This window comes from Bacteroides sp. AR20 (genome assembly GCF_964250605.1).
GTDB lineage: Bacteria > Bacteroidota > Bacteroidia > Bacteroidales > Bacteroidaceae > Bacteroides > Bacteroides uniformis.
The window spans coordinates 1-57,671 of sequence record NZ_CAXUGK010000010.1; the positions used below are offsets into that span (position 1 = coordinate 1).

52 protein-coding genes (1 of these 52 running past the window's edge) are annotated in these 57,671 nt (G+C 45.8%); 18 read left to right on the forward strand and 34 right to left on the reverse strand.

What is annotated here, in order from left to right:
* Positions 1-87: 87 nt before the first annotated feature.
* The 16 genes from ACESTD_RS07020 to ACESTD_RS07095 form a co-directional block, all read right to left on the reverse strand.
* Positions 88-846 carry an SDR family NAD(P)-dependent oxidoreductase gene (locus ACESTD_RS07020; protein WP_057098285.1) on the reverse strand — a complete coding sequence of 253 codons (759 nt, stop codon included), beginning with the start codon at positions 844-846 and terminating at the stop codon, positions 88-90.
* A 5-nt stretch (positions 847-851) separates the two neighbouring features.
* Positions 852-1,604, reverse strand: a complete 753-nt coding sequence (locus ACESTD_RS07025; protein WP_057098283.1) for an SDR family NAD(P)-dependent oxidoreductase — start codon at positions 1,602-1,604, stop codon at positions 852-854.
* Positions 1,605-1,835, reverse strand: coding sequence for a hypothetical protein (locus tag ACESTD_RS07030; RefSeq protein ID WP_035448246.1), 231 nt, complete (start codon positions 1,833-1,835; stop codon positions 1,605-1,607).
* Positions 1,836-1,847: 12 nt separating this feature from the next.
* Complete coding sequence (locus tag ACESTD_RS07035) at positions 1,848-2,477, reverse strand: acetyltransferase (protein WP_035449239.1); 630 nt, start codon at positions 2,475-2,477, stop codon at positions 1,848-1,850.
* Positions 2,478-2,481: 4 nt separating this feature from the next.
* Complete coding sequence (locus tag ACESTD_RS07040) at positions 2,482-3,618, reverse strand: TDP-N-acetylfucosamine:lipid II N-acetylfucosaminyltransferase (protein WP_035448244.1); 1,137 nt, start codon at positions 3,616-3,618, stop codon at positions 2,482-2,484.
* Positions 3,619-3,621: 3 nt separating this feature from the next.
* Complete coding sequence (locus ACESTD_RS07045; protein WP_057098284.1) at positions 3,622-4,845, reverse strand: hypothetical protein; 1,224 nt, start codon at positions 4,843-4,845, stop codon at positions 3,622-3,624.
* Complete coding sequence (locus tag ACESTD_RS07050) at positions 4,838-6,016, reverse strand: serine hydrolase (RefSeq protein ID WP_057097848.1); 1,179 nt, start codon at positions 6,014-6,016, stop codon at positions 4,838-4,840. The genes ACESTD_RS07045 and ACESTD_RS07050 overlap by 8 nt, the downstream gene beginning before the upstream one ends.
* A complete protein-coding gene (locus tag ACESTD_RS07055) occupies positions 5,997-6,608 on the reverse strand; it encodes a GNAT family N-acetyltransferase (RefSeq protein WP_035448240.1) in 612 nt (203 codons plus the stop codon). The genes ACESTD_RS07050 and ACESTD_RS07055 overlap by 20 nt, the downstream gene beginning before the upstream one ends.
* Entirely contained in the window at positions 6,608-7,579 is a 972-nt protein-coding gene (locus ACESTD_RS07060) for a hypothetical protein (RefSeq protein WP_227186914.1), read from the reverse strand. Before ACESTD_RS07060 ends, ACESTD_RS07055 begins: the two co-directional genes overlap by 1 nt.
* Entirely contained in the window at positions 7,555-8,760 is a 1,206-nt protein-coding gene (locus ACESTD_RS07065) for an acetyl-CoA carboxylase biotin carboxylase subunit family protein (protein WP_035448239.1), read from the reverse strand. Before ACESTD_RS07065 ends, ACESTD_RS07060 begins: the two co-directional genes overlap by 25 nt.
* A 3-nt stretch (positions 8,761-8,763) precedes the next feature.
* Positions 8,764-9,873: a DegT/DnrJ/EryC1/StrS aminotransferase family protein gene (locus ACESTD_RS07070; RefSeq protein ID WP_035448237.1), complete on the reverse strand. Its 1,110-nt coding sequence runs from the start codon at positions 9,871-9,873 to the stop codon at positions 8,764-8,766.
* A 6-nt stretch (positions 9,874-9,879) separates the two neighbouring features.
* Positions 9,880-11,334: a lipopolysaccharide biosynthesis protein gene (locus ACESTD_RS07075; RefSeq protein ID WP_057097847.1), complete on the reverse strand. Its 1,455-nt coding sequence runs from the start codon at positions 11,332-11,334 to the stop codon at positions 9,880-9,882.
* A 21-nt stretch (positions 11,335-11,355) separates the two neighbouring features.
* Positions 11,356-12,453: a Wzz/FepE/Etk N-terminal domain-containing protein gene (locus ACESTD_RS07080; RefSeq protein WP_373158754.1), complete on the reverse strand. Its 1,098-nt coding sequence runs from the start codon at positions 12,451-12,453 to the stop codon at positions 11,356-11,358.
* 37 nt (positions 12,454-12,490) lie between these two features.
* Positions 12,491-14,911 carry an SLBB domain-containing protein gene (locus ACESTD_RS07085; RefSeq protein WP_373158753.1) on the reverse strand — a complete coding sequence of 807 codons (2,421 nt, stop codon included), beginning with the start codon at positions 14,909-14,911 and terminating at the stop codon, positions 12,491-12,493.
* 412 nt (positions 14,912-15,323) lie between these two features.
* The gene (locus tag ACESTD_RS07090) at positions 15,324-15,818 is read right to left on the reverse strand and encodes a UpxZ family transcription anti-terminator antagonist (protein ID WP_373158752.1); all 495 of its coding nucleotides are present in this window, start codon (positions 15,816-15,818) and stop codon (positions 15,324-15,326) included.
* A gap of 51 nt (positions 15,819-15,869) precedes the next feature.
* Entirely contained in the window at positions 15,870-16,406 is a 537-nt protein-coding gene (locus tag ACESTD_RS07095; RefSeq protein ID WP_057253299.1) for a UpxY family transcription antiterminator, read from the reverse strand.
* Between the two features lie 1,163 nt (positions 16,407-17,569).
* Here ACESTD_RS07095 and ACESTD_RS07100 point away from each other — a divergent pair.
* Both ACESTD_RS07100 and ACESTD_RS07105 read left to right on the forward strand, forming a co-directional pair.
* Positions 17,570-17,917, forward strand: a complete 348-nt coding sequence (locus tag ACESTD_RS07100; protein WP_117880796.1) for an SH3 beta-barrel fold-containing protein — start codon at positions 17,570-17,572, stop codon at positions 17,915-17,917.
* 33 nt (positions 17,918-17,950) lie between these two features.
* Entirely contained in the window at positions 17,951-18,790 is an 840-nt protein-coding gene (locus ACESTD_RS07105; protein ID WP_373158751.1) for a DUF4373 domain-containing protein, read from the forward strand.
* 127 nt (positions 18,791-18,917) lie between these two features.
* On the opposite strand, the gene ACESTD_RS07110 is transcribed toward ACESTD_RS07105, so the two are convergent.
* Together ACESTD_RS07110 and lipB are read right to left on the reverse strand one after the other, a co-directional pair.
* Positions 18,918-19,514 carry an ACP phosphodiesterase gene (locus ACESTD_RS07110; RefSeq protein ID WP_009036910.1) on the reverse strand — a complete coding sequence of 199 codons (597 nt, stop codon included), beginning with the start codon at positions 19,512-19,514 and terminating at the stop codon, positions 18,918-18,920.
* On the reverse strand, positions 19,511-20,182 hold the full coding sequence (gene lipB / locus ACESTD_RS07115) for a lipoyl(octanoyl) transferase LipB (protein ID WP_227186948.1): 672 nt from the start codon (positions 20,180-20,182) through the stop codon (positions 19,511-19,513). Before lipB ends, ACESTD_RS07110 begins: the two co-directional genes overlap by 4 nt.
* A 110-nt stretch (positions 20,183-20,292) precedes the next feature.
* Between lipB and ACESTD_RS07120 the strand changes: the two genes are divergently transcribed.
* The gene (locus tag ACESTD_RS07120) at positions 20,293-21,126 is read left to right on the forward strand and encodes a helix-turn-helix domain-containing protein (RefSeq protein WP_055288366.1); all 834 of its coding nucleotides are present in this window, start codon (positions 20,293-20,295) and stop codon (positions 21,124-21,126) included.
* Positions 21,127-21,137: 11 nt separating this feature from the next.
* Here ACESTD_RS07120 and ACESTD_RS07125 read toward each other — a convergent pair whose 3' ends face one another.
* From ACESTD_RS07125 to ACESTD_RS07140, 4 genes are all read right to left on the reverse strand, one after another.
* Positions 21,138-22,832, reverse strand: coding sequence for a heavy metal translocating P-type ATPase (locus ACESTD_RS07125; protein WP_373158750.1), 1,695 nt, complete (start codon positions 22,830-22,832; stop codon positions 21,138-21,140).
* 70 nt (positions 22,833-22,902) lie between these two features.
* A complete protein-coding gene (locus ACESTD_RS07130; protein ID WP_057281258.1) occupies positions 22,903-23,214 on the reverse strand; it encodes a heavy-metal-associated domain-containing protein in 312 nt (103 codons plus the stop codon).
* Positions 23,215-23,242: 28 nt separating this feature from the next.
* Entirely contained in the window at positions 23,243-25,459 is a 2,217-nt protein-coding gene (locus tag ACESTD_RS07135) for a TonB-dependent receptor domain-containing protein (protein ID WP_044467273.1), read from the reverse strand.
* Positions 25,460-25,542: 83 nt separating this feature from the next.
* Positions 25,543-25,941 (reverse strand): hypothetical protein, encoded by a 399-nt coding sequence (locus tag ACESTD_RS07140; protein WP_034523146.1) that lies wholly within the window; start codon positions 25,939-25,941, stop codon positions 25,543-25,545.
* A 138-nt stretch (positions 25,942-26,079) separates the two neighbouring features.
* Between ACESTD_RS07140 and ACESTD_RS07145 the strand changes: the two genes are divergently transcribed.
* From ACESTD_RS07145 to ACESTD_RS07185, 9 genes are all read left to right on the forward strand, one after another.
* Positions 26,080-26,946: a DUF3298 and DUF4163 domain-containing protein gene (locus ACESTD_RS07145; protein ID WP_055288364.1), complete on the forward strand. Its 867-nt coding sequence runs from the start codon at positions 26,080-26,082 to the stop codon at positions 26,944-26,946.
* 37 nt (positions 26,947-26,983) lie between these two features.
* Positions 26,984-27,604: a 16S rRNA (guanine(527)-N(7))-methyltransferase RsmG gene (gene rsmG, locus ACESTD_RS07150; RefSeq protein ID WP_009036902.1), complete on the forward strand. Its 621-nt coding sequence runs from the start codon at positions 26,984-26,986 to the stop codon at positions 27,602-27,604.
* Between the two features lie 15 nt (positions 27,605-27,619).
* The gene (locus ACESTD_RS07155; RefSeq protein ID WP_055288363.1) at positions 27,620-28,258 is read left to right on the forward strand and encodes an MBL fold metallo-hydrolase; all 639 of its coding nucleotides are present in this window, start codon (positions 27,620-27,622) and stop codon (positions 28,256-28,258) included.
* A 31-nt stretch (positions 28,259-28,289) separates the two neighbouring features.
* A complete protein-coding gene (gcvP, locus tag ACESTD_RS07160) occupies positions 28,290-31,139 on the forward strand; it encodes an aminomethyl-transferring glycine dehydrogenase (protein ID WP_373158749.1) in 2,850 nt (949 codons plus the stop codon).
* Positions 31,139-31,801 (forward strand): hemolysin III family protein, encoded by a 663-nt coding sequence (locus ACESTD_RS07165; RefSeq protein WP_225982616.1) that lies wholly within the window; start codon positions 31,139-31,141, stop codon positions 31,799-31,801. Before gcvP ends, ACESTD_RS07165 begins: the two co-directional genes overlap by 1 nt.
* A gap of 117 nt (positions 31,802-31,918) precedes the next feature.
* Entirely contained in the window at positions 31,919-32,743 is an 825-nt protein-coding gene (locus ACESTD_RS07170; protein WP_009036898.1) for an ABC transporter ATP-binding protein, read from the forward strand.
* Positions 32,740-33,534, forward strand: coding sequence for a hypothetical protein (locus ACESTD_RS07175; protein WP_117589438.1), 795 nt, complete (start codon positions 32,740-32,742; stop codon positions 33,532-33,534). Before ACESTD_RS07170 ends, ACESTD_RS07175 begins: the two co-directional genes overlap by 4 nt.
* 3 nt (positions 33,535-33,537) lie before the next feature.
* A complete protein-coding gene (locus tag ACESTD_RS07180) occupies positions 33,538-33,906 on the forward strand; it encodes a GntR family transcriptional regulator (protein ID WP_055288358.1) in 369 nt (122 codons plus the stop codon).
* A gap of 230 nt (positions 33,907-34,136) precedes the next feature.
* Positions 34,137-36,467, forward strand: coding sequence for a TonB-dependent receptor (locus tag ACESTD_RS07185; protein ID WP_118274098.1), 2,331 nt, complete (start codon positions 34,137-34,139; stop codon positions 36,465-36,467).
* Positions 36,468-36,578: 111 nt separating this feature from the next.
* On the opposite strand, the gene ACESTD_RS07190 is transcribed toward ACESTD_RS07185, so the two are convergent.
* The 3 genes from ACESTD_RS07190 to ACESTD_RS07200 all read right to left on the reverse strand — a co-directional run bounded on the left by ACESTD_RS07190 (position 36,579) and on the right by ACESTD_RS07200 (position 39,081).
* Positions 36,579-37,142: a nitroreductase gene (locus tag ACESTD_RS07190; RefSeq protein WP_005828141.1), complete on the reverse strand. Its 564-nt coding sequence runs from the start codon at positions 37,140-37,142 to the stop codon at positions 36,579-36,581.
* A gap of 60 nt (positions 37,143-37,202) precedes the next feature.
* On the reverse strand, positions 37,203-38,327 hold the full coding sequence (locus ACESTD_RS07195) for an HpaII family restriction endonuclease (RefSeq protein ID WP_250706620.1): 1,125 nt from the start codon (positions 38,325-38,327) through the stop codon (positions 37,203-37,205).
* 157 nt (positions 38,328-38,484) lie between these two features.
* The gene (locus ACESTD_RS07200; protein WP_151852412.1) at positions 38,485-39,081 is read right to left on the reverse strand and encodes a YigZ family protein; all 597 of its coding nucleotides are present in this window, start codon (positions 39,079-39,081) and stop codon (positions 38,485-38,487) included.
* A gap of 184 nt (positions 39,082-39,265) precedes the next feature.
* On the opposite strand from ACESTD_RS07200, the gene ACESTD_RS07205 reads away from it, so the two are divergent.
* The 3 genes from ACESTD_RS07205 (at position 39,266) to ACESTD_RS07215 (ending at position 41,983) form a co-directional block, all read left to right on the forward strand.
* Complete coding sequence (locus tag ACESTD_RS07205) at positions 39,266-40,108, forward strand: AraC family transcriptional regulator (RefSeq protein WP_329779419.1); 843 nt, start codon at positions 39,266-39,268, stop codon at positions 40,106-40,108.
* Between the two features lie 135 nt (positions 40,109-40,243).
* Complete coding sequence (locus ACESTD_RS07210) at positions 40,244-40,822, forward strand: DapH/DapD/GlmU-related protein (protein ID WP_329779417.1); 579 nt, start codon at positions 40,244-40,246, stop codon at positions 40,820-40,822.
* A 9-nt stretch (positions 40,823-40,831) separates the two neighbouring features.
* Positions 40,832-41,983 carry a glycerate kinase gene (locus tag ACESTD_RS07215; protein ID WP_329779416.1) on the forward strand — a complete coding sequence of 384 codons (1,152 nt, stop codon included), beginning with the start codon at positions 40,832-40,834 and terminating at the stop codon, positions 41,981-41,983.
* Here the strand turns inward: ACESTD_RS07215 and ACESTD_RS07220 are convergent.
* The 8 genes from ACESTD_RS07220 to ACESTD_RS07255 form a co-directional block, all read right to left on the reverse strand.
* The gene (locus ACESTD_RS07220) at positions 41,980-43,320 is read right to left on the reverse strand and encodes an MATE family efflux transporter (protein ID WP_151858687.1); all 1,341 of its coding nucleotides are present in this window, start codon (positions 43,318-43,320) and stop codon (positions 41,980-41,982) included. The genes ACESTD_RS07215 and ACESTD_RS07220 overlap by 4 nt on opposite strands.
* Before the next feature lie 109 nt (positions 43,321-43,429).
* A complete protein-coding gene (locus tag ACESTD_RS07225) occupies positions 43,430-43,612 on the reverse strand; it encodes a hypothetical protein (protein WP_005828120.1) in 183 nt (60 codons plus the stop codon).
* Positions 43,613-43,676: 64 nt separating this feature from the next.
* Positions 43,677-44,078 (reverse strand): FKBP-type peptidyl-prolyl cis-trans isomerase, encoded by a 402-nt coding sequence (locus ACESTD_RS07230; protein ID WP_008663162.1) that lies wholly within the window; start codon positions 44,076-44,078, stop codon positions 43,677-43,679.
* Positions 44,079-44,096: 18 nt separating this feature from the next.
* Positions 44,097-44,672 carry a flavodoxin family protein gene (locus tag ACESTD_RS07235; RefSeq protein WP_008663160.1) on the reverse strand — a complete coding sequence of 192 codons (576 nt, stop codon included), beginning with the start codon at positions 44,670-44,672 and terminating at the stop codon, positions 44,097-44,099.
* 130 nt (positions 44,673-44,802) lie between these two features.
* On the reverse strand, positions 44,803-46,050 hold the full coding sequence (locus ACESTD_RS07240; RefSeq protein WP_009036888.1) for a DUF1015 domain-containing protein: 1,248 nt from the start codon (positions 46,048-46,050) through the stop codon (positions 44,803-44,805).
* A 216-nt stretch (positions 46,051-46,266) separates the two neighbouring features.
* Positions 46,267-47,190 (reverse strand): NAD(P)-dependent oxidoreductase, encoded by a 924-nt coding sequence (locus ACESTD_RS07245; RefSeq protein ID WP_035448197.1) that lies wholly within the window; start codon positions 47,188-47,190, stop codon positions 46,267-46,269.
* A gap of 110 nt (positions 47,191-47,300) precedes the next feature.
* A complete protein-coding gene (gene serC, locus ACESTD_RS07250; protein WP_195288825.1) occupies positions 47,301-48,368 on the reverse strand; it encodes a 3-phosphoserine/phosphohydroxythreonine transaminase in 1,068 nt (355 codons plus the stop codon).
* A gap of 274 nt (positions 48,369-48,642) precedes the next feature.
* Positions 48,643-49,980, reverse strand: coding sequence for a DEAD/DEAH box helicase (locus ACESTD_RS07255; protein ID WP_061412874.1), 1,338 nt, complete (start codon positions 49,978-49,980; stop codon positions 48,643-48,645).
* A gap of 374 nt (positions 49,981-50,354) precedes the next feature.
* On the opposite strand from ACESTD_RS07255, the gene ACESTD_RS07260 reads away from it, so the two are divergent.
* The 3 genes from ACESTD_RS07260 to ACESTD_RS07270 all read left to right on the forward strand — a co-directional run bounded on the left by ACESTD_RS07260 (position 50,355) and on the right by ACESTD_RS07270 (position 56,575).
* Entirely contained in the window at positions 50,355-53,624 is a 3,270-nt protein-coding gene (locus ACESTD_RS07260) for a TonB-dependent receptor domain-containing protein (RefSeq protein WP_195433474.1), read from the forward strand.
* 27 nt (positions 53,625-53,651) lie between these two features.
* A complete protein-coding gene (locus ACESTD_RS07265; RefSeq protein WP_057253274.1) occupies positions 53,652-55,136 on the forward strand; it encodes a BACON domain-containing protein in 1,485 nt (494 codons plus the stop codon).
* An 89-nt stretch (positions 55,137-55,225) separates the two neighbouring features.
* Complete coding sequence (locus tag ACESTD_RS07270; protein WP_057253273.1) at positions 55,226-56,575, forward strand: DNA/RNA non-specific endonuclease; 1,350 nt, start codon at positions 55,226-55,228, stop codon at positions 56,573-56,575.
* 153 nt (positions 56,576-56,728) lie between these two features.
* Here ACESTD_RS07270 and ettA read toward each other — a convergent pair whose 3' ends face one another.
* A protein-coding gene (ettA, locus tag ACESTD_RS07275; protein WP_005828098.1) for an energy-dependent translational throttle protein EttA crosses the window boundary here: on the reverse strand, positions 56,729-57,671 show its 3' portion. The gene runs 755 nt beyond the window's last position; only the last 943 of its 1,698 coding nucleotides appear in the window; its start codon lies beyond the right edge, outside the window; the stop codon is at positions 56,729-56,731.

Below are 57,671 nucleotides of genomic sequence, written 5' to 3' on the forward strand. Positions count from 1 at the left end.
GCTATACATAAATTCTAAAATTTTTGTTCGCAGCGAAGATAGAGGTTGCAATCAATAGCCATTTTTTGACTGCTTACTATTTTTATCTTAAATGGAAGCGCAACCGTCAACCCCCAATATCTGTCCCGATATATAGGATGAACGGTCTGATGCCAGAAAGGCACAGGCATTGGCCACGTCCAAGGGAGTCCCCAAACGCCCCAATGCAATTCTCTGGATACGGTTGTCAATTTTCTCACCGCTCTCTTCGTAAAGTTCGGAAAAACGCTCCGTCTTTACAATGCCCGGAGCCACCGCATTCACACGGATTCCTTGAGATGCCAGTTCCTTGGCGGCAGACTTGGTGAAAGCTATAATCGCCCCCTTGGTTGCTGAATAGGCAGACTGGCCGGGAGAGCCGAGTACAGCTGTCACCGAAGCTATATTCACAATGGAGCCGCCATGTCCTCTGGCCATCAGCCGGGAAACCAGCTGTACCATTTCTATCACAGCTATGACATTCACCCTAAACATAAGCTCGGTCTCCGGACGAAGTATCATGCCGATCTTCTTGTTGAATACAACACCCGCATTGTTCACCAATACATCAATCCGTCTTTCCTGCTTGAATACAGACATAAAGGCTGATTTTACAGCCACAGCATCAGTCACGTCAAAATACAAAGGACACACACGTGTGCCGTATTTCTCCGAACAAGCTTTCGCCCATTCATCCATAACTCCCTCTGCACGGTCACAGGCATAAACCAAAGCACCATCCGAAGCAAAACGTTCGGCTATCGATTTACCAATGCCTTGTGCAGCACCGGTAATGATACATACCTTATTCTCTAAAAATCTTTCCATATCAATCATTTCAGGCTACGCCCACCATCGATTACCAGATTAGTTCCGGTAACCCATGATGCGGCATCCGACAACAAATAGATGATGGCATGAGCCACCTCACTTGGTTCTCCGTAACGTTTCAAAGGATATTGTTCTACATCTTTGGCTACATCTTCTTCTGTCAACATCCGATTGGATATCAAAGGGGTATTTATTCTTCCAGGATGTACAGCATTACATCGAATCCCCTTTCCAGCCAACTCTAAAGCTGCATATTTCATATAAGCACTCAATGCACTTTTAGAAGTTCCATAAATACCATTAGCTGGAGCAACATTATTGTAACCAGAAATTGAAGCAGTAAACACCACAGAAGAATTATTTTTAAGCCTCTTTCTCTTCACCAACAGTTTTAATAAAAGCATTGGAGAAAAACAATTTATCCGAAACACCTCATCTAATACCTCCAAAGAATAAAATTGTAAAGGAAGCATCTTTCCTATTCCAGCATTACTGACAAACCCGTCCAACAAAGGAAGCCGAGAAACTAAATCTTCGCAAGCGTCTTCATTCATCAAATCAGCAACAAAAATAGAATGACCATTGCCTAAATCTGCCAATTGTTCCTTGGTTTCTTGTAAGGCTTTCTCATTTCGACCGGTTAAAACCAACGCAGCCCCCAATCTTGAACATTCTATAGCAGTAGCACGTCCAATACCAGATGAAGCACCTGTTACAAGTATTGTCTTGCCTCTCAAAGAGAAAGGATTATACATCTACTTTTTATCCATTATTCTGTTAAACAAATCACTGATAGTTTGAGAACTACGAATATCCTCACCATTTATGGTTATCCCATAAACCTCATCCACCATTGCAATGACTGACAAAGCAATTAATGAAGACCATTCATCCAGTTCTCTAAACTTAGTTCCAGCACCCAACATTTCAACTGTTGTATCATCAAACTGTTCCGCAAAATTTTCAATAAAATCTTTGATTTCCATAACTATATATATTTAAACTAATTTCTTAGCAGGATTACCGAATACGGTTGTACCAGCTTTAACTCTTCTAATAACAAAACTACATGCACCTACATGGACATTATCTTCGACTATCACTTTATGATTAATGACCGCAGAAGTATGAATTGTTGTCTCGTTTCCTATTTGAATTCCTCCGACACAAGTAACATGAGTATCTATTCTGTTAAAATCACCAATCTTAGCATCATGCCCTATCACTGTGTACGATTGAATCATGTTGTAACTACCTATGCTACAGTCAGCTCCCAAAGAGGTAAAAGCACCTATCACATTACCTTCGCCCATGCGAACATTTGACCCTATTCGAGCTGTACTGTGAACGATATTGATAAACTTGGCATTCCGTTCCATCAAGTACTCAATACAAACCCTTCTTGATTCGCCACCAATAGAGAACGTAAAGACATCATCCACTTCGGGCAAATAATGGGATATTGTCCCCAACATAGGAGGATAATCCTCAAAACCATCCAGTGCAGATAAGTTGTCGTCTATGAATCCCTTGATAGTATACTCTATGCCATAACCTATACTCTCACGAGCTACGTCAAAAATGGTGCGTCCCATACCACCAGCACCGATTATTACTAAATTCTTCATTATATCAATCAAAAAATGTGGGCATAAAATCATCATAGTAGAGCCGAGTATCCATATAACACTGCCTATTGTGTTCTTTCTCTAAAATAGACAAAGACCGCAATGAATACTCATCTATCAAATCATCTTCGAATGAGAAAATTATATAGCCCCTTGCTCTGTAGTAATTAAGCAACATATTATCATTTCGCAAAAAAACTTTCACGCCATTTCTCAATAGCTGGATAATATTACCTGATGCCTCTTGACGTCGCTGTCCGAAGATGGCAACATCCACTTTTTCAAGTAATCTGAAATACTCTTCCTTCGGTAAATAAGTAGTTATCGGAGAAAATGAATTTCCAAACAACTTATCACCCATCTTAACGACACCCCGTTTCACCCAACTACTACCATAAGATAATGGTACTATCACATCGTATTGCTTAGTGCAATTAAGCTCTTTAAGCCTACGAAATACAGTTTTATGATTACCGAAAGCTGAAGCCTGATGGTTTACCATTATTGTTGCAGTCTGCCTATCTTTCAGGTCAAAAAGATAAGGTGGTGCTTCTCCTCGCTTACTGGCTGAGTAAGCAAATAACTTATACTTTATAGGAACATTAAAGTATTTCTTCAACAAATCATAATCATCCTTAAACCAAAAACAGAAATAATCTATATGAGGAAGCATTTCCATCACTACTGACGGCAAATAACGTCTACACAACTTACGAATGAGCTTACTACATGCATTGGGCACATAATAAGAAGATATTTTAAAAGGCGAAAAAGGTTCATCCAATAATTTATAGTTCTTTTCATACCCCAACGTCTGATAAAGTTCATATCCCCAGAACAGCCAGTACACAGTAAACTTTCTTTTCGTCTGGAGGAATTTCAAGATTGATGCAAACTTAATCGAACACCCATGAAACACTATCTTATCAATATCATTGTCAACGCATAGCTTCCAAAGTTTCCCAAAGTTTCGTTCATCATAAAGATTCAAAATAACAAAATTCTCTGGATGTTTGATTATTCTCAATGCGCCTGTTTTCTTTAGGATAACGAAAGTATTCGTATTGGGATAATACTCCTCAAACACACGCCTTGAATGTTCTATAAAGTTATGGTCAAAACCTATATGTAAAGCCGACATAATTTATTTGTTTTCTAACTTCAAAATGGGTAAACTCAATATAAAAAGGTAGAGCCATATTGGTTTCAAAGGATAATCACGGATTAAGTTACCTACGATGAATACTATCAAGAAGCCCAAAGTCCAAATAGAGCGATAATTCCAATAATAAGCCACCAGAAACAGCAGTAACAACACTGTACCCAATACCCCTCGGATAAAGAAATATCGTTTGTAACCAGCACATCCAATCGTAATGTTTTGATTGGCATTTTTCTCACTACCAAATGCGTCTCTTCCCATACCCGTCCACACTTTACTACTAGATAGGTATTTGTCAAATTCCGCATCGAAGTACATGGATGTTCTATTATTACCCACCATCTCACCATCTTCAAACTCTATACGATGGAAAATCATCTGATAAAGTACGTTATCTCCATTATTGTAGAAATAAGATATTATACCAACTGTAGCAAAAAGACTTCCAAATATAATAATCCAAATAATTTTTCTCATTTGGATGAAATATATTATCACTGCCCCGACCAACAAACCATACGCCGCAAGTGACAAAGAGAACAACACCCCTGCCAGCAAGATTTTATTTCCAAATTCACGCAAACGAAAGCGGTTTATACAAAGTAAGAACACACACATCGTGCCCAAATGTCCTGGTTCTAAAAAAAATCCGGCAAAGCGGGGTACAAGTTGTAGGTCTGGATCACCATTCAGATTGAATAAATAATAGATAGTGTGATAGTAATATGGGTCTGAAGCATCCGTATAATGAGGCAATGGAAACTTCAACAAGAACAATATCCAACCGACCAATGAAATACCTACACAAAACTGAATCACCTTTATGACAAAGTTTAGTATCTGCCTTTTGAACTGAACAGGAATAAGTATCAGTATTTCGGTACAAAACAGCGTTGACATAGAAGCTAGGATAGCTATCGGATTCAAGTCGGATACGCACAAAGTTTCATATGCGAACAAGAAAAGAAGCAAAGCCATACTATGAAATACACTAATATATGTATATCTAAAATGATTGACATACAATCTTAAGTGAAACAAAAAAACAGCTATGCCAAAAACAACAATAATAATCTCGGGTATTGGCCTTACCCACAGAATACGTTGAGACTTGAACATCAGCAACAGCACGGCAAAAGCCAACACAAAGATGTCAAATTTTGGCTTTGTAATAGCTACTTTACTTTCGTACAGGAATTCAGTCATTCTCAGAAAAATAATTGTATAGTAGTTTGATTAACGGCTTATGTATATCGTTATACCCATCAATATATTCTGATGCACTACCGCTGCATATAATGACAAAGCCCATTTGATGCTTAGGGTCGAATATCATTGCACTTTTCAGTCCAAATCCGCCCCCAGTCTGTCCGTACAATGTTGTATTGGGAACTAAACCACGATACTGCCGAAATGCAAAACCGTAATTGTTCTTTCCTACATAATTCTCACGCATCATCATTTCACTTCTTAATGACAGTATGGTAGCCTGCTTAAGAGTACCACCTTTCATGTGCATCATCATATACTTGGCCAAATCTGTAGTAGTTATTTTCATACCAGAATCGGGATAAACCAACCCTATAGATTTACCTAATGTATAATGAGTCTGAATTTGATATCTATAAGGACGATAGGCTTCATCGTCCTCTCTAAACGCCCCCGATTCCTTATTATAACGATAGAGCCTAACAAACTTGGTTGAATCTAACAAATTGCAATTAAAACCACCTTGAATATCAAGCGGCTTCATTATTCTACTATCAATCTCAGTGTCAAATCTATTTCCAGTAGCCCCCTCTATCACCGCACCGAGTAGCAAATAATTGTAATTGCAATATTTGTACTCCATACCAGGTTTAGTTTCAGAAAAGCACTTAGCATAGTTGTCAGAAATAATAGGATTGATTATGTCAAGCGACCACCAACGTTGTGAATCATTAATGCTTGATGTGTGAGTAAGCAACATCCTTACAGTTATGGGCTTATCTCTATAGGAAGGATTTCGCAAAGGGAATTTGAGAAATTTCTGAACATCATCATCCAAGTTCAAAACACCTTCTTCTACAAGTTGCAATATGGCGGTAGCCACAAAGGTTTTTGATACAGAAGCAATACGAAATAGGTCATCATTCTTCAAAAGTATTCCTTGATTGTTAACTGTTGGTACTTCTTTATATCCCCAAGAATGAACATAAACAATAGAATCTCCTTTGACAACCGCAATTCCCAGACCTGTCATTTTCATCTTGTTAAAAATGGCCTCTATCTGAGCCTCAAGAGATGAATGATTCTCATTATCAGAAGCTACACCAGAAAATGCACATTCCAACAAGACAAAAATAAATAATATCGTTTTACAGCCTACTCGCAGCATAACTATTCCTTAAATGTCTCACCTTCTTGGCAAATACGGACAATGAATAATCGCCACGCTCCATCCATTCCTCATAGTCTGCCCTCAAAAGAGAATATACACACTGATCATGGTACTTCCCATCCTTATAGATGGCTTCACGATATATTCCTTCCAACTTATATCCACTAGCTTCCATGATTACTCTTGAAGCAATATGTTCTGATAAACATTTACCTTCGTAGCGATTGATATTAAGATGATTAAACACTAATTCTCGGATAAGCATTCCTACCTCATACCTAATGATACCATCTTGATAAAGAGGGTCTATTACTATCCCCCCACCCACGGCTGTACGGTTGAGATAATCTATATTATTGACCGAGACATATCCTACCATCTTCCGGCTATCGTCATTCAAACAAATAGCTAAATAAATATCTTTTCGGTTATCCATCATTTTTGATTTAACCCACTCCTTTTCAATTTCCAATGAAACATATTTAAACGAAGTGGAAACTAATTTCTGGATTTCAAAATCATTTCTCCACTTATTGATAAGAAGAGCATCTTCTATCTCAAACCCCCTCAAAAAAATACTATTTCCCATCAAGCTAAAAGTTTTATTATATAATCCATTTCCTCTCTTCCATATCTTTGATCTATAGGCAATGCTATTATATTATTAGTCAATTCATATTCCAACATATCTTCCGAACACCATTTCAAAACATTCGGCCAATATGTAGCTATATATATTCTGTTATCTATTAATTTTTTACGTAATGTTTTATCATCCACATAATAAGGATAAACCATAGGACATTCAAACAAGTCCAAAGAATCTATATTCAGTAAATTGTTCTTTAATAGAGCCTCATGAAGAATATTGAAATTATCTATTCGTTTCTTCTTTATATGTTCATAATCTATTCCACATAAAATGTTACAAGTCAATCGTGACATTTTAGAAATTGGAATATAATCAAGAGCATCATCATTATATCTAAAAGAAATATAACCCTGCTCAGCTCCTTCATCAATCCGTTGTAACAAATGCTGCATCCGCATATAAGAATAATGATAAGTAATATCTCGGTTTAAGCAACAGTCTGTGTATAAATATCCTCCGTCAGATACTCCTAAGAATTTTCGAGGAGAATAAAAAGTGTCTATACCATCTATACGAGAAGCAAAAAATGCTTGTGCATTATCTACAATCAGTTGTGTCCCATAAATGGTAACCAACTTTTCCACACAACTCTGCTTTAATCCAAAATAGTTGGTATAAAGAAATGCTTCTTCCGGAAGTAGTTTTGTTATACCAATAGGTTCCAACAACTCATTTATAGAATAAAACTCGTAAGAAATATGATGTTTCTCCAAAGGTTGCAACATCACTTCACATGTATAATAAGGTATATAAACTTTTTTGTAATTACGAGCTAATAATATATATTCAAAACAGTTACGAGCTGTATTCAGTGAAATAGCATCTTTATGATACTCCTCTCCTTTATGCAATTCCAACTCAAAGTATCCCCCTATTGCTTCCATTATCTCACATTCACCTTCAACCATTGACGTTGTGTAGCCAAAGCATGTTCCAATTCTTTCAAAGAATCAAATTTCAAAATCAACATTCCTATAGCATTGTTCGCTCCTTCAAAGCTCTCTACTTCATCCCCGACCTCTACCCACAAATCTTCTTCAACAATTTCTGCCGAAAAGCTCTTTGATATTTCAAGCCCCATAAAACGCCCTGCATTATCAGCATGAAGTACAATTTCTGCCCAATATCCTTGGTAAGTTTTTTGCTTTATTTCTCCAATAGTATCTCCTACTGAGGCACACACAGCAGCAGTAATAAGATCCACTCCTGTAGCATAACGAATCATTTCTGAAAGCCGATTACCTCCTCCACGTGGAGAAACCTCCATAATATAAGGCTTGCCATCCACACCAATCCGTGTTTCTATATTATACACAGAAGTATTCATATTCAAAAGTTTAAGCAATCGTTGTAGTTCAAAACTAAGTTCTGACTCTTGCTGTATAGTCATAGTAGAAGGCCATGAGTATGCAGCTGGAACGAATGTACTTGCCGCATACTCATCAAAACGCTGGGCAGAAAATGAGACAAACTTAAGTTCTCCGTTTATTGAAAAACAATCGCTGTCCGAAGAACAACCTTCTTTCTCTATAAACTGTTCTACAATGATTTTATTCTTGATTGAATGGGCAAAAGCATGCAGTAAAGCTTCTTTCAAATTCTTTTCTTTATCTACACGAGTCACCCCCTTAGAACCTGCTGAATCTGTAGGCTTTACTATAAGAGGGTAAGAAAATATAGCAAGATCCGACAAAGCATCCTCTAAAGAGGAAAAAGCCAAACTCCAAGGTACATTAAATCCATGAATAGCTAAAAACTCTCTGAATTTATCTTTATTCTGAAGAATCTCTACAGATTCGTACGGACCAAAAGAAGGAAGAGACATTTTGTTCTGCACATAAGAAGCCGCCACAACTCCAGGATCAACACCAAACGACATAATACCATCTATTTCTTTCTCACACGCAACCTTCAATACTGCCTCTTTATCAACAATACTCACATTTACGTATTCATCACTATATCTATGTGCAATATTATCGGGCAAATAATCCGCTGTAATCACATAATAGCCTTGTTTATGAGCTGCATCTATCACGGGAAGAAGGTAACGAATACCTCCTAAAAGCATGAGTTTCTTCTGTTTCATTTTTTACCTCACAATTAACTCTAAAGTTCTTTGGATATCTGAATCATTCAGATTATGATACATCGGCAAGCAAATCACACTATCGGCTACTTTAGAGGCAACCGGTAAATTTTCGGGTTGAGCAGATTCCAGTCCGCGATAAGCAGAAAATTCACTAATCAAAGGATAGAAATAACGACGTCCCAACACATTCTGTCCTTTCATCTTGAAATAGAGTTCATCACGTGTCATTCCATATTTTTCCGCATCAATAAAAATCGGAAAATAGGAATAGTTATGACGTACGCCAGGCATATCCTCCATAAAACTGATACCCTCCACACCACGTAATGCTTCACGGTATTTTACAGCTGTCCGATGGCGAGATTCAATAGCTGCATCCACCTGCTTCAGATTTAGCAAACCATAGGCACTGCGCACTTCATCCATCTTGCCATTTATGCCAGGAGCCACAATCGTAGTTTCATCTGCAAAACCAAAATTCTTCAAATAGTCGATACGCCTTTTCGTTTTTTCATCTTTGCATATCAAAGCACCACCTTCAATGGTATTATAAACTTTTGTTGCGTGAAAACTTAAAGTGGACATATCACCGGCCTCCAAAATAGACTTACCGTTCACTTCTACTCCGAAGGCATGGGCAGCATCATAAATTACTTTCAATCCATATTTGTCAGCTATTTCTTGAATACGTGACGTATCACAAGGCTTACCATAAACATGGACAGGCATTATAGCCGTAGTTTTTGGAGTAATGGCAGCCTCTATTTTATCCGGATCAATATTACAAGTGACAGGGTCGATATCCACAAACACAGGCTTGATGCCGTTCCACCACAAGGAATGTGTAGTAGCCACAAAACTATAAGGAGTAGTAATTACTTCACCGGTAATGCGCAATGCCTGCAATGCACATATCAAAGGTAATGTACCATTTGTAAAAAGACTGACATAAGGTACTTTCAAATACTCACACAAGGCTTTTTCCAGTTCTTTATGATAATACCCATTATTTGTCAACCACTTACGATTCCAAATATCTTCCAAATAAGGTATAAAATCTTCCAAGGAAGGAAGTAACGGAGAAGTTACTGTAATAACTTTATTTTCCATTTTTATTTAAGTATATGATTTCCGCTTTAAGAGAGAAAGAGTCACCTGTCTTAATTCAAGATATTCCGGAAGAGCAGTCCTTTCATAAACCAGATAAGCAAGAGAAACTCCTAACAGTAATTGTAAAGGAAGAAGCAGGTAAACGGACAATCTAAAAAAAGACAATCCCCACATGGCAGCAGCCACAGCTATAGATACACAAAATGTAGGCAGTATGTCCTTTATCTGTTTCACAGTAGGATAGTTTATCAAATCGGCAGAATAATAACTATTCAAGAAATAAGCAACAAAAGAATTAAGTACACTACCCCACAACATACATTCTATCCCCAAAAATACCCCCAATGCAATAGGACCTATGGCAAGAATCTTTTTTATTATTTCCAATTTCAAGAATAAATCCGAACGGCCTTTGACTTTCAGGATATTCAGATTGATGGCATGAAGCGGATAAAGCATGCCCGAAAAGCAAATAATCTGCAAATAGCCAACAGCAGGTAGCCACTTCTCTCCTATAAGAATTATAATTAACGACTTTGCCATCGCTGCTAATCCAAGCATACATGCAAACGTCACCAACATCGTTGATTTTATGACTTTCCTATAAGCTCCGCACAAACGCTCCGGCTCATTTTGAATGGAACTAAGCACAGGATAGCTGACCCGTTGGACAACAGTGGTCAGATTACTAGAAAATATAGTATTAAATTGTTTGGCCCGGGTATATTGCCCCAATACAAATGAAGTAAAGAAACGACCTATGACCAAATAATAAATATCCTTATAAATAGTATCCAACAATCCGGAAACAAGTAGTTTGGAACCAAAACCAAACATTTCCTTGAAACTCTTGACAGAAAACTCAAAAACAGGCTTCCATTTACAATACCCCCACAAAAAAAACGTATTCAACAGCTGACGGGACAATTGCTGTCCAACCAAACTCCATACTCCCATTCCAGATAAAGCCATCCCTATGCCGACAACACCACTACTGATGGAAGCTATCAAAGAAACTTTAGTTTGTGTCTTAAAGTTTATATTCCGAATAAATATAGTACGGGGAATAATAGCCAGTGCATTTACAATCAGCACAAAACCTATGACCCTCATAACATCAACCAAAACAGGCTCTCTGAAAAAAGCGCTAATAGCAGGAGAAGCAAAAAATAAAAGAATATAGAGTGAAATACTAACTATAAGATTAAAATAGAAGACAGTATTATAATCAATACGTTCAATATCCACCTTACGTATCAACGCATTGGAAAAGCCACTGTCTATAATCGAATCGGACACCGCTATAAAAATAGCGATCATGGCCATAACCCCATACTCTTCCGGTGTCAATAAACGTGCCAAGACAAGCCCTACCAGAAAGGTTATGCCCGAGTTGGCTATGTTGTCAATAAAACTCCACCCTACTCCACGGGCGGTCTTATCTCTCAAAGATCCCTGCATGCAATAGACAAAATTATCACCTTAACCCTTCGGAATATTTTTCTTCCTCATACCATACAACAAATCCTTTCCCATAAGAATCCAGCCAATACATCCCATCCCTGTCAGAAAAATGACTCCTATCAGAATCATCGCCTTACTTGGTTTTGACGCCTTTACAGGAATAGTAGCAGGCTCAACAATTGTATAAACAGGGGTTATCTCCTGCACCTTTGCCTCTGCTATCTGCAATTGCTGTGCAACGGATGTATAGACTTGATAAGCTAGATTCATCTCATTTTCTAGACGCACTTGTTCGGCACGATAACTCTGGAGGATGATATTCTTGTTGGCATCGGCAAACTTGGCATAATTCTCCTGCGCCATCTCATATTCTTTCTTCTTACGTTCAAAAAGCTTTTCTTGAAAATGAAAATCCTTACGGGCTTTATTAGTACGATAATCAATAATGTAAGACTGCAACCTATTTACAACAGTATCTGTCAGACATGCTGAAATACGGGAATCCTGCATCGTGACAGAAATTGTAGTAACCCCGGTCTTTTTATCTACCGAAACACCTATATGATCACTCAGTGCTTTCACAATATCAGTCTGCTCTTTTGTCAGCTGAAAAGGATCTAATTTATCCACCTCTTCTTCTGATTCCTTAAACAGAGAAATAGTCCAACTTAAAGCCTTGAAAGGGGCAGATATGATATACGACCACCATGGCATACGCTGGTATTCGTCCATATAGTCATAAAGTGTGGTGTTTATCTCCCCATCCATATCACGGACTGGGACATCAAACAACCCTGTCACAAAAGGAGTGGAACTCACAATATCCGGATATAAATCAGGATAAATCGCATCAGACCCCGAAGATGTATTCAGATTGATGCCAGCCAAACTTGCCAATGAGGAAAGCCCTCCGCCTTTATTATCAGAAGCTTCCGGAGCAATCATTACACTTGTCGTATATTCCTTGGGAATACTGAAAGCAATCACCAGCCCCACAATCACCGCATAGCCGCAACACTTCAATATCCACCTGCGCTCCGCCCAGACCTTCAAGGCAAGCTCAAGCAAATCAATCTCCTCTTCCTGTGTATGTTTATTCTGTTGTTCGTCACTCATACCGGTATCTTTTCTTTTTATATCTTCCACTTGTTTCTTATTTAAAAGTATTAGCCAAAGTAGCCACCATCGCCGCAATAGTCGCAGTCGTGGAGCTCAGACCCATAATCTCGGAAAGCTGGAGACGCTTCCTCTCAGACTTCGTGGGAACCACAATCTCACAACCCGGCTGGATTAAATCACTGTCACTCTTCTTAGCACGGGCTACCGTACCATTCAGATAAATGATGTATGCTTTCTTCTTTTTCGCATTTTCGCCATAACCACCTGCCATATTGATATAATGTTTCAGCTTGGCATCTTTCTCCCAGGTTACTGTATTAGGATACATCACTGAACCGCTGATCTTCACCGTATTGACGTATTCAGGAATATAAACGATATCTCCCTCACGCAGGACAATGTCATAGTCACTTCCCGGATTAAACAGAGCCTTTTCCATATCGATGCCTACTGCGTAAGTCTCAGAGATGGCAAGCTTGTCCACAGAGATGCTATCCTTCCCCTCACCACTCTGAGCTATGCGAAGTACATCCGTCTCACGCCGACGTTCCTCATCATTGCGCTTACGAATCAAACGTCCCCCCTTTATATATGCCGCCGGAGTAATTCCGCCTGCACGACCTATCACATCACTCAGACGTTCATTCTTCTTCAACAACGAATAGCTGCCGCTGAAAAGCACCTCACCCGCAACCGTCACCATGCGCTGAACTTGGTAGGCAGGACTGCGACGAACCTGGACTACATCGAAAGGTTGCAGGTAGAAACTACCGGCATCCGTCAGAAGACCGTCCTTGATGTCAAAGGTGAATGTCTCCGCAAGCTTGCTGCTGTAGGCAGTACTCTTGGGATCCTTGATGCGGCGCGTCACGCTCACACAGGTAGTGGCGGCAGCCTCGGTAAGACCTCCCGCCTGGACAATCATATCCTCTATCGTTAAGTTATCGGAGTACAGGAAAGTACCGGGATTGAGCACCTCACCATAAATGGAGACCGTCTCGCTCTCCTTCAAGTCATGGATACCGGGAACATACAGATGGTCGTTCTTCTGAAGGGGTATATCAGAAACCGTACCGTTCATGATACCCTCCAGATCAACGGCAACCATTTCGTGCGTAAGATCTTCACGCTCACGGTCCAGAAGGACCCGGGCAAGGAAAGCATCTCCCCGGAGTCCCTCAGCCTTCTTTATCAGCTGCTTCACCGTATTCACCTCACCGTCCAACTGATAAAGCCCCGGACGATAGACGGCACCACTGACCTCAACCTTGTTCTCAAAACGGTCGAGTACGGCGTCAACCGTCATTAAGTCACCGTCGTCTAAACGGAATACGGAATAGTCCATCTCATCCACATTATATACTTGATGTTCACGTCCGCTTTTACGGATGATGCGTACAGCCTTCTTATAGGCATCTCCCATAAAGCCACCCGCATACTTCAGTAAGGAAGCAACCGTCTCGGCAGGCTTCATTTCATAATACATGGGACGTTTCACCTTACCTACTATCTCGACCAACGACTGGTAGGGACTCACGATAATCACATCGCCCTCCTGCAGACGGACATCGTCATTCATCTTGCCCTGCATGATGAACTCATAGACGTCCAAATGCTCTATCGTCTCTCCGTTACGAACCAGACGGATGTCACGCAAGCTACCGATATTATTCACACCACCGGCACGGTACAAGGCATGGAAAACCGTAGAAAAGGCCGAAAGTGTATAAGTACCCGGCACCGTGACCTCACCCATAATATGAATCTGAATGGTACGTATATCGCCTAAAGTCAGACGGATCTGTGAATTGGGATCCCCCCCTCCGATACCGGAATAGATCTTGGACAGTTCCCGTTGCAGATAAGCGTTGGCTTCTTTAACAGTCATGCCGTTCAGATAAACGGGACCGAGATCTTTCACCTGGATACTACCCTCGGGACTGATGGTCTGGCGGATGGTATTCTCGGAAGCTCCCCAAATATCTATGATCACCTCGTCACCGGGCCCCAGCCGATAATTTGCCGGAGTAGCCAGATTCACACTAGGTTCAAAGGAGAGATTACGGTTCTGGAACAGATTATGACCGAAAATCTGTATGCCGGCAGCCTCAGGGGCGGACTGGCTTTCAAGTCTCTCATCAACAACCGCTTTCTGGTCATCCAGTTCGGCAGCCTCGTAGGATTCTCCCACAGCAACCGAACGCTTGCGCATCTGTGAGGGAGCTTCAGAACCCGGGACAGCAACACCCGAGTTCTCATATTTATCCTTGATGCGGAGCACCTGTTCGCGGGTCACACCACGGCGCAACAGTTCGGCAGTCATCTGCTTCTGAGATTTTCCGGCTGCCTGTGCTTGTTTCACATATTCAACCACTTGCTCGTCGGACATGCGCTGGGCATAGGCAGAACCGAAGAAAATAAAAAGACATAAAATCAGAAATAAGATTCGACGCATAATTTAATGTTTGTTAGATTCTTATATGTCACACACTGAAAAAATCAAACTAATCCGGGAAGGTGGAACCAAAGGTGATTTATATTTATTACTTCGCGTAGTAATGAAAGAGTTAGTACCACGCTTCCCGGATATTCAATAGATATTGGGCATCTACTAAAGGGGGTATAACCCACTTTGAGTTATATTTTTAATCAAATAATAAGTTATTTTACTATATTCATTGGCAGAAATGCCATATAATCCGTTTCTCTGGAGGCTATTTTTCGTAATACAATGCGTGGAATCCTTTTCACTCATTACATGAATATATCACTTGTATGTTTAGCTCTATATGTCTTTAACTTTTCCCGTGTCTCTTACATTCTCCACTCCATTTTTTTTTTGCCTTGCGAGAAAACTTTCACCTGTTTTAGTCCTCAAGATATTCCCACGGATAGGGATTGTCAACTACATTCCGGAATTCCTCGACAGCTTCCTGCTGTTCGGCAGTGAGCGATGCGGAGTCCCAGGAAGAAATAATCTTCCGGGCTTCGTCGACCAGGAGCCCATCGAACACTTCTCCATAACAGGCAGTAAGCAGACGGAGTTTCAACAGCGAAGCGGGAAGGGTATCAAGGAGATTCCAACAACGGTTTAATATCTCCTGGAGGTGATCCTGCTTCTCGCCATGGTCAATGAACGATGCGTTATAACCCATCAAGAGAGCAAGACAGACGTTTGCCTGTTCTTCCGTAGTAGTACCTCGAGCACTGGAACCATACAAAGCCGCAGTCAAGCGGTAAACCTCACCGTTGCGGCGGGAAAGGTCATCACTATAGATAGGACTACCGTCCATACCTAAATACATCAGTTCGTGCGCAGCACGCTGGAGATTAATTGCTTCTTCGAAAAGGGAGGAGGACATTTTTTTGAATTATGAATTGTAAACTATGAGTTGTAAATTATGAATTATAATTCAGCCGATCACTTCTATAAGGTCCGGATGGATGGTAGCCATGGCAACAGCAATGACACCTTGTATCTCTATAACCACACGACGGTCACGTGCACCCTTTACTTTCAGAAAAATACCCTCCTGACCTGCAAAGTCACCACCCGTAATACGGACTCTAGTTCCTTTCGACAGATTCAACTCTTCGGGCTGGAAATAAAGCAAATGGTCGTTATAGGTTCCGGCAACGGCGATGAAGCGCTGCATCTCATGGTCGGGAATAATTATCTTCTGACCACTGCGAGTATCGGTTATATATTGCAAATAAGTAATTTGAGACTTAACACGCTGTACGTCGGAAGGACGTGCATGGACAAAAACCAGATTACGGATGACGGGAACCAAAGTACGGACTTTCTTACCCTTACGGATACTTACCTTATATTGCATGGGGACAAAACAGCCGAGGTTCTCCTTCTCGAGAAGATGCACCGCATCAAGCTCCCTGCGGTATGTGGCACGCATGGCATGCCAGACTTCAACCTCGTTATCCGTTTCCATTTTCGTTGTTTTGTTCACAAAAGAGTGTTCCTCTGGGGCTTTGAACCCTTGGTATACACCTGGTATTCAATCATTTGCAAGCACCTTATGTAAAATACAGCAAGCATTGTGCCCTTCTTGCCAACAGTTTTTTTGCAGTTCGTCATTACCTTCTGGTAAGAGACTATAAACGAACGGATTACAAACAAAAAGCGTTTTTTAAACGTTCGTTTAATGGACGCAAAGATAAGACTGTTTTTTATATCCTCAAAATGTTTAATAAAAATATTTTGGAAAACCCATCGTATATCAGTTTAATCTACAGTAATTCAGTATATTAAGTATCTTATTTAATATTTAAAATTTCCATTCCCTTTTATTAACTCATTCCCTATTTCATTTCCTGAAATTTGACGTCCATTAAACGAACGTTTAAAAAACACTTCCAAATCAAAGTCATTTCCATTTATATATCAACGCATTAACCCATCATAAAGATAAAACCCAGCTTTTTATCTCCATCCTTACTCCACAAAAACAAAAAACTTGATATACCTTTGCATTTATTTTACAAACTACAGTAATTTTAATTATTAACCCAAAAACATTAGAAAATGAAGGCAAAAGAAACACTCCAAAGTAAGGAAAAAAAACAAAAAGAGACACCCTTAAAACGGATGTAAAGCACGGCATATCAGCTCCTAAAGCAGGAGTAGGACGTCCCTCAAGCGGGGAGGTTATAGGAATATTGCCACAATATAGGAAAGAAGTCATTAAAGACATCATCCTATGGAAAAAATCAAGATACTTTATAGAAGAAAAGCCGACAAGCAACAAGGCATTAGCACAATGGGCATACTCACATTTCGACTTCAGAACGCCAGACTATAAAAGACTGTCAGAAAACACTATAATACAAGAGTTCGGTGAAGTGTGGCGGGAAATGAAGGTAGCAGGAGAGATATAGGGAATAAAACAAAAAAGGGCAGAAACCACGAAACTTATTGACAATAATTAAATATAAACAACTTAAGGAATAAACCACTTATCTTTGCCGCCACTTTGGTAAAGATGAAGCCACACCGCCTATAGATGCCGCTTTCTCAACGAATGCGGCATCTTTTTTTATATATAAGCGTACCTCCTGCCAAACTAATACAATTATTAATTTTAAAGACAACAAGATGAGAAAGTCGACAAAGAACGCTTCACTTCACGAAGCACTGAGAAACCTATGGAAAATACGTATCATGCTGGAAAAGAACTACACGGAAACATGCGCCACATGGATGACCCGACGGATAGAAAGCCTGATAGACCACATGCAATACGGACACGCACTCATAGCCTACCACAAGCAGGACGGGACATTCAGGCTGGCGAAAGCCACCTTACTGCCCTACAAGGCTGACTTCAGAAGAGATTATGACATCACAAGAGTGACAAGCACCATAGCCTTCTGGGACGTGGAACTGCAAGCATGGAAAACTTTCCAGCTGGAGAACTTCCTCGAATGGAGCCCCATATGCTAACCATTAATCACTAATCATTAAACACTAAAAACAATGGCCATGATGTACGGGGGAATGCTATACTTCCCCCTCAAAGTAAATCTATTCGAAGAGATAGCAGTGGAACTGGTGGAAGCCAGGTTCGGACTGAAAGGAACGGCGGCGGTAATGAAACTGCTGTGCAAGATACACAAGGAAAACGGATATTACCTGAAATGGAACGCGGAGCAATGCACACTGTTCACAAACAAGGCGGGAAAGGACATCAACGAGCAGGAGATGCAGGGAATCGTGGACATTCTGGTGGAGAAAGCTTTTTTCGACCCCAAAACCTATAAGGAGCAAGGGGTACTGACCTCTACCGAGATACAGAAGGTATGGCTGGAAGCCACCAAACGAAGAAAAAGGGACCTCACCACCCTGCCCTATCTGCTGGTAGAGACGGAAGAGGACAAGCCGGACAAGGACAAGACTTGTACGCAAAAACGGGAAAATTGCACGCAGGATACAGACATTTTCCCCGAAAATGCATGCAATTCCAAACAAAGCAAAGAAAGCAAAGTAAAAGAAAGCAAAGCAAAAGAAAGTAGAGCACTTCCCCCTCTTACTCCCCCCGGGGAAAGCGGAGGAGCGCAGGGAAATCCTGATTTAGACATTCCCGGATATGCCTACAACAGGAATACACACAACCTGGAATGCCTCATGCTGAATCTGGAAAAGCTCTACATCACCGACCGGGAGGAAATCAGGAAGATTCTGAAGTTATCGGACTACGGTAGGCTGGGAAACTACGTCTGGAAAATATTCAATGGGACGAACTGGAGCAAGGTGAACAGCAAGGGAGGATACATCATCTCGGTACTGGCGAGGGAGAAGCGGAGTACGGGAAGCTGATTCCGCAGGACACAAGCTATCAATAACATGTCATGCAGGAAATCAACAACGTGTGATACAAAAAACAAATATCGTGTCGGCAGGATATTAATTCCTTGCCGACACGATATTCATTCCTTCTTCGTCCTTAAAATTGTGACTTATAATTATGCTGATATTCAGCGCAAAACCTCTGCAATTCAATAAAAAATGGCTGGAACACAGCAAACAGTTCCTCATCGTGCTCTTCAAGGTATCGAATTGCCTTATCTACGGATATATCAATATGATGATATTCCACCATGATGTTCAAAGACTCTCTTATTCCGTTCAGAGTGGCGTATTTCCGCAAACGGTCGGTCAGGATAAAATGCCAGATAAAACGTTTGAACCGTAGCGGAAGATAGCGGTAATTGATAAGGAGGGAAAGATAAAAATTCCGGGTATACTTCCTCAAGGAGCCTCCGGAGAACGACTCGAAACGGGAAGCCAGCAAATAATCGAAACAAATATCCAGCAATACCCCCGAATACCGTCCGAATTCAGGTTGAAGCCTATGCACCACCTCGCAAACTGCCGGATGATGGTCGGTATAGTCGTCAATAGCGCGGTGAAGCTGAATACCCTTGGCTATATCCGGCGGATAATTCTTATAGGAGCTTCCCTTTACGGCATCGCCTACAAAATTGCCCAACTGTACTTTTCTGTTCGAACCGGAAAGGAATATATGTGCCAGATAGTTCATGACAAAAGATTTACCAGCTCCTTGCAAAGACGCTCCTTCACCTCCTCCATCGACACCTCGTGTCCCAGCTCTTTCTGCAAAGAAGTGACACCCTTGTCTATGAATCCGCAGGGATTGATATAGCTGAAATAACGTAAATCGGTATTCACATTCAGTGCCAATCCATGCATGGTGACAAAATGGCTGCTGCGCACGCCGATGGCACAAATCTTACGGGCACGGGGAGTATCGCCCTCCAGCCATACGCCCGTTGCCTTCTCCAGACGTCCGGCCGCGATGCCAAACGAAGCACAAACACGGATTACCGCCTCTTCCAGCAGATGCACATATTCCTTCAACCCCAAAGAAAAGTCGTCAAGGTTCAGAATAGGATAGCAGACCAACTGTCCCGGACCATGATACGTAATGTCTCCGCCACGGTCAATATGATAGAGCGTAGCCCCTATCCTGCGCAGTTGTTCTTCTCCCAGCAGCATATTCCTTTCTTTTCCGCTACGCCCCAATGTATAGACATGGGGATGCTCGCAGAGCACAATATGATTGACATAGCACTCTCCTGCCTGCTTGGCATGTACAAGTGCGTCAAACCATTCCGTCTGCCGGCTCCATGCTCCGGCATAAGGAATCATGTTCCAATCTGATATTTCCAGTTTCATGCAAGCAAATATAGTACTTTTTTGAATTCTAAAAAGAACATTTCATTTTAAAAACAGAATGTCTTCCGTTACTTTTTCCCGGAAAAGAATTACCTTTGTGCGAACTCTAAACGACAAAGCGTATGGAATTTCCTCAAGTCGACCTGCCAGTAGACATGATTGCATGGACTGAAGTAACGGAAGACATTCTAAACATATACAAACAGTCGTGCCGCCTGAAAGCATGCATCTTTGCACTATGCATAGAAGGTTCCATCACGGTATCCATCAACTTGATGGATACGGAAATCAAGCAAGGGGATTTTATCACCCTGCTTCCCGGAACCATCATACAGTTTTACGAACAAAAGGAAAAAGTGTGCCTGGGATTCGTGGGGTTTTCTTCCCATTGCCTCAATGGAGTCAACCTCATCCAGTCTACATTAAGCTCCTTCTCCAACATACTGGAGTATCCGGTACTGGCTATCAACCCTACCGTCGCCTCCTATTTCAAGGACTATTTTGCCTTATGGGCACGCATCACGACCGGTCCCTATCCTCCTGACACCAAAATGGCACAGAGCACTCTGAGCATGCTCCTCAGCGGCATAGACAGAATGTATTGCCACCGTCCGCAGATGCAAAAAGGGAACAAGAGCCGGAAAGAGGAAATATGCCGCGAACTGGTGCAGCTCGTCATCGAAAACTATACCCGCGAACGCCGCGCGCAATTCTATGCCGACAAACTGGGCATCTCCCTGCAACACCTCAGCACCACCGTGAGGCAAGTGACCGGCAGAAATGTATTGGACATCATCGCCCACGTCGTCATCGTAGACGTGAAAGCCAAGCTGAAATCAACCAACATGACCATTCAGGAGATTGCCTATTCCTTGAACTTCCCCAGTGCTTCTTTCTTTGGAAAATACTTCAAGAGGCACATGGGCATGAGTCCGCTGGAGTATAGGAACAGCTGAGAATACAGCCATCAGAACCTGGAACTCAGACGAAGGCTGCTCAAAGCCACGGATACACAGGAAAGAGCCATGGCAGCACCTGCCAGCGCAGGACTCAGCAGGATGTCATAGACGGGATAGAGTACTCCGGCCGCGACAAAGATACCCACTGTATTATAGATGAAAGCCCAGAACAGATTCCGGTACATGAGGCTCACAGTCTGGCGAGACAACCGGAAAACTTTGGGCAACAGCAGCAGGTCTGAAGTCCTGAGAGTAATCATGGCGGTGTCCATCAACGTATCGGTCCCCTTTCCCATGGCAATGCTTACATCAGCACAGCTCAAGGCTTGCGCATCGTTCACGCCGTCACCTACCATGGCAACCGTTTTACCCTGAAGCTGCAGCTTATGGATGAAATCCTCTTTGTCATCGGGCATGGCATCGGCCATAAAACGCATGATACCCAAACTGCCGGCCACGGAAGAAGCTGTACGCTCACCGTCTCCCGTAAGCATACATATCTCGATGTCCTGGGTACGCAGTTCCCGGATAGCTTCCATAGAAGTCACCCGCAACTGGTCCTTGATGGCAATAACGGCAAGTAAATCGTTCTCACGCCCAAAGTAGACAATACTGTTTCCGTCCGATTCATATTGTGTCAGCATATCGGCCAGGATATCCGACAAATTGGCTTGATAATCTTTCAGCAGTTTATGGCTTCCTACCCAATATTCCGCACCTTGATAGGCCACTCTGACACCTTTTCCGGTAATGTTTTCAAAACCGTCCAGGTGGGCAGGGATAACCTGCTCCTCCCCTTCCAGGGCCGTAACGATTGCTTCTGCCAGAGGATGGTCCGAAGTAGACTCGGCAGCAAGCAATACATCTTTATAATGCTCCTCCTGCCCTTGCGCCCACAGCCAGCCTATTACCGTAGAATGTCCTTCTGTCAGGGTCCCGGTCTTGTCGAATACCACCACATCCACATTGCGCATCTGCTCTAAAGCGGAAGTGTCCCTGATTAGGATATGATTGCGGGCAGCTTTATTGAGGCCCGCCGCCAAAGCTACTGGAGTGGCCAGCCCTACCACACACGGACAAGCCACCACCAATACGGACAAAGCGGCAAACAGACCGTGTGACACTACATCTATGCCTCCGAAGAACACCCATATAAAAAAGGTAAGCAGGGAAATGATGAGAATGACCGGAACAAAAAGCTCGGCAACGCGGTCGTCAATGCGTTGCTTCTCCGGCAGTACGCGGGCTGCGTTATGCTGCCAGCCTCCCAACCGGCAGATAGCCGCCGACACATTTCGCCGGGCACGTTCCTCCATAAACTCGCCGGTCAGGGAAAAGGCGATGATGACGGCGGCAACCCCATAATAGACATGCGGTTCCAGCCCGATGCCCAGCCAATAATCCGGGAAGAAAGTATTGAACACACTGAACAGAAAAGCCACAGAGGTGGTAAGCGCCACCAGACGGTCTATATTGTTGCGGCCCGACCGGGTCCCCTTCCAGGCACCGGTATAAAAAGGAGCGCCGAAAAACAGCAGTACCGGAATTGCCAGTACCATCTGTATTTCACGGGTATAGGGTACATGCACAAAGACTGTAGAAAACAGTATCAGTACGATGGCAAAAAGCCATGCACCGACGACGCGCAATCCCGTGCTGTGCATATCCGGCACGGGATGTGCCTTAGTAATTATATTGCTCATTCGATTTATTTTTTAGATGGTTGTTGTTCCGCTTTAATAAAGCAACAACCGGAATGAGCAGTTTGTTCAATTACTTCTTATCGTCCTGCTTGGTTTCCTTGACAAACTCCGCTTCATAATGGAACTTTTGGAAACCTTTTTTCAACTTTTCCACATTGGTCTTGTCGGCATCATACGTGATGGTTACCGTCTTTGTCTTCAGGTCTGTGTTGAAGTCCTTCAGTCCCTTCTCAAAACGGATGTTATTGTTTATCTTCCTTACACAGTTCTCACACTTCATCTGTGCCACCTTGAACACGGCTGTACGGATGTCTTTTGCCATTGCGGCAGATGCACAGAAGAGTACAACTGCCAAAGTCATTAAAAATCTTCTTGTTTTCATTGTTTCGCTATTGATTTAATAAATAATATTATATTCTCGGCAAGTTAAAACGGACACCTACATAGGCTTTTGCCCCATGCATCGGTCCCCACACCATCGTAGCATCAAAGTTGCTTCCCCAGGGATTGGAAGCATCAATGATGGGGTTTTTCTGCTTGAAGTTTGTCAGGTTCTCGCCACCGACGTATATAGACCAGCGACGGAAATAGCGCGTCACCTGGGCACTCAACTGCTCGAAGCCGCCATAGCGCCTTTCCCACGACCAGTTGCCGTCTGTCAGTTCGTATGGAGCCGGCATGCGCCCGCCACCGTTCAGTTGCAAAGTCACATCAAACTGCCACAATCCCAAAGGTGTCTGATAAGAAGCCGTCAGCAAACCTTTATACTTGCTGGTAAGGGGTTTCTCCATCAGCTCTCCGTTGTAATTCGTTTTGGCATCCGTCCAACGGTAAGCCGCGGTAAAGGTGAAACCCGGGAAGAACGGATAGCTTGCCTCCACCTGCACTACCTGCGAATAGGAACGGCCGTGAAGGTTGTAGAACAGAACGGCATGCGGGTCCGTATCCATATCCACCACCACCTGCTTGCGGAAATCCGTGTAATAGTATTCCGCATTCAGGTTCAAGGTTTTGCCGGACAAGGGAATATAGGCGGAAGTGCTTGCGCCATAGTTCCAGGCCTCATCCTGGTCAAGACGTTTGGCGATGTCTATCCGGCGGCTACTTGCCAGCAGATAGTTATTCTCGGCCAGCACATGGTTCGTGCGGTATCCTTTTCCTGCCGAAAGACGGAAATGTACATACTCGTTGGGATTGTACTTCACATGGAAACGCGGGGTGACGAAATAGCCGTACTCGCTGCTATGGTCGCCGCGGATGCCACCCATCAGCACCAGTTTATCGTCCCAGTTGTAGGTGTACTGCACGTAGGCGCCGGGGACGGCTTCTTTGGTGAATTTCTTCGTCAAAGGCTGTGCGGCGTCATTGTCCAGGCGGTAGTGCTGGTCGTAGGAGTCATAGTTGAAGCTCAGTCCGGCAGAAAGGCTTTGACGCTTGGTCAGTTCCGTCTCGAACAGCAAGGAGGCATAAGCGTTGTGCTGGTCCACATCGTAGATTTTCCGTCCGTACAAGGCATCCTGCTTGTGCAGGGAGCCGGAGAGAATCAATGCCAGGTTGGTATTCTTCTCCTTGTTGAATATATAGGCGTTCTTGGTGAAAGCTTCGTAGCGGTCGGTACCTATACTTATCTTATAAGGGTCTGCCAGGGACGTTTTGCCATGGCTGACTTGCCCGCTGTTGCGGTCTTCTGTAAGCACTTTGATGCCTGCCTGGAAGACGTAACGGTCGCCCATGTATGCCCAGCGGTTCCAGAGGTTGTACTGCTCCACACGGGGGATGTCGGCAAAGCCGTCGTCGTTGCTGTCGTGAGCTTTGGTCTCATTCTCGTAATGCGCCAGCAAAGAGGTGCTCCAACGTTTGGAGAGTTTCACCGTGGCATCGGCATTGGCTTCATAACGGTTAGTACTGCTGGCAAAGAGATTGGCGGAAAACCAGTCGGCCTCGGGCAACTGGGGTTTCTTGAATTCCACATTGATTTGTCCCGTGATGGCCTCATAGCCGTTCTTCACGGACGAACTGCCCTTGCTCACCTGAATACTCTGCATCCATGGCCCGGGTACATAACCCAGTCCGTAGGGGGCGGCAGAGCCGCGGTAGTTGGGGATATTCTCCGTCATCATCTGCACATACGTACCGGACAAGCCGAGAAGCTTGATTTGCTTGGCACCGGTGGCGGCGTCAGAGTAGGTGACGTCCACCGAGGGATTGGTCACAAAACTCTCTCCCAGGTTACAGCAGGCGGCACGACTCAACTCGGCGCTGCTTATCATATCTTCGTTCATCACACTGTTACGCAGCTTCATGGTGCCCAACTTACGGCTGACCACATTCACCTCGCTCAGTTCCACCCCTTCGCGCAAGACAATGTCGAGCGTCTCATTGCGGTTACTGACGTGTATCGTATCGTTCTCAAAACCGATAAAGCTGACTACAAGCATATGCTTGTCATTGGGTTTGGACAAGGAGAAAGTACCGTCCGCCGAAGTGGTGGTGCCTTGAGTGGTTCCCTGCCAGAAGAGGTTGGCACCCGCAATCGGGTCACCCAAATTATCCTTTACCGTTCCCTTTACCTGCGCCTGCAAGGCGGTGAAAGAGAACAGAAGAATGGCTATCAAACTATATTTCATTTCTGTTTTATACTTAAAGAAGTGATTAAAAAACAAACAGTTCCCTCCGGGCAATCCAGGTCATTGCCCCGTATAAAACAACACTAAATGAGAAGCGTGGAATAGAGCGCCAGATAATGACGCGAGCCGACGACATATGGCGGTGCTCCTGAAACAACTCTCGGAGTACAAGCCACCTGCGGCAAGGAGTGATCAAACAGCGGCAGTTGCTCGCAAAACAGTGTAAGGAATGGCACGAACGAAACAGACTCGTGTGCATGCTTCACGAAATCCACCTTGTAGTAGACGGCTGTACAGCCGGTATCCTTGCATGTTTGCCGTGAGGCACGATGTGTATTATGGCATTTGGAACAGCCGGAGGTGCAGCAACTTTGTGTCGTCTCGCATCCGGCACAGCAATACTGAACTACAGAAATCCCCACTCCGCTTATAATGATAAGGGAGGAAAAGAGTACAGCCAGTATGTAACGGAGTTCCTTCATAAGCGCTGCAAAGATAGAAAGTTTTAACCGTTTGCCGGAATTAATTTTTCCTTTTTTATGTGTGCAGTTCGTTAATAAGTTCTATATTTGTCGATAAAGTTTTTTGATTGATATGTTGATTTATAAACGAAATTCAATATGAAAAAGCAAACTGTCAGCCTACTTGTCCTTCTGCTTGCGGCAAGCGGCTTTTTCTTTTCCTGCGGTAACACCGTGAACAAAAACGCATACGCGTTGGAGTTCGACAGTATACAAGTAAACGAAACCGTACATCTCTTCGGAGACACAGCCAAGCCGGCCTGCAACCTCATCCTCAACTTTGCCTACGCCAGCCAGTCATCCGACGTAAGGCTGAAAGACAGTCTGAACACCTTCTTCCTCTCTGCCTGCTTCGGCGACAAGTACATGGCGATGACACCCGAAGAAGCTGTCAAGAAATATACGGAGAAATATGTCGGCGACTACCGCAATGACCTGGAGCCGATGTACAAGAAAGACGAGGAGGACAAACAGGACGAGCAGAGTATAGGAGCCTGGTATTCCTATTATAAAGGAATCGAAAGCCATGTGCAGTTGTGCAATACCTTGATGCTGACCTACCGTATAGATTACAACGAATATACCGGCGGCGCACACGGCATCTATATGTCCACCTTCCTCAACCTCGACCTAAAGACCCTAAGCCCCATCCGCCTGGACGACCTCTTTGAAGGCGACTATAAGGAAGCGCTGACCGACTTGCTTTGGAAACAGCTGATGGCAGACAACAACGTCAGCACCCGCCAAGAGCTGGAGGACATGGGTTACGCCACCACCGGCGATCTGGAGCCCATCGAGAATTTCTATCTGGACCCAACGGGAATCACCTTCTATTATAATGTATATGAAATTGCCCCATACGTAATGGGAGCAACCAAAATCACGTTGTCTTATGAGGACATAGCCCATCTGATGAACGGTGAATTCATCACATTGAGCAGTGCTATAAAGGCAGACGGTGAATAGGAACTGTAATCAATTGTCTATCAACATAAAATTCACAATGGATTTAATACTCAAATATTTCCCGGACCTGACGGAAGAACAGAAACGGCAGTTTGCCGCACTCTACGACCTCTATCTGGACTGGAACTCTAAGATTAATGTCATTTCACGCAAAGATATAGAGAACTTGTACGAACACCATGTGCTGCACTCTCTGGGCATAGCCAAGGTAATCAGGTTCAGACCGGGGACACAAATTATGGACCTCGGCACGGGAGGAGGCTTTCCGGGAATCCCGCTTGCCATCCTTTTCCCCGAAGTACAATTCCATCTGGTGGACAGCATCGGAAAGAAAGTACGCGTAGCCTCCGAAATAGCCAACAGCATCGGGCTGAAAAACGTCACCTTCCGCCATGCCCGCGCAGAAGAGGAAAAAGGGAAGTTCGACTTTGTGGTGAGCCGTGCCGTGATGCCACTGACAGACCTACTGAAGATTATCCGCAAGAACATCTCCTCCAAACAGCAGAATGCATTGCCCAACGGACTGATTTGCCTCAAGGGGGGCGAATTGGGAAACGAAACCATGCCCGTCAAGAACAAGACCACGTTGTGGGACTTGAAGGAGTTCTTTGAAGAGGAGTTCTTCGAGACAAAGAAAGTAGTATATGTAGGGGGATAAATCTAAATACATAATATGAAAATAAAGAGATTCGAATTTAATATGTTCCCGGAGAACTGTTATGTGCTTTGGGACGAAACCAATGAAGCGGTCGTCATTGACCCGGGCTGTTTTTATGAGGAAGAAAAGCAGACCTTGAAAAACTTCATCATCAAGAATGGGCTGAATGTGAAACATCTGCTGAATACCCATCTGCATCTGGACCATATCTTCGGCAATCCTTTCATGCTGAAAGAGTTCGGTCTGAAGGCCGAAGCCAACCAGGCCGATGAGTTCTGGATTGACGAAGCGCCGAAACAAAGCCGCATGTTCGGCTTCCAACTGCAGGAAGCCCCCGTGCCCCTGGGCACTTATCTGCACGATGGAGACATCATCACCTTCGGCAATACAGAACTGGAAGCCATCCATGTGCCGGGACACTCGCCAGGCAGCCTGGTGTACTATTGCGCGGCAGACCACTGCATGTTCTCGGGGGATGTGCTGTTTCAAGGCAGCATCGGCCGTGCCGACCTTACCGGCGGCAACTTCGACGAACTGATAGAGCATATTTGCAGCCGTCTGTTCATCCTGCCCAACGACACGATTGTCTATCCCGGACACGGAGCACCGACTACCATAGGAATAGAGAAAGCGGAGAATCCGTTCTTCCGGTAAATATACAGCAAACTTTTAAATCATTACAGCCATGAAAAACGACCTATTGGCCTACCGCCACATCGGCATCAGCGAAAAAGACGAGGAGAAGATGCTCCAAAAAATAGGAGTGAAAAGCCTGGACGAGCTGATTGATAAAACCATTCCTGCCAACATCCGCCTGAAAGAACCGCTGGCTCTGCCCAAGACAATGACAGAGTATGAATTCGGACAGCACATTGCAGGGCTGGCTGCCAAAAACAAACTCTACACAACCTATATCGGTATGGGATGGTACAACACCATCACTCCTGCCGTTATCCAACGGAACGTATTCGAGAACCCCGTTTGGTACACTTCCTATACCCCCTATCAGACCGAAGTCTCACAAGGACGCCTGGAAGCCTTGATGAACTTCCAGACTGCCGTATGCGACCTCACCGGCATGCCCCTTGCCAACTGCTCCCTGCTGGACGAAGCGACTGCCGCAGCCGAAGCCGTGACGATGATGTATGCCCTGCGTCCGCGCGACATGCAAAAATCGGGCGCCAACGTGGTATTTGTTGACGAAGCCGTCTTCCCGCAGACGCTGGCAGTAATGACTACCCGTGCCATTCCGCAAGGTATCGAGCTGCGTATAGGAAAATACCATGAAATGGAATTCACACCGGACATCTTCGCCTGCGTACTGCAATATCCCAACGCCGCCGGCAACGTGGAAGATTATCGCGCCTTCGTGGAAAAAGCCCATGCAGCCAACTGCAAAGTGGCCGTTGCCGCCGACATTCTGAGCCTTGCCCTGCTCACCCCTCCGGGAGAATGGGGGGCCGACATCGTCTTCGGAACCACACAACGGCTCGGTATACCGATGTTCTACGGCGGACCGTCGGCAGCCTACTTTGCCACCCGCGACGAGTACAAGCGCAATATGCCGGGACGCATCATTGGCTGGTCGAAAGACAAATACGGCAAGCTGTGCTACCGCATGGCGCTGCAAACCCGCGAGCAACATATCAAGCGTGAAAAGGCGACTTCCAACATCTGTACCGCGCAGGCACTGCTGGCTACAATGGCAGGCTTCTATGCCGTATATCACGGTCCGGAAGGCATCCGCACCATTGCGGAACGCATCCACAGCATTGCCGTATTCCTGGAAAAGAGCATCAACAGACTGGGATACAAGCAGGTCAATGCACAATATTTCGACACGCTCCGCTTTGCACTGCCCGACACCATTTCGGCACAGCAGATACGTACCATCGCTCTAAGCAAGGAAGTGAACCTGCGTTATTTCAAGAACGGGGACGTAGGCATGAGCATTGACGAAACTACGGACATAGCCGCCGTCAATGTACTGCTCTCCATCTTTGCCATTGCCGCCGGAAGGGATTGGGAAAAGGCAAGCGACGTACCCATGGCAAGCAGCATCAGCGCGGAGATGAAACGCCAAAGCACCTATCTGACACACGAAGTATTCAACAAATACCATACGGAAACGGAGATGATGCGCTACATCAAGCGTCTCGACCGCAAGGACATCTCACTGGCACACTCCATGATTTCCCTCGGCTCGTGCACCATGAAGCTGAACGCTGCCGCAGAGATGCTGCCGCTCAGCCGTCCGGAATTCATGAACATGCATCCCCTGGTGCCCGAAGACCAGGCCGAAGGTTACCGCGAACTGATAAGCAACCTCAGTGAAGAACTGAAGATAATTACCGGCTTTGCCGGCGTCAGCCTGCAACCCAACTCCGGTGCGGCAGGCGAATATGCAGGACTCCGCGTCATCCGCGCCTATCTGGAAAGTATAGGACAAGGGCACCGCAATAAAATACTGATACCTGCATCCGCACACGGCACCAACCCGCCATCCGCCATCCAGGCAGGCTTTACCACCGTGACCTGCGCCTGCGACGCACAAGGCAACGTGGATATGGCCGACCTGCGCGCCAAAGCGGAAGAATACAAGGCAGACCTCGCCGCCCTGATGATCACCTACCCTTCCACACACGGTATCTTTGAAACGGAAATTGTGGAAATCTGCCACATTATACACGCCTGCGGTGCGCAAGTATATATGGACGGCGCCAATATGAATGCCCAAGTAGGCTTGACGAATCCCGGCTTTATCGGTGCGGATGTCTGCCATTTGAATCTGCACAAAACGTTCGCCTCTCCTCACGGTGGCGGCGGACCGGGCGTAGGTCCCATCTGCGTGGCAGAGCATCTGGTTCCGTTCCTTCCGGGACATAAATTGTTCGGCAATGCCGCCAACCAGGTGTCCGGAGCTCCCTTCGGCAGTGCAGGTATCCTCCCCATTACTTATGGCTATATCCGCATGATGGGAACAGAAGGGCTGACACGGGCCACAAAGATAGCCATCCTCAGTGCCAACTACCTGGCAGCCTGCCTCAAGGATACGTACGGCATTGTTTATCGGGGTGCTACCGGCTTCGTGGGACACGAAATGATACTGGAGTGCCGCAAGGTGCACGAAGAGACGGGCATCAGCGAAAACGACATCGCCAAGCGTCTGATGGACTACGGCTATCATGCCCCTACCCTCTCCTTCCCGGTACACGGCACGCTGATGATTGAACCGACGGAAAGCGAAAGCCTTGCCGAACTGGACAACTTTGTCCACGTGATGCTGACCATTTGGGACGAGATTCAAGAGGTAAAGAACGGCGAAGCCGACAAGACGGACAACGTGCTGGTGAATGCCCCACATCCCGAATACGAAGTGGTAGCCGACACGTGGGAGCACAGCTATACCCGCCAAAAGGCAGCCTACCCGATAGAAAGCGTGCGCGAAAACAAGTTCTGGGTGAACGTGGCACGTGTAGACAACACGTTGGGAGACCGTAAACTGTTGCCCACATGCTATGGATGCTTCGACTGATGAAAAGAAAGCGTAACGGACTATTTTATAGTAAAAAAGAAGAAACCATCAATTCCATCTCCCATGGCATCGGCATTGCCATGGGAGTAATTGTAAGTACACTATTCCTGATAAAATGCTACCAGGCGCAGAATCTTTGGGCAGCATGCGGCGTATGGCTCTATCTGTTCGGCATGGGAGGCTCCTATCTTGCCTCCACACTCTACCACTCCCTGAAACATCATAATCCGTGGAAACGACGCTTGCGGCATTGGGACCATGCAGCCATCTATTGGCACATTGCAGGCAGTTATTCCCCCATCATACTCATTGCATTGAGAGAGGACGGCGGTTGGGGCTGGGGACTTTTCGGCTTCGTCTGGCTATGCGCCATCATCGGTACTGTTGTCAGCTTCCGCAAGATGGAGGAGCACAGTTACGTGGAAACAGTATGCTACATCCTGATGGGGCTGTCCGTACTGGTAGTATTCAAGCAGCTTTTCGCCCTCTCCCCCACAGCCTGCTACTGGATTATTGCCGAGGGGGTATGCTACATCACGGGAGCCGCCTTCTACTCCTTGCGCAAAGCACGGTACATGCATTCGGTTTTCCATTTCTTTGTATTGGGCGGTTCAGCCTGCCACATGGTGGCTGTATGGGACATACTGGTGAAGATGCTGTAAGCAAACGGCAAGCGCACAACCGCTAAAAGAAGTTAATAAGTATCTCTTTCCCTTGCTTTTCTCCATAACTTACCCTACGTTTGCAGTGTTGTACATCAGTGCAACACTAATAAAATTATGATAACGATAGAGAATACGAGCTACGGTTACAAGTCCAATCCACTTATTTTCAACAACATATCTTTGGAAATAGGAAACGGTATATATGGACTTCTGGGAGAAAACGGCGTAGGCAAAACGACGCTGATGCATCTCATCTGCGGACTACTCTTCCCCAAAAACGGAAAGTGCAGCATAGACGGAAGAAACACGGCAGAGAGACAGTCCGAAGGGTTGGCCCGTTACTTCTTCCTGCCCGAAGAGTTGCAGATGCCTACCGAAAGCATCGCCAGCTTCGCTGCACGCCATTCCGTATTCTATCCACATTTCAATCAGGAAGAATTCAAGCTGAACCTGGAAGAGCTGAAAATCAACCGGAAACAAAAACTCTCTTCCGTCTCCTACGGACAACAGAAGAAGGCAATGCTGGCATACGCCTTTGCCCTGCATACTCCATACATCCTGCTCGACGAACCGACAAACGGGCTGGACATCACCTCCCGCCAAGCCTTGAAACGTATCATCAGCCGCAGCATGGACGATGAAAGCACGCTGCTCATCTCCACCCATCAGGCGCACGACTTCGAGAATCTGCTGGACCATCTCGTCATCCTTGGCAAAGGCGAAATATTACTGAACCGTTCGCTGGACGAAATCAGTAACCGGCTTCTCTTTGCCCGTACGGACATCCTGCCGGCAGAAAGCATCTACAGCGAACAAGACTTGTCGGGCCATTTCTCCATTCTCCCCAACGAGGACGGAGAAGAGAACACACCGGACATCGAACTGCTGTATAAAGCGGTGTTGCAACAACCGGAAAAGATACAGAGCATGTTTCAATGAAAATCCATCATACAAACAGAACTATGAACGCAACTTTTAATCTGAAACGCTTCCTGCTACTGGAACAATATAAAAGGAATGAGACCGGCAGGCACCTGCTTTGGTCGGCAGCCGTCGTATCGTTCATCTGCATCCTGTGCATCCTCTACGACATAAACCGCGGTGGAAGTTACTACGGCAAACATACCTCTGCCACCGAATTCTCCCGCTACGTACTATGGTTTATCCTCATGGCCCCCTGCCTGCTGGAAACAAATTTCAGCAAACACAGCTCCACTCTCGATATACTGCTGCCGGCATCGGCATTCGAGAAGTTCCTGCATATCTGGATAAAATACCTGCTGCTGCTTCCCCTATTCTGCAGTCTGCTGATAGCCTGCCTCAAAGGTCTGCTGTCCTTAAGCGGCAGCGAGTTCCTGCAGTATTTTGCAACGCACATCACGATGTTCCGGATACACAACACCCAGATACTGACCTATGTAATCCTGCATGCTTCCGCCTTCATCGGATACTTCGCCTTCAGCCGGCAAGTCCTGCTGAAAAGTTTCACCATCTTTGTAGGCTCCATTGCCGTCTGCATAGGAATTGTAACTTTTGTGGCCTCCCTCATGCCCGAAGCCAGAGCGGACGGATACTGGATGGATAACATTGCCACATGGCCCCACACCAACTATCCGCTGTCGGCCGGTGCACAAGCCATCGTGACTTTCTGCAATTATGCGGCTCCTATCAGTGTGCTGCTCGGTTCATGGGCATCGAGCTACTTCCTGCTCAAAGAAAAACAACTGTAGCCTATGGACTTCAAGACCAACAAGCCGATATACCAGCAGATTGTAGACTTCTGTTTCAGCAAGATTCTCACCCGCGAATGGCGGGCGGAAGAGCGGGTGGTATCCGTGAGGGAGCTCTCCACACAACTGGCAGTGAACTCGCGCACCGTGTTGAAGGCCTATGAATACCTCCAGACGGAGGACATCATCTACCCGGAACGGGGAATGGGGTTCTACCTCTCCAAAGATGCGGTGAAGAAAGTGATGCGAATACAGAAGAAAGAGTTTTTTGAAAACCAGCTTGCCGACATGTTCCGCAGCATGGAGCTGCTCAGCATCAGTATAGAAGAAATAACAGAACGATATAACAAACTTAAAAAAGACGGTTCATGAAGAGATACGCAAAGACTGCATTATGGATTACCTTCGGACTCCTCTTCGGACTTACGATTGTCAAAGTTTCGACACTGATGTACGAGATTTATTCCTTCATGCATTCCTGACTTTCATCGGACAGACGAGGAAAGTATAAACAACTGACATACAAGCCTCAACATCTTTCCTTAACGGAAGGAGTGGCTTTTGCATCCCTATCCAACAGTAACAGACTAATACAAACGATTATGAAAACCAAACTTTTTTTACTATTGCTTGCCCTCTCCGTACTCCGTACGCAGGCACAGAGCCTCTCCATCAAAGGACGCGTCACGGACACTTCGCAAGAGGCAATTATAGCCGCCAATGTGTCATTATGGACCATAGACTCTACTTTGGTGACCGGAGTAACCTCGGATGCACAAGGCAAGTTCACCCTCCATAAAATCAAGGCAGGCGATTACCGCCTTTCCATCTCCTTCATCGGCCTCCAAAGTGAAAACATACTGCTGAAACTGAATAAAAGCCTCGACCTGGGCGATGTACAGTTGCAGGAAGATGCCGTAAGCCTCGGTGAAGTGACGGTATCCGCCAGCAATGTGCTGCAGCGGGTAGACCGGCAAATTATCCTGCCTTCCGAAAGCCAGCTGAAACGCTCGTTCGGTGCCTACGACCTGCTGAACAATCTCGGCATTGCCCGTCTGCAAGTGGACAATCTGAGCAACAGCATGAGCGTCAGCGGTGGTGGGTCCGTACAAACCCGTATCAACGGCATTAAAGTGACAGACAAGGAGATAGCGGCCGTCAGAGCCAAAGACGTACTGCGTGTGGAGTTCATCGAAGACCCCGGCAAGCAGTACGGAGACGACGAGCTGGGCGCCGTAGTCAACATTATCCTGCGCCGCCGCGAAACGGGCGGTGTTGTGAACTTCCAACTCTCCGATTCGCCCCACACCCTATGGGGAGAGAATTTCCTGAGCGCGAAGTTCAATTACAAGAACTCCGAATGGGGCATCGACTACTTCAACAAGAACGGCAAGTATCACAGCCGCCTCGAATCCCATGAAACCTTCTATCTGGGCGACCGTACCATCGACCGCATCAAGGAAGGCATCGAAGACGAGTCTCCCTCCCTGAGCTTCATCAACAACCTGAATCTGACGTACAATCTGACGAAAGCGGACAAATATGTATTCAATGCCATTTTCCGTAACAACCTCAGCAATGCCCCCTACCAGAATGAGCTGAACAAGATGTGGGCAGTGGGCAGCACGGAGTCCATCTATTCGTACGTCAACAACCACACATCCAGCTACTCTCCGGCGCTCGACCTTTACTTCCAGCATACCCTGCCCCATCAGCAGAGCATCCAGGTGAATGTAACGGGAACGCTCATCCATACCAAGAACAACCGGAAATACAAGGAGTACAAGGACGAGAACGCACCGCTGGCAGACATCCAGACATTAGTGGACGGCGACAAGCGCTCCGTCATCGGCGAAGCCATCTATGAAAAGAACTTCAAGGAGGTGAAGCTGAGCGGCGGTGCCCGCCACTATCAGATGCGGACAGAGAATGAGTATAAAGGTTCCAACCCTACCACTTCGAAGATGGACCAGTCGCAGACATCCGCTTTCTTCGAGGTGCAGGGCAAGGTAAAGGACTTCAGCTATGCGGGCAGCGTAGGCATGACGCGTGCCTGGTTCAAGGAAAGTGAGGAAGACCATGCCTACTATACCTTCACGCCCACCGTGCGGTTGAGCTATAATCTGAAGAAGGCGGGATTCCTGCGCTACCGGTTCAACATCAGTCCTGCCATACCGTCACTCGGTTCGCTGACGGATGTGGAGCAGGCGATGGATACGATACAGATAGTCCGCGGCAACCCGTTGCTGAAAACGTATCAACAGTTCACGAACTCCTTGTCTTACAGCTATTCGAAGAAGCAGTTCAATGCCAATCTGAGCGTGCGCCACCAGTATTATGACAATCCCATCATGGAAAGCATCTTCGTGGAGGACGGCAAACTGATACTGAAGGATGAAAACCAGCGGTCGTTCCAAAGCCTGAATACGGAACTGATGGCCGGCATAAATGGCGCTACACTGTTCGGACTGAAAGATTTCCTGACGCTTTATGCTTCGGGAGGATATACGCGCAGTTGGTCGGAAGGCCTGAACTATAGCCATATGTACGATGAATTCTATTACAGCGTGATGGCGCAAGTGCAATATAAAGGCCTCTCGCTGCTCGGGCAGTTCCGGAAAGTGCAGAACAATTTCTTCGGCGAAACCATTAAAAAGAACGAAAACCAGACGGCATTCATGGCAATGTACACCCGGCAGAACCTTCAGGCGGGAATCGGTATTATGTTTCCCTTCACCAATAATTATAAAGTGGGAAAAGAAAGAATCAGCAAAGTGGCTCCTTTCCGTTCCGAGACATTCGTCAGGGAGACGGGACAGATGGTCGTGCTGCGCGTGGGTTATACATTCGAGTTCGGACGCAAGCACAAGGCAGGCAACAAGGGGCTGAACAACAGTGATACGGACAGCGGCATCATCAATATGCAGCGATAACCCATTTCCTCTGTGAAGAGGAAGCCCAACGGAGAGTGGCGGAATTATACGTTATTTTGCTTCATGTATGATTAATTACCTGACCGCCACCTCTCCTGCGGGTATCTCTGTTTAGCGGATGATGGTCACCGTACCTTCCTTCACCTTTTTCTCCTTCACCGGAGCATCGGCGGGAGCATATCCCAGGGCTGCGCAGCCATATACCTTATGGCTCTCGGGTACACCCAGCTTTGTCAAGAAAGCGCGGACATCGGGGTCGTCGCAGGTCTGCCCCAACTGGTTAATCCAGCAGGAACCGATGCCGAGGGACTTGGCTGCAAGGAAAATGTTCTCCAAGGCGCAAGCGCAATCCATACCGGCCCACCACTTGTCCGGCTCATTGGAGACAATGACCAACGTGGGGGCATGATAGTAGCAACAATAAGTCTGGCTGTGTCCACGCTCCCGTGTATGGAGGTCGTCACTCTTGGCAAAGGCACCTTTGATTTTATCGTTCAGCTCTTCCAGCACCTCCTTATTCTGGATGGCGGTAAAGTGCCACGTCTCCAAATGCATACCACTGGGAGCATAGGTAGCCGCCTCAAGGATAAGGTTCAAATCTTCTGCGGAAACTTGCTGTTCCGTATAGGCACGGACGCTGCGGCGTGCCTTGATGGTTTGTAATGTCTCGTTCATTTATTTATTTGAGAATTGATAGTTGATAATGCACATCAGTACGTGTTCAGTGGGGCTGTTTCACCGTTTCACCAGCCCAATCTTTACATTCAGCTTGAAGTACCAGACGCCGTTCTCGCGCTCCAAGAAGCCGTATTTATCTTTCTCTACGGCACCTTTCTCCAAACGCGTATTCTGATAGAGGAAGTCTGCAAAGACCTGCGGACGGGATTTGTGGTAGCAGAGTATCTGCCCGTTGCCGTCCGTCAGGAAGATGCCTTCGACGGCAGAGTCCGTACCGTTATAAATTTTGGCAGGGCGCATGCCGAGGGCAAGCGCCAGCAAGAACTGCTTCATCTTGAACTCGTAGAAGCGGTGCTTGTTTATCAACTCGTCCTTTATCTTCAGCGGATTCATCTCCTTGATGCGCTCCGTCAATTCGCTGATGCGGGTGATGCCGTCCAAGTGCATCAAGCGCACCATCTCGGCAAGCATGCGGGGGAAGTGGAGGTCTATCATCAGCAGGTTGCAGCGGAACACGCGGTCGGCAACGTCGGCATACTTCAGCACGCCGCCCAGTCGCTCAATCATCATCATGCGTTCTGCTACTTCCGTAGAAGATTCCGGCAGGGCATTCACCTTGTTCACCGTGGGCACGGCAAACTTTACACCGCTTTGCTCCAGCTTCAGATTCGCCGTGCGCCCTCCGTCCAGCAACGGATTCATCGGGGTAAGGCGACAACGGACATTGAAGCCCGTTAGCGGAGCTTCGGGATGCCAGAAAGCTACGGAGAAATCGGTACGGTCCTCCGTCTTTGCTTCCAGGTCGAAGATATTGACAGCATCCAGGAAAGCTTCCAAGCCTTCAGTCACTTCCACTTCCTCGCCCGAAACGTTCTTCAACAGATGCAGAACCAACTCTGCCGCATCACCAAAGTCTTCGCGGGGGAAACGCAGTTCCTCCTTCTCGCCCGGAACAAACGAACCGTCCTTCCCGGTAGTTCCGCTGACAATGCGCACTTCCTGCTCTTCGATATAGTAACGGCGCGTACCGTCATGCTCTTCCCTCTGTATCAAGGCAACGGGCCAGCGCAGGGTTTCGTCTTTTTCAGCTTTCGGTGTGCCCGGTGACACGGCTCCATCCGCCAGCAGGCGAAAGAAGGTGTAGAGCTCGCCCAGTTCTCTTTTTGTTGCACTAAATGCCATAAACTTTCTTTTGTTTAAAGGAGGGAGTCAGCCTTTCATAAGGAGTGATGCCGTTTCCGCAAAGAAAACAGTCTGTTCCGAAGGACAAAACAACTTGTTCCGTTAAAGGAAACGAACAACTTCCCTATTGAAAGGGGCTCTTATCCCATTTGTTGTATTATTCAAACCTCAATGTTTCTACTTTCTCCAACCGTGCCCGCAACTTCGGCATCATGGACTGGCGGATACGGAGCGTCATGCGGCAGTCCATATCATACGACTGTTCCAGGATTTCCGGCTCCTCCTCCTTCACTACTCGCATCACATCGTTCATGAAAGGATATTCGAAAAGGAAGGTAACCGTCTCATCCACGGTCTTTTCAATAACGGTGGCGGCAGCAATGGCTTCGGCGGCGGCGGCTTTATAGGCTACAATCAGTCCGCTCGTACCCAATTTGATGCCTCCGAAATAACGCACTACGATAATCAATATATCCGTCAGTTCGTTGGAATTGATTTGTCCCAGAATCGGCTTGCCTGCCGTACCCGATGGTTCGCCGTTGTCGTTGGCACGGAAGTCCTTCCGCTCATGGCCCAACATGTAGGCATAGCACACGTGGCGGGCGTCGTAGTATTTCTTCTGGTAAGTTTCCAGATGCGCCTTCACCTCCTCTACTGTACGCACCGGCAGGGCAATAGCAATGAACTTGCTGCGCTTTTCAGTGTAAATGCCCTCGGAAAGGGCAACGATGGTTTTATACGTATCTTCGCTCATGCTGCAAAGATAATGCAAACTGAAGAGAGAACTTTCATGCTTGCATGAAAAAAGTTATGTTGAAGTGCAGCTTATCTTATCTAAAGATAATGCAAAATCAAAAGCAGCAGAAATAAGCAAGCTGATTTCTGCCGAAAAGAGTTATCTTTGTACGAAGAATCAGATTTATAATCAAACAGAAAAAATGACAGACGGAATCAAGACATTGCACTATTCGGACCTCTTCCTGGCAATGTATTTCGAGGGAGGGAGAAGCTGCACGCACCGGAATCATTCGCACGTGTTAGTATATATGTACTCCGGTGAAATGGTTATCGATGAAAGAGGCAAAATCACTCGGCTGCATAAAGGAGACTGTGCCTTTATCCGTAAAGACTTTAGTGTGCAAATGACCAAACAAGCCTGGAATGGAGAGCAGTTCAAAGCCATTTTCCTGATGTTCACTCCCAAGTTCCTGCGTGACTTTTACAGCAGGCTGAACCGTGACATCCTGCCTAAAGATGCCAAACGGGATAAAATAAGCTTGTACAAGCTACCTTCCAACCGCCCCGACATTGTAAGTCTGTTCGAATCCATGACACCCTATTTCGATTCGAGCATCCACCCGACTGAGGAGTTGCTGCAACTGAAAAGGATGGAGGGGATATACGTGTTGCTCAATACGAGTAAAAACCTGTATGCTTCCGTTTTTGATTTTGCAGACCCGTGGAAAATAGACATATTGGACTTTCTGGAACACAATTACATGAACGACATATCCATGGAAGAAATGGCCAATTATACCGGCCGCAGCCTATCCACGTTTAAACGCGATTTCAAAAAATGCAGCACACTCTCCCCACGGGAATGGCTGATACAGCGCCGGCTCGAAGCCGCCCGTGAGCTGATACGGAAAGGAGGGCGCAAAGTATCGGAAATCTGTTTTGAAGTAGGCTTCAAGAACCTCTCCCATTTCTCGAAAGCTTATAAAGCCACCTACGGTATTCCTCCGACAGAAGACATACGGCAGGAAGTGAGTCTCACATAGATTGCGGAACTTTTTCTATCCGTGGACTGCACGGCAAAGCATATTGAACCGTACAACAAAGCCATTGTAGCATAGCCTCCTTACATTTGTACCCGAAAAATGATTAGAGTGTATAACAAATTAAATCAAACGATCATGAAAAGTATTTTCGAGAAAGATTTGTCGGGAGAGATGGTTTCACCCAACGAGCCGGGCTACGATGCATTAATTGACGACATTTTCACTACCATCAAGGTGGCCACAGAAATGAATATGGGTTACCGTACCCCCGAGGAGGTACACGGATATATGGGCAAGATTCTCGGTAAACCGCTTGAAGAAAGTACGACGGTGCTGCCGCCACTCTACATCGACTACGGTAAGCCTATCACCATCGGAAAAGGGTGCTTCATCCAGCAATGCTGCACTTTCTTCGGTCGCGGCGGCATAACGATTGGCGATGAGGTATTTATCGGACCGAAAGTCAATCTGATTACAATCAACCACGACCCCGATCCGGAGAATCGCAGCGCTACCTATGGCCGTCCGATTACCATTGAGGATAAGGTATGGATAGGAATCAATTCGACCGTCCTCCCCGGAGTACGTATTGGCTACGGCGCAATTATCGGAGCGGGCAGTGTAGTGACCAAAGACGTTCCTCCTATGACTGTGGTAGCCGGGAATCCAGCCAGATTTATCAAAAAAATCAATAAACCACACCAAAAAGATTAAAGCAAATTCATGAAAAAGATAGTGATTGCCATCGATTCCTTCAAAGGATGCCTCACCTCGGCAGAAGCCGGAGAAGCTGCCGCCCAAGGGGTACATGCCGCATGTCCCGAATGCCAAACCATCGTGCTCCCCGTGGCCGACGGTGGAGAAGGCATGCTCGACGTCCTACTTGCAGCCAGTAACGGAAAACGTATCACCGTCCGTGCCCACGACCCGTTGATGCAACCGTGCGATGCCAGTTACGGCATCTCCGGAGACGGCAATACCGCATTCGTAGAAATGGCTGCCATCAGCGGCCTGCCACTGGTTCCTGCCGACAAAAGGAATCCAATGAAAACCACCACCTTCGGAACGGGCGAACTGATACGCGATGCCTTGGAACGGGGATGCCTCCGTTTCGTCATCGGACTTGGAGGGAGCGCCACGAACGATGCCGGTCTGGGAATGCTGCAAGCATTGGGATTCCGTTTCTTCGATAAAGAAGGACACGAAGTGGGAAGCATGGAAAAAGGCATCGCCCTATGCGGTGCCCTTCTATCGGCAATCAGCTCCATTGACAGCTCTTCCGCCCATCCCGCACTGAAAAAGACATGTTTCACGGCGGCGTGTGATGTACGCAATCCTTTCTTCGGTCCCAATGGAGCAGCCCACGTATTCGCTCCCCAAAAAGGAGCAGACGCGGATATGGTGAAGGAACTGGATGTTGCCATGCAGCATCTTTCGGACGTCATATTCCGCACTACCGGCAAAGACGTATCCTTGCATCCCGGTGCCGGTGCGGCAGGCGGTATGGGGGGCGGTCTCCACGCATTTCTGGATGCACAGTTGAAACCCGGCATAGAGCTTCTTTTGGAAACTCTGGACTTTGCAGAAAAGATTAAGGATGCCGACCTCATCATCACCGGAGAAGGGAAATCGGACCGGCAGACTCTCATGGGGAAAGTGCCTTCGGGCATCTTGCAGGAAGCAAGGAGGCAACATATTCCCGTCATCCTGCTGGCAGGAGCGATAGAGGATGCCGGGATACTGAATGCAGCCGGATTCCGGGGCGTATTCTCCATTACCCCCTCTCCCGTCTCTTTGGAGCAGGCCATGCAGCCTGAATTTGCTCAAGAAAATATCCGAAGGACAGTGGAGCAAATTTGCCGGATTTTCTTTTAACTCCCTCTAACTCCTTTAACATACCGATAGCACCAGATACCGACCACGTCGGCAATCAGCCAGCCGATGGGGATGGACCACCAGATGCCCGTCACCCCAATCTCAGGTATCGAAGCAAGCCAGTAAGAAAGAACTACACGGGTGCCCAGCGACAGCACGGTCAGCACAACAGACATGCCCGGCATACGGATGGCCCGGTAGTATCCGTACAGCAAAAACAAGATGCCGATGCCACAGTAGAAAGCACCTTCGATGCGTAGGTACGCCACTCCCACCGCAATAATCTCCGTTTCGTCCGGACGGACAAAGATAAGCATCAACGGTTTGGCAAAGATGAAAACCAATACGGACACAAGGAGCGAAAAAACAACAGCCGTGACAAATGCACTGCGAACACCCCGGTGGATACGGTCGTAACGTCCGGCCCCGAAGTTCTGTGCAATAAAGGTGGAAAAGGCATTCCCAAATTCCTGCACGGGCATATAGGCGAAAGAGTCAATCTTCACAGCTGCCGCAAAAGCTGCCATTACCGCTGTTCCAAAGCTGTTGACAAGTCCCTGTATCATCAGGATTCCCAGATTCATCACCGACTGTTGGACGCAAGTCAGTGTAGAGAAGGAAGCTATTTCCTTCAAGCAAGTACGGTCAAAACACATATCTTCATGATGCCATCGCAGTTCCGGACGCCTTCTGTAAGTATAAATGATGATGCCCAGAGCAGCTACTCCTTGAGCGAGGACAGTGGCCGCAGCCGCACCCTGAATCCCCCAATCCAGTTGTAGGATAAAAAACAAGTCGAGCGCTATATTCAGAACGACAGAAACTGCCAGAAACCAAAGCGGAGTGACAGAATCCCCTACTGCACGCAGCAGAGATGCGTAGAAGTTATAGATAAAGGTGAAAACTATACCGCAGAAGATTATCCACAAGTAGCTGCGCATCATGCCGTATATGTCTTGCGGGACCTGCAACAGCCGGAGAATAGGGTCGAGCCAGATAAAAACGGCTACATTCAGTATCAATGTCACGATACCTATCAGTACAAACGAACTGAATATGCTACGACGCAGTGCTACATGGTTTCCGGCACCATAATGTAAAGAGAACACAGTGCCACTGCCCATCGCCAGTCCCAGCAAAACGGATATAAGGAAAACCATCAATGTGTATGCCGAACCGACCGCCGCCAACGCCCCTGCACCAATGCATTGGCCTACAATGAGCGTATCTGCAATGTTGTAGCATTGCTGCAAAAAAGACCCTACCATCATGGGTAGGGTAAAATGTAATAAAGTACCGGTTATGCCTCCTTGAGTGAGGTCTCCTTTCCGTAGCATCCTGCTTTTGTTTTTAAGAGTTTCATTTCCGGGTACAAAGATACAAAACCCTCCAACAAATCATCTGGACTCGACGAAGAAAGAGGCATGTAATAAAAAAAGCAGAGGGTTAACCTCTGCTCTCCATACTGTTTTTGTCAGGATTCAGAATCTTTACGACCTGACGAACATCTCTCTTGTCTGCATTACCGTAAAGGCCAATCTGTTGTCCGGGTACTGTTCCCTTTTCATGTTCTGCCTGGGACAATGCTACTTTCGGGTCAATATGCCCTGCTTTCTTATCTATATTCATACCTATTGAGTTTTTCTAAATTCTTATATGAGAACAAGATAAAAAAGCAAATTGTTCAGCAGTGTCACGAGATATTTAGTAATTCCACTTCAAATATCAGTGTGGAATACGCCGGAATGGGTCCACTGGTACGTGTACCGTATCCCATGGTGTAAGGGATATATACAATCCAACGACTTCCGGGATGCATTCGTAGCAAGGCAATCTGCCAGCCCTCAATCACTTCATTCAGACGAAAAGCCTCCGGACAATTCCGTTTCCACGAATTATCGAACTCACGCCCATTAATAAGCGTGCCTTTATAATGCACAGATACTACACTGTTGAGACGTGGTGTCGGACCGTCTCTGCCTTCCTCCAATACCCGATAAAGTATGCCGCAAGGCAATTCCTTGATTCCTTCTGCCGTACGCAATTGCTCCAGAAACTGTTCGTTTTGCAATTTATATTCTTCTTTTCTACTCATATTGACTTTTTCAATACTTTACAATAATTTGTGCACTGCTTTCTTGCAGTTCCGCATATCCTTTTCCGTCAGCTCAGGATGCTTCTTAGTACCTCCCCTCTCAATGGTTTTCACAATCTTGAAACCACTCCATTTCAGAATCTCCCTGAAAGCTTTCACCACACCGTGCGTCTGATTATAGAGAATATTGAAAGGATAAGGGGTAGTACAAGTGCTTACCACAATCGCTTTCTTGCCCTTATGAAGCGGAAGGGGCATTCCCCAGGAGTTCTCCCCCATCATACCGTAAACCATACGGTCGAAAAGCACTTTCACTTCTCCCGGCATGTTTCCCCAATAGCAAGGGGCACCGATTATCACTGCATCGGCTTCTTTCATAGACTGCAACACTCTCTGTGCCCCATCCTCGGGCAGACAACACTTCAATGAACTGCGGCACTTCATGCAACCGATGCAGGGATGTACCTGCAACCGCGGAACGTCTATATAAACAGTCTCAGCTCCACAACCTTCAAGTTCCTGCTTCATCAGCTCCAACATTTTCGACATGTTGCCATGACGGCGGGGACTACCGTTAAGAATCAATACCTTCATTGTATACTCTCAATTTTTCGGCAAAGGTCGGCATTTTCTACATAATAACCTTATTATTCTGTTTTAATCCGAAAAAAACGGGGATGTCTTTTAGTGGAAGACATCCCCGTTTCAGTTTATATCAATTCATTTAGTCCAGTTTATGAATCACCAACCCCGAACGCAACTTTGGCTCAAACCAAGTTGTCTTGGGAGGCATGATGTTGCCCGTATCGGCGATGTCCATCAGCTGCTTCATGGAAACGGGATAGAGGGCCAATGCCACTTTCATCTCACCGCTGTCCACCCGCTTCTTCAACTCTTCCAAACCACGGATGCCACCTACAAAGTCGATACGCTTGTCGGAACGGAGGTCTTTGATGCCAAGCACTTCATCCAGTATCAGATTGGAGGAGATGGTTACATCCAGTACACCAATGGGGTCGTTATCATTATAAGTACCCGGTTTGGCAGTAAGGCTGTACCACTTTCCGTCCAGATAGAGGGAGAAGTTATGCAGTCCGGACGGCTTATAGATGTCCTCACCTTTCTCCTCCACGATGAAATTCTTGCCCACAGCGGCCAGGAACTCTTCGGGAGTCATGCCGTTCAAGTCCTTCACCACCCGGTTATAGTCAATAATAGTCAACTGGTTGGCAGGGAAGCACACGGCCATGAAGTAATTGTACTCTTCGTCACCACGGTGATTGGGGTTTTGCTTGGCTTTCTCTGCACCCACCAAAGCGGCAGCGGCGCTGCGATGATGCCCATCGGCAATGTAGAGGGCGGGCATTTGGGCAAACTCTTGGGTAATGGCATCAATGTCCTCCTGCTTGTCTATAATCCAGAAGGTATGACCAAAACCGTCACCCGGAGCGATAAAGTCGTATACCGGTTTCCCGGCTGTATAACGGGAAATGATGGCATCCAGCGCAGCATTATCGGGATAGGCAAAGAACACGGGTTCAATATTGGCATTGTTCACCCGAACATGTTTCATACGGTCCTCTTCTTTGTCACGACGAGTCAACTCGTGCTTCTTGATAACACCGTTCATATAATCGGGAACATAGGCACCAACAACAAGACCGTACTGTGTCTTGCCGTTCATGGTCTGGGCATAGACGTAATAGTTTTCTTTATCATCTTGCACCAGCCAGCCTTTCTCTTGGAACATACGAAAGTTCTCTGCAGCTTTCCGATAAACACGTTCGTCATGTTCATCCGTACCGACGGGAAAATCTATTTCCGGCTTGATGATATGATATAAGGACTTCTCATTACCTTCCGCTTCTGCACGTGCTTCTGCAGAATTCAATACGTCGTAAGGACGGGACGCTACTTGTTCCACCAAATCCTGAGGGGGACGAATCCCCTTAAAGGGTTTAATTATAGCCATAAGAGAGTGTTTTATATGGATTATTGAGGTTTCTTTTTCACGAAATATCTTACCAGATAAATTGCACTACCTAATATCAGTACAATAGATACGCCCTCGCAAAAGCCGAGGGCGAAATCTGACAATTCATTTCTGAATATACTACTTAATGAAAATATACCAGCACCTATTGCTAAATAAAGAACTGAACATTTATAGGTAGTCTTACTATTCATCTCATTTTCTGTTTACGCGGAACTTCTCGCAACCGTCTTTCAGGAAGCCTACAATCTGCTTGGCAGCGGCAATACCTGCGTTGATATTGGCTTCGGCAGTCTGGGCCCCCATCTTTTTCGGTGTAGAAAAATAACGTCCGGCAAACTTGGCTGCAAATGTTTCATTGGCAGCAGGCATAATGTCGGTCATGTATTTCAAGTCGGTGCGCTCTTCCATCAGCTGGATAAGCTCTGCTTCATTGATGACTTCCTTACGGGCTGTGTTCACCAGCAGTCCGCCCTTCGGCATCTTGTTCACCAATGCATAATTGATGGAATTCTTCGTTTCGGCAGTTGCAGGAATATGCAGGGAAACGACATCGCAAGTAGAGTAAAGCTCTTCAGCAGAACCCACAGCCTTCACTCCATCCTTCTCGATTACTTCTTTCGGGCAGAAAGCGTCGAACGCATAAATCTCCATACCGAAGCCTTTGGCAATACGGGCTACGTTGCGCCCCACGTTACCATAAGCGTGGATACCCAGTTTCTTGCCCATCAGTTCAGTACCGGAAGTACCGTTATACATATTACGGACAGCCATCACCATCAAGCCGAAAGCCAACTCGGCCACAGCATTGGAGTTCTGTCCCGGAGTATTCATTACACATACATTGTGGGCAGTAGCTGCTTCCAGGTCCACATTGTCATAACCGGCACCGGCACGCACCACAATCTTCAGTTCCTTGGCGGCATCCAGCACTTCAGCATCAATGATGTCACTGCGGATAATGATAGCGTTGGCATCTTTCACAGCCTCCAGCAGCTTGGCTTTTTCACCATATTTTTCCAGCAACACGAGTTCGTAACCTGCTGCTTCTATTTCTTTACGGATACCGTCTACTGCCACTTTGGCAAACGGTTTGTCTGTTGCAACTAATACTTTCATAATTTCATGATATTAAAAAGACTCACCACAGATGACACAGATTATCACAGAGTTTAATCATAAAAACAATCTGTGCAAATCTGCGTAATCTGTGGTGAAAAACAATATTATTAATGAAGTTTCTCAAATTCCTGCATGCAGTCAATCAAAGCCTGCACGCTTTCCTTCGGCATGGCATTATAGCAGGATGCACGGAATCCACCTACAGAACGGTGTCCCTTGATACCTACCATACCTCTTTCGGTAGCGAACTTCAAGAAGTCAGCTTCCAATTCCTTGTATTCGGGAGCCATCACAAAGCAGATGTTCATGCGTGAACGGTCTTCTTTGGCAGCCGTACCCACAAACATTTTGTTACGGTCAATTTCAGCATACAGCATATCGGCCTTTTCGATGGCACGGCGTTCCATTTCCTTCACGCCACCCTCTGCCTTAATCCAGCGCAATGTCTGCAGGGCTGCATAGATGGGGACAACGGGAGGAGTATTGAACATAGAGCCGCTATCCACATGCGTCTGATAGTTCAGCATGGTCGGGATATAGCGGGATACCTTACCCAGCGCGTCATTCTTCACGATGACGAATGTAACACCGGAAGGAGCCAGATTCTTCTGCGCACCACCATAGATACAGATATATTTGGATACGTCGATGGGACGGGAGAAAATATCAGAAGACATATCGGCCACCATCGGAACGTTTACGTCCAAATCCTCTTTCAGTTCCGTACCGTAGATTGTATTGTTGGTAGTGATGTGGAAATAGTCTGCATCAGCAGGCACTGTATAGTCCTTCGGAATATAAGTATAAGTAGATTCAGCGGAAGAAGCGACTTCAACTACTTCACCGAATGCCTTAGCTTCTTTCATGGCTTTTTTGGCCCATACACCCGTATTCAGGTAAGCAGCTTTCTTTTCAAGGAAGTTGAAGGGTACCATGCAGAATTCCAAACTGGCACCACCGCCCAAGAACAGTATCGAATATCCTTCGGGGATATTGAGCAATTCTTTGAATAATGCCACAGCTTCGTCCACAACGGGTTGGAAGTCTTTGGCACGGTGGCTGATTTCCATCAGTGAGAGGCCTGAGCCATTGAAATCAAGAATAGCTTGTGCCGTATTCTCAATCACCTCACGAGGAAGGATAGAAGGTCCTGCATTGAAATTATGCTTTTTCATTTGAAGTTTGTTTTGGTTATACAATTTCGTTCATTAATGTCTTTCGACTTTGCGAAATTACGGAAATATTTCTTCAAAACAAACCTTTCCTGATGAAATTCTATTTTTAGGCCGCATTTAGCTTACTTTTTAATGGTTTATACAAGATATATACACCATTTTGTTATCCTTACTTATCAAGGATAATACTTTTAGAGAAACTAAAAGCAAGGCGGTTTCATTACTTCATATTCAAAAGAATAAGCGCAAATAAAATGAATATTTATAAGATAAATCACTTTGCTTCCTCGATAACAGTTTTCATTCCCTTGATTTTTTCACCGCGTACCAGCGTCAGCAATTGTTTCATTTTACTGCGGCGCACGGCTACAAAGGCATAGTGTTCCTTTACGTCCACCTGCCCGACATCTTCACGCGCCATTCCTCCTTTTTTATACAAGAAGCCGACAATATCTATCTTGTTCAACTTATCCTTTTTCCCTTTACCTATATATAAGGTAGCCCATCGGGGCTTGGCCGGTTTGGGAAGCGTCTCCGGAAACTCGTACGTTTCGATGTCTTCAGAAATGTACTCGGGTACCCGCTCCTCGGCATGCAGGACAAGATATGCATTTCCCGATGCCTCCCAACGGGCAGTACGTCCATTACGGTGCGTATAGGCTTCCTCGTTTACGGGAGGATGGTAATGCACCACATTCTCAATACCCGGAATATCCAGTCCGCGGGCGGCAAGGTCTGTGGATATCAGTACAGCGCAACTGCCGTTGCGGAACTTGTAAAGCGCACGTTCGCGGTCGGGCTGCTCCATACCTCCATGAAACATGTCGCAAGGGAACTTCCTGGCTTTCAGGTACCCGGCAACACGCTCCACGCTTTCACGATAATTGCAGAATACCAAGGTGGAATGACAACCGAGGGTACAAAGCAGGTTATAGAGGGTTTCCAGTTTGTCCTTCTCCGGAGAAACAACCTTGTGCAGCCGCAGACGCGGAGCAAGAGCTTCCGGAGTAAGAAAATCAAGCTTCATGAGCCGGGAGCCGGAAGACGGGGAATCACCTCCTACTCCGGCAAATTGCGGTATTTCCTCTGCATCGGTGGCCGAGAGAAGCACACGCTTTTTCAGTGAGGGAAGCTGCCCGATAACCTCTGCCATCTCGTCATGGAAGCCGAACTCAAGACACTTGTCGAATTCATCTATCACCAGAGTGACGACAGTGGCGGCATTGAAATTTTCTTTCCTCAAATGGTCGCTCATACGTCCCGGAGTACCGATAATGACGGTGGGATGAATGCCTTTCATTGTCCGGTGTTCTTCCATGGCAGGGCGTCCGCCATAGCAGCTCATAGCTTTGAAAGGAGTTCCCATAGACTTGAACACAGTTTCTATCTGCAAAGCCAATTCGCGTGAAGGTACTAGTACAAGAGCCTGCACACCTTGTATATCCGCTTTCAAGGTCTGTACCAGCGGAAGGAGAAAAGCCAGTGTCTTACCCGAACCGGTGGGCGAAAGAAGTACTAAATCTTTAGCTGATTGATAGGCTTCCTTAGCAGCCTCCTGCATCGGCGTAAGTTCTTGTATCTTCAAATTATGAAGTATATCCGAAAGTTCCATGAATATCTCTTTTTTAATCAATATGCAAAGATACGGATAAGAAGTCAGTTTCCATCAAAACAAAAACAGCTTTTAAGAAAGCTACCTAAAATCATGACATGCCCGTCAATCGAATAGGAGAAAATTAAAGTCGTTTTCTCCCACTTTAATTTTGGGGAAGTAAAGATATTGAGGTTGTCAAGGACGTGCTCAATCAACCTGTTTCTTCAGGTAGATTGAGCACGTCCTTGACAAAATCACCGTTTTCTTTTGACAAATACATTTTTATACCAAAGATATAATAAAAATTGTAATTGATATGTAACGGTAATCTGAAAGTTATTGTTTAAATTTGCAACGTTTTTTAATAGTTTAATCATATTAATTAAAATCTCATGGCAAAAAGAATGCGATTCATTCTTTCCACAATTATGGTGATAGTCGCAATGACAGCTAAGGCTCAGGTGACTACCTCCTCATTAAGTGGAAAGGTAACAGACCCAGACAAGGAAGCCATTATCGGTGCAACAGTTCAGGCTATACACGAGCCTTCCGGGACACGATATGGCGCAATTACAAACATCGATGGTCGTTATACCATTCAAGGTATGCGGGCAGGCGGACCTTACAGCGTGGAAGTCTCTTACATCGGTTACCAAACAATGATGTTTAAGGATGTAACTCTTCAATTAGGTGAAGTCTACAATCTGAATGTACAGATGAAAGAATCATCAGAGCTTCTTGAGGAAGTGGTTGTTACAGCTCAAAAGACTAAATTTGCCTCCGAGAAGACCGGAGCGACAACCAACATTTCCAATACACAGATTACCAGCATGCCTTCTGTAAGCCGTAGCATTACCGACTATTCCCGTTTGTCTGCTTACGGTGGTAATGGGATGTCGTTTGCCGGATCTGACGGTCGTACAGCCAACTTCACAATCGACGGTGCCAACTTCAACAACAACTTCGGTTTGAGTTCCAACCTGCCTGGTGGCGGTAATCCGGTCTCTATAGAGGCGATTGACGAAATTCAGATTGTCATATCTCCGTTTGATGTACGCCAGACCAACTTCATCGGTGGCGGTATCAATGCCATTACCAAATCAGGTACCAATACTTACAAAGGTACAGCTTATATTTATCACCAGAATGAAAACATGCGCGGTGATGCCATTGATCGTGAAACAATCTTAGGTGCCCGCGAGAAAGACCAGTCAACTACATATGGTTTTACTATTGGCGGTCCGATAATCAAGAACAAGCTCTTTTTCTTTGCAAACGGCGAGCTGCAGAATACTCCTGCAATTGCCAATCGCTGGCGTGCTTCCGAAGACGGTGTGGCCAATGCAGACGCATACATCTCACGTGCAACCGTTGCCGATCTTCAGAATGTGTCCGATATAGCGAAAGAAAGATATGGCTATGACACCGGTTCATTCAGCAGCTTCCCGTCTGACAATAAGAACACTAAATTATTGGCACGTATAGACTGGAACATCAACAACAACCATCGCTTGGCTTTGCGTTATAACTATACCAAGAATACCGTATGGAATGCCCCTAACGCTTCCTCTATGGACGGTGGTACTCGTATGTCGGGTAGTCGTACTTCACAGTATGCCATGTCGTATGCCAACTCCATGTATTCCTTGGATAACTTGGTACATTCATTGTCTTTCGACCTTAACAGCCGCTTCTCTGCTACCTTGTCCAACCAGTTTTTGGCAACATTCTCCAAGTTGGATGACGTACGTGGTACTAATTCCAGTATTTTCCCATTTGTCGATATTTTGAAAGACAATCAAAACTACATCTCTTTTGGTGAAGAACTTTTCACTTACAATAACGCAGTCCACAACACAGTGTGGAATATAAAAGATGACGTAACTTACTATACCGGCAATCATAAAATCATGGTTGGCTTGAACTATGAGCATCAAATGGCCGACAACCAGTATCTCCGTAACGGTACAGGATATTATCGCTATACCAGCCTGGATGACTTTGTTCAAGGAGCTGCTCCGGAAATTGTATGTTTGACTTATGGCTATAACGGTGAAAACGAACCTGCATCACGTGTTCAGTACAATAAATTGGGCTTCTACTTGCAAGACGAATGGAACGTACGTTCCGATTTCAAGGTTACAGCCGGTCTGCGCTTCGACGGACTCTTCTTTGATAATGGTGACTTGATGACCAACAATGCCATTCTTGACCTTGACTACAACGGTCGTCATATCGATACCGGCAAATGGCCCGGAAACTCATTGACAGTATCTCCTCGTATAGGTTTCAGTTGGGATATACTTGGCAACAATACTTTGAAGCTGCGTGGTGGTAGCGGTTTGTTCTCCGGACGTCTGCCTTTGGTATTCTTTACCAATATGCCTACCAATGGCGGTATGATTCAATATCAGGCGCAAGTCAATGCCAAGAATGCAAAAGACAAAGGTTTCACTATGGATGAATTCAAAGGTGGAATCCTTTCCACAGAAGCTCTGAAACAAAAGCTTTATGATTTGGGTTATCCTCAGACAATCAAACCGGAAGACGGTACAGTTCCTTCAAGCATTTGCGGCGTCGATCCCGACTTTAAAATGCCACAGGTCTGGAAGTCTTCAATTGCCGTGGATTATACAGTACCCGTATCATTCCCATTGAACGTGACGGTAGAAGGAATCTATAACAAGACACTTAATGCCGCCATGCTGAAAGACTGGAGCCAGAAAGATATAAACGGCTTTACACGCTTCAATGGTGCTGACAACCGTCCTGTATTCCCGTCTGACGCTACTTATACGGACGAGGCCGGCAAGAGTCTGCCCAGTGCTTACATGCTTGAGAATACAAGCCGCGGTTACGGATGGTCGACCAGCGTTACCGTGAACGCAGCGCCTGCCAAATGGATTAATTTGATGGCTGCTTATACGCATACAGTATCTAAGGAGGTGACTTCACTTCCGGGTTCCAATGCTTCTTCAGTACTCAACTACCTTTCTACATACGAAGGTGTCAACAACTTCCGTTTGCACAATGGCCTTAACGTTACTCCCGACCGTTTCATTGCAAGTGCCACTATCAACGACAAGAGCGGCAACCACTTTAGTTTGATTTACGAGACTTGGCGTGGCGGTTACAATTACTCTTACATGCTTGCCAACGACATAAACGGTGACGGTTACAACTACGATGCCATTTATATCCCTACAGACAAGCAAGTTGCCGACGGTTCATTCCGTTTCGTTAGCGAGGATGACAAGACACGCTTCATGGATTATGTACACAACGACTCATACCTTAAGAATAATCAGGGTAAATATGCTGAGCCCAACAGTCTTTATTCTCCTTGGGTACACCGTGTAGATTTCTCTTATAAGCACGATTTCAACTTGAATGTATGTGGTGCCAAGCACAAATTGCAGCTGAGCTTTGACATGAAGAACGTGCTTAATTTCTTCAATTCAAGCTGGGGAGTAAGTAAGCATTTGAATCCTGCTATCGGTAACGAAGCCCGTATCTTGAAGTATGAAGGTGTAGACGCTGAAGGTTTTGCTACATTCTCAACTCCGGAGTCTATAAATGGCAACACCAAGACTTGGACTCTCAACCATGCTATTGGTCAGTGCTGGTATGCTTCTATCGGTATTAAGTATTGCTTTAACTGATTATCAATTTAAATATAATCGAAGAATATGAAAAAATATCTATTTATAGTACTTGCTGCTGTGATTTCCCTTTTCTCAAGCTGTGCTGAAGATGATGCAGCAATAGGCTTGTCAGGATTGAAGGTTTCACAGTCGTACGTTGCGCTGCCGGTTGAAGGAGGTAGCACTGACATTACAATTGAATCGAAGTCCGAATGGATTATCACAGGTAACGACAAGGCCGATTGGCTTACCATCTCTACAACTCAAGGTCCTCAAGGCGAAAGCAAAATCACATTCTCTGCTGATGAAGCTGTGGATGGCCGTTCAGTGGAACTGAAGCTGAGCAGCGCCAATGAAACTCAGAACTTGACTATCATGCAAGGCTTGCCAGTCATTTCGGAAGCTACTTGTGCCGAGGTAATAGCCGGTCCCGACAAGAAGACTTATAAAGTGACCGGTGTTGTTTCAAATATTTCCAACACCGTTTACGGCAACTGGGACATTGTGGATGCCACCGGTAAGGTTTACGTCTATGGAACTTTGGACGCCAAAGGCAATACGAAGAATTTTGCCAGCCTGGGTCTGGAAGAAGGCGATGAGGTAACAATACAAGGTCCCAAAACCACCTACGGTACTACAGTTGAGCTTGTTGATGTTACTGTGCTCAAGATTAACAAATCGCTCATCAAGGTCGACTCTGTCTACAATGATGTACTTCCGGTTGAGGGTGGTATCTTTGAGGCATACATCATAACCAAAGGCAACGGCGTTTCTGTAGAAATTCCTGAGGATGCCAAAGAATGGTTGTCTATTGTCTCTATCGACCAGAAAGGAACAGATGCTTGCGTGAAGTTCCGGGCTGCCCGAAACGAAGGTGGTGACCGTTCAACCAGCATTACATTCCGCACTACTGACGGTAAAAAAGATTACACAAGCAAGACTGAACTCTCACAGCAGGGCGCCATCGTTGAAGCTACTGTTGCTGAATTCATTGCCGCCGAGGTTGGTGCTACACAATACCGCATTAGTGGTGTAGTGACCAAGATTGCTAATACCCAATATGGCAATATCTACATCAAGGATTTCTCGGGTGATGTATATATCTATGGCATCAAAGATTTTGCTGATTCTAATATCAAGGAAGGTGATATTGTAACTCTCGTTGGTCCACGTGCCGAATACAAAGGTACTCCGCAGATGACCAATGCCGTTGCAGAGGACGTGAAGAGTGTAAAAACAGTTACTGTTGCTGATTTCCTTGCAGCAGAGGAAAGCCCTTCACAATATTACCAGTTGACCGGTACTGTATCAAATATCGCAAGTACCCTTTATGGTAATTTTGATATTACAGATGAAAGCGGCAAGGTATATGTTTATGGTCTTCTTACAGGCTGGAAAGGCGCAAGCAAACAGTTCGAATCACTGGGTATTGTTGAAGGTGATAAGATTACTATATGCGGTGTTCGTACCAGCTACAAAGATTCCGATCAAGTGGGAAGCGCATTCTTCATTTCTAAAGTGACTGAATAAAGAATTTTTTATAATAAAGTAAAATCCGCACTGCCATCACAGTATATGTAGATGACATTGCGGATTTCTTTTTCAATTTTATATATGATATGAATAAAAGATATTACAATTTGATTTTAGCGATTTGCCTGTTGCTGCCATTGTTCTGTGGATGTAGCTCAGACGATTCTTCAGAAATGAATGAACATCCCACTATCAATGACATTCAATTCACTGAACAAGGTTCCAAGCGTGAAGTACTATATGCTATTGATGGTAGCAAAGGCTTGACATTGGATGAATCAATCCGTTCGCAAATCAGTATTGCAGCCAATAAGACTATTTCCGGTGACGGATTCACCTTTTCAGAAGAATTTGATACTGATAATCTATCGTCACTTCCCGATTACTCCACCGTAAAGCAATGGAGTGACAAGGCTGTGGCCAAAGCAAAAACTTCTTATTGGGTACGCTATCAGCTTCCTTCACAAGTTGCCATGTTCAAACTTCGCATCGCATACGTTGATGGGATAAATGTAGGAGTGGAGCATAATGCAGCCCAAAAAATTGTGATAGAAAACAAAAATGCGAATGTATCCGCCCAAGGACAAAATTACGTGACAGAATACGAAATGCCACATCTGATGGAGGGTAATACCTACGTGGAGCATGAAGTTACGGCCGGTGGCAACAAGGTGCTTAACTATGCAATGGAATGGAACGACCACATGAAACATTCTCGCTGGGTGGCCTATAGCTACGATGCCATTACGGGGGTGAAAAATGTAACCAGAAGTGATGACGCCTGGGCAGTAGACCCATTGCTGCCGGAGAGTATGAGGGTTGACAATAGCTGGCATACCAATGACGGATTCGACCGAGGACACCTCTGTGCTTCCGATGACCGTTCTTTTTCTACAGAAGCCAATAAGCAGACTTTCTACTTCAGCAACATGAGTCCACAACTCAACTCATTCAATGGCGGTTACTGGGTTACCTTCGAGCAGTTACTCAATTCATGGGTGCGCAAGGACAATGCCTTTGGAAGTGTGTACGATAAAATCTATGTGGCAAAAGGTGGAACGCTCGACAAGCTATTGATAGATTATAAGGGAACCAAGGCAGGAGGAGATGGAGTGATGCCCGCTACTGACTCAAATGGTTTCACATCAAAAGGATTGCCTGTTCCACAATATTACTTCATTGCCGTATTGGCTCATCGTGCCAATCAGCTTGTTGACATAGCTACATCCTATCAGGCCATAGGTTTTTGGGTGGAACATCGTGATGACTACGGCTATACTTTTGAACATCCGCTGAATAGGGATGACACCAAAGCAAATGCCATCAGTATTGATGAACTTGAAAGCAAGACAGGCATAGACTTCTTCTGCAATCTTCCCGATTATATTGAGGATGAAGTGGAGAGTAGCTATAATGTCACCGATTGGGCCTGGTAGTATCATGTGCTACGAATGAATATTCGTGAATCCGGACATGAATAATGGTATATTACACACTCCCTAAGTGACGAGTAGATAATAAGAAGAGAGAGGGAGGTTTGCCTTATGGCTGACCTCCCTCTCTCCTATTTGTTCTTTGAAATACTCAAATCAGTCATTCATGAGCTTTCTATAACGTACACGGGTGGGTTCTTCTTTCCCAAGACGTTTCTGTTTATTTTCCTCATATTCGGAATAAGAGCCCTCAAAGAAGAACACATTGGAGTCTCCTTCGAAAGCGAGGATATGCGTACAGATACGGTCGAGGAACCAACGGTCGTGACTGATGACCACGGCACATCCGGCAAAGTCCTCCAAACCTTCTTCGAGAGCACGGAGCGTATTCACGTCGATGTCGTTGGTGGGCTCGTCCAGCAACAGCACATTACCTTCTTCCTTCAAGCAGAGCGCCAGGTGCAGACGGTTGCGCTCACCACCGGAAAGCACCCCGCAGAGCTTTTCTTGGTCGGCGCCGGAGAAGTTGAAACGGGACAGATAGGCGCGTGCATTGATGTCGCGTCCACCCATGCGAATTAGGTCGTTTCCACCGGAGATGACTTGATATACGCTCTTGTTGGGGTCGATATCCTTGTGCTGCTGGTCCACGTAGGCCACCTTTACGGTCTCCCCTACCTCAAACTCGCCTTTATCTGCCTTTTCCAGCCCCATGATAAGGCGGAAAAGCGTGGTCTTACCGGCACCGTTAGGGCCGATGATACCCACGATTCCGTTGGGCGGAAGCATGAAGTTGAGGTCATCGAACAGCAGTTTGTCGCCAAACGCCTTTGCCACATGCTTGGCTTCAATCACTTTATTACCCAGACGGGGACCGTTCGGGATAAAGATTTCCAGCTTCTCTTCCTTCTCCTTCACGTCCTCGTTCAGCAATTTGTCGTAGGAGTTCAAACGTGCTTTACCCTTTGCCTGGCGGGCCTTGGGAGCCATACGCACCCACTCCAACTCACGTTCCAGCGTCTTGCGGCGCTTGCTGGCAGTCTTTTCCTCCTGCTCCATACGCTTGGTCTTCTGTTCCAGCCAGCTGGAGTAGTTACCC

What these genes read in the sequence shown, in the direction of transcription:
- ACESTD_RS07020 (WP_057098285.1), bottom strand. Translation starts at nt 846, where the DNA reads ATGGAAAGATTTTTAGAGAATAAGGTATGTATCATTACCGGTGCTGCA.
- ACESTD_RS07025 (WP_057098283.1), bottom strand. Translation starts at nt 1,604, where the DNA reads ATGTATAATCCTTTCTCTTTGAGAGGCAAGACAATACTTGTAACAGGT.
- ACESTD_RS07030 (WP_035448246.1), bottom strand. Translation starts at nt 1,835, where the DNA reads ATGGAAATCAAAGATTTTATTGAAAATTTTGCGGAACAGTTTGATGAT.
- ACESTD_RS07035 (WP_035449239.1), bottom strand. Translation starts at nt 2,477, where the DNA reads ATGAAGAATTTAGTAATAATCGGTGCTGGTGGTATGGGACGCACCATT.
- ACESTD_RS07040 (WP_035448244.1), bottom strand. Translation starts at nt 3,618, where the DNA reads ATGTCGGCTTTACATATAGGTTTTGACCATAACTTTATAGAACATTCA.
- ACESTD_RS07045 (WP_057098284.1), bottom strand. Translation starts at nt 4,845, where the DNA reads ATGACTGAATTCCTGTACGAAAGTAAAGTAGCTATTACAAAGCCAAAA.
- ACESTD_RS07050 (WP_057097848.1), bottom strand. Translation starts at nt 6,016, where the DNA reads ATGCTGCGAGTAGGCTGTAAAACGATATTATTTATTTTTGTCTTGTTG.
- ACESTD_RS07055 (WP_035448240.1), bottom strand. Translation starts at nt 6,608, where the DNA reads ATGGGAAATAGTATTTTTTTGAGGGGGTTTGAGATAGAAGATGCTCTT.
- ACESTD_RS07060 (WP_227186914.1), bottom strand. Translation starts at nt 7,579, where the DNA reads ATGGTTGAAGGTGAATGTGAGATAATGGAAGCAATAGGGGGATACTTT.
- ACESTD_RS07065 (WP_035448239.1), bottom strand. Translation starts at nt 8,760, where the DNA reads ATGAAACAGAAGAAACTCATGCTTTTAGGAGGTATTCGTTACCTTCTT.
- ACESTD_RS07070 (WP_035448237.1), bottom strand. Translation starts at nt 9,873, where the DNA reads ATGGAAAATAAAGTTATTACAGTAACTTCTCCGTTACTTCCTTCCTTG.
- ACESTD_RS07075 (WP_057097847.1), bottom strand. Translation starts at nt 11,334, where the DNA reads ATGCAGGGATCTTTGAGAGATAAGACCGCCCGTGGAGTAGGGTGGAGT.
- ACESTD_RS07080 (WP_373158754.1), bottom strand. Translation starts at nt 12,453, where the DNA reads ATGAGTGACGAACAACAGAATAAACATACACAGGAAGAGGAGATTGAT.
- ACESTD_RS07085 (WP_373158753.1), bottom strand. Translation starts at nt 14,911, where the DNA reads ATGCGTCGAATCTTATTTCTGATTTTATGTCTTTTTATTTTCTTCGGT.
- ACESTD_RS07090 (WP_373158752.1), bottom strand. Translation starts at nt 15,818, where the DNA reads ATGTCCTCCTCCCTTTTCGAAGAAGCAATTAATCTCCAGCGTGCTGCG.
- ACESTD_RS07095 (WP_057253299.1), bottom strand. Translation starts at nt 16,406, where the DNA reads ATGGAAACGGATAACGAGGTTGAAGTCTGGCATGCCATGCGTGCCACA.
- ACESTD_RS07100 (WP_117880796.1), top strand. Translation starts at nt 17,570, where the DNA reads ATGAGAAAGTCGACAAAGAACGCTTCACTTCACGAAGCACTGAGAAAC.
- ACESTD_RS07105 (WP_373158751.1), top strand. Translation starts at nt 17,951, where the DNA reads ATGGCCATGATGTACGGGGGAATGCTATACTTCCCCCTCAAAGTAAAT.
- ACESTD_RS07110 (WP_009036910.1), bottom strand. Translation starts at nt 19,514, where the DNA reads ATGAACTATCTGGCACATATATTCCTTTCCGGTTCGAACAGAAAAGTA.
- ACESTD_RS07120 (WP_055288366.1), top strand. Translation starts at nt 20,293, where the DNA reads ATGGAATTTCCTCAAGTCGACCTGCCAGTAGACATGATTGCATGGACT.
- ACESTD_RS07125 (WP_373158750.1), bottom strand. Translation starts at nt 22,832, where the DNA reads ATGAGCAATATAATTACTAAGGCACATCCCGTGCCGGATATGCACAGC.
- ACESTD_RS07130 (WP_057281258.1), bottom strand. Translation starts at nt 23,214, where the DNA reads ATGAAAACAAGAAGATTTTTAATGACTTTGGCAGTTGTACTCTTCTGT.
- ACESTD_RS07135 (WP_044467273.1), bottom strand. Translation starts at nt 25,459, where the DNA reads ATGAAATATAGTTTGATAGCCATTCTTCTGTTCTCTTTCACCGCCTTG.
- ACESTD_RS07140 (WP_034523146.1), bottom strand. Translation starts at nt 25,941, where the DNA reads ATGAAGGAACTCCGTTACATACTGGCTGTACTCTTTTCCTCCCTTATC.
- ACESTD_RS07145 (WP_055288364.1), top strand. Translation starts at nt 26,080, where the DNA reads ATGAAAAAGCAAACTGTCAGCCTACTTGTCCTTCTGCTTGCGGCAAGC.
- rsmG (WP_009036902.1), top strand. Translation starts at nt 26,984, where the DNA reads ATGGATTTAATACTCAAATATTTCCCGGACCTGACGGAAGAACAGAAA.
- ACESTD_RS07155 (WP_055288363.1), top strand. Translation starts at nt 27,620, where the DNA reads ATGAAAATAAAGAGATTCGAATTTAATATGTTCCCGGAGAACTGTTAT.
- gcvP (WP_373158749.1), top strand. Translation starts at nt 28,290, where the DNA reads ATGAAAAACGACCTATTGGCCTACCGCCACATCGGCATCAGCGAAAAA.
- ACESTD_RS07165 (WP_225982616.1), top strand. Translation starts at nt 31,139, where the DNA reads ATGAAAAGAAAGCGTAACGGACTATTTTATAGTAAAAAAGAAGAAACC.
- ACESTD_RS07170 (WP_009036898.1), top strand. Translation starts at nt 31,919, where the DNA reads ATGATAACGATAGAGAATACGAGCTACGGTTACAAGTCCAATCCACTT.
- ACESTD_RS07175 (WP_117589438.1), top strand. Translation starts at nt 32,740, where the DNA reads ATGAAAATCCATCATACAAACAGAACTATGAACGCAACTTTTAATCTG.
- ACESTD_RS07180 (WP_055288358.1), top strand. Translation starts at nt 33,538, where the DNA reads ATGGACTTCAAGACCAACAAGCCGATATACCAGCAGATTGTAGACTTC.
- ACESTD_RS07185 (WP_118274098.1), top strand. Translation starts at nt 34,137, where the DNA reads ATGAAAACCAAACTTTTTTTACTATTGCTTGCCCTCTCCGTACTCCGT.
- ACESTD_RS07190 (WP_005828141.1), bottom strand. Translation starts at nt 37,142, where the DNA reads ATGAACGAGACATTACAAACCATCAAGGCACGCCGCAGCGTCCGTGCC.
- ACESTD_RS07195 (WP_250706620.1), bottom strand. Translation starts at nt 38,327, where the DNA reads ATGGCATTTAGTGCAACAAAAAGAGAACTGGGCGAGCTCTACACCTTC.
- ACESTD_RS07200 (WP_151852412.1), bottom strand. Translation starts at nt 39,081, where the DNA reads ATGAGCGAAGATACGTATAAAACCATCGTTGCCCTTTCCGAGGGCATT.
- ACESTD_RS07205 (WP_329779419.1), top strand. Translation starts at nt 39,266, where the DNA reads ATGACAGACGGAATCAAGACATTGCACTATTCGGACCTCTTCCTGGCA.
- ACESTD_RS07210 (WP_329779417.1), top strand. Translation starts at nt 40,244, where the DNA reads ATGAAAAGTATTTTCGAGAAAGATTTGTCGGGAGAGATGGTTTCACCC.
- ACESTD_RS07215 (WP_329779416.1), top strand. Translation starts at nt 40,832, where the DNA reads ATGAAAAAGATAGTGATTGCCATCGATTCCTTCAAAGGATGCCTCACC.
- ACESTD_RS07220 (WP_151858687.1), bottom strand. Translation starts at nt 43,320, where the DNA reads ATGCTACGGAAAGGAGACCTCACTCAAGGAGGCATAACCGGTACTTTA.
- ACESTD_RS07225 (WP_005828120.1), bottom strand. Translation starts at nt 43,612, where the DNA reads ATGAATATAGATAAGAAAGCAGGGCATATTGACCCGAAAGTAGCATTG.
- ACESTD_RS07230 (WP_008663162.1), bottom strand. Translation starts at nt 44,078, where the DNA reads ATGAGTAGAAAAGAAGAATATAAATTGCAAAACGAACAGTTTCTGGAG.
- ACESTD_RS07235 (WP_008663160.1), bottom strand. Translation starts at nt 44,672, where the DNA reads ATGAAGGTATTGATTCTTAACGGTAGTCCCCGCCGTCATGGCAACATG.
- ACESTD_RS07240 (WP_009036888.1), bottom strand. Translation starts at nt 46,050, where the DNA reads ATGGCTATAATTAAACCCTTTAAGGGGATTCGTCCCCCTCAGGATTTG.
- ACESTD_RS07245 (WP_035448197.1), bottom strand. Translation starts at nt 47,190, where the DNA reads ATGAAAGTATTAGTTGCAACAGACAAACCGTTTGCCAAAGTGGCAGTA.
- serC (WP_195288825.1), bottom strand. Translation starts at nt 48,368, where the DNA reads ATGAAAAAGCATAATTTCAATGCAGGACCTTCTATCCTTCCTCGTGAG.
- ACESTD_RS07255 (WP_061412874.1), bottom strand. Translation starts at nt 49,980, where the DNA reads ATGGAACTTTCGGATATACTTCATAATTTGAAGATACAAGAACTTACG.
- ACESTD_RS07260 (WP_195433474.1), top strand. Translation starts at nt 50,355, where the DNA reads ATGGCAAAAAGAATGCGATTCATTCTTTCCACAATTATGGTGATAGTC.
- ACESTD_RS07265 (WP_057253274.1), top strand. Translation starts at nt 53,652, where the DNA reads ATGAAAAAATATCTATTTATAGTACTTGCTGCTGTGATTTCCCTTTTC.
- ACESTD_RS07270 (WP_057253273.1), top strand. Translation starts at nt 55,226, where the DNA reads ATGAATAAAAGATATTACAATTTGATTTTAGCGATTTGCCTGTTGCTG.